Genomic DNA, 55,248 nt, shown 5'->3' with positions numbered 1-55,248 from the left:
CGAGATCACGGCCGTGGTGGGGCGCACCTTCCGCGTCGACGCCGCGAAGGGCACGCCCCTGACCTGGGACCTGATCTAGAAGAACGCGCGCACGGCGTCGACAACGCGGTCGACGTCGGCGTCGGTCAGCGACGGGAACAACGGCAGCGAGAGCTCCTGCTCGTAGTACGCCTCGGCGTTCGGGCAGAGCCCGCGCCGGTAGCCGAGGTCCTCGAACACGGGGTGCCAGTACGCCGGGATGTAGTTGACCTGCACGCCGATGCCCGCGCCGCGCAGGTGCTCGAACAGCGCCCGGCGGCGGCCTTCCAGCACCCGCAGCGGGTAGAGGTGCCACACGGGGTCGGCGCCGGGGCGGCTCGGCGGCGTGGCGACGCCGTCGACGTCCGCGAGCGCCGCGGAGTACCGCGCGTGGATCTCGGCGCGGCGCTTCTTGAACTCCGCGAGCCGGGTGAGCTGGCTGCTGCCGAGCGCGCAGAGGACGTCCGGCAGGCGGTAGTTCAGGCCGAACTCGTGCACCTCCTGGTGCCAGCCGCCTTCGTCGGGGTAGCGCTGCTCGGCGCGGTCGCGGACCAGGCCGTGGTTGCGGAACATCCGCGCGCGGTGCAGGAGGTGCGCATGGGGGGTGACGACGGCGCCGCCTTCGGCCGTCGTCAGGTTCTTCGTCGGGAAGAACGAGAACGTCGTCAGGTCGGCGATCGAACCCACCGCGCGGCCCTGCCAGGAGCCGCCGACGGAGTGCGCCGCGTCCTCGAGGAGCAGCGCGCCGGCTTTCCGGGCGACCTCGCCCAGCGCGTCCAGCTCGGCCGGGTGGCCGGCGTAGTCGACGGCGGCGACGACCTTGGTGCGGTCGGTCACCGCGGCTTCCGCCGCCTCGACCGAAAGGTTCCCCGTGTCCGGTTCGACGTCGGCGAAGACCACCTTCGCGCCGTGCAGGGCGGCGGTCGCGGCCGTCGCGACGAAGGTCATCGGCGAGGTGACGACCTCGTCGCCGGGCTTGAGGCCCGCCGCCGCGTACGCGACGTGCAGCGCGGCCGTGCCCGACGTGACGGCCACCGCGGGCGTGCCCCCGGTGTGCGTCGCGAGGTCGGTTTCGAACTGCTGGACCGCGGGCCCGGTCGTGAGCCAGTCGCCGCGCAGGACGCCGACGACGGCCTGGATGTCCTCTTCGCTGATCGACTGGCGGCCGTAGGGGAGGAAATCAGCCATGCTGCTCGACCAGTTCGCGCAGCTCCTCCGCGTCCAGCCAGAGGTCGTTGGTGTCCGAACGGTAGGCGAAGCCCTCCGGCATGGGCGTGCCGTCGGCGGGCGGCTGGAAGCCCCAGCCTGCCAGGTGCGGCTGGACGACGTAGCGGTCCTTGAGCTGGACCGTCCGGCGCGCGTCGTCGGGGGCGATCATCTCCTCGTGCAGCTTCTCGCCCGGGCGGATGCCGACCTCGTGCATCTCGCTGCCCGGCGCGATCGCCTGGGCCAGGTCGACGAGCCGCATGCTCGGGATCCGCGGCACGTAGAGCTCGCCGCCGTGCATCTGGTCGAACGAGTCGACGACGAACCGCACGGCCTGGGGGAGCGTGATCCAGAAGCGGGTCATGTCCTTGTGCGTGATCGGCAGCGACTCGCCCTGCTCGGCCAGCTTGCGGAAGAACGGGATGACGCTGCCGCGCGAGCCCATGACGTTGCCGTAGCGGACGACGGAGAAGCGCGTGACGTGCGCGGCCGCGTAGTGGTTGCCGCTGATGAACATCCGGTCGGCGCAGAGCTTGGTGGCGCCGTAGAGGTTGATCGGGCTGGACGCCTTGTCGGTCGACAGCGCGACGACCTTCTTGACGCCGGTGTCGATCGCCGCCTCGATCACGTTCTGCGAGCCCATGACGTTGGTCTGGACGAACTCGAACGGGTTGTACTCGCCGGTGTCGACCTGCTTGAGCGCGGCGGCGTGCACGACGTAGTCGACGCCGTGCATGGCGCGCTCCAGCCGGCGCCGGTCGCGGATGTCGCCGATGAACCAGCGCAGGCGCGGGTTGTCGCCGAACAGCTGGCGGGTTTCGTACTGCTTCAGCTCGTCGCGGGAGAGCACGACCAGGCGGCTCGGGTTCAGCTCGGCGAGCGCGTGCGCGATGAACGCCTTGCCGAAGGAACCGGTCCCGCCGGTGAGCAGGATGCTGGAGCCATCCAGCTCGGACATCGTTGACCTCCGCGTTTGGGGTGGGTTGCCGTCGGCCATCATGTCACCCATGCGTGGAGCGCCCGGTGTCAACGCCGTCATCCAGGCCCGGTCGTCGTCGACGAGGCTGCCCGGCAAGGTGCTGCGCCCGCTGGCCGGCCGCAGCGTGCTGGGCTGGGTGGTCCGGGCCGCGGCCGCCGCGCCCGGCGTCGACCACGTGGTGGTCGCGACCTCTTCGGCCCCTTCGGACGACGCCGTCGCTTCGGAGGCCATCCGCTGCGGCGCTTCGGTGGTCCGGGGGCCGCTCGACGACGTCCTCGCCCGGTTCGCGCTGGCGCTCGAGGAGCACCCGGCCGACGCCGTGATCAGGCTCACCGCCGACTGCCCGCTGCTCGACCCGGCCCTGATCGGCCAGCTCGCGGCGCTGTGGCGTTCCCAGCCGTCGCTCGACTACGTCAGCACGACGCTGGTCCGGACGCTGCCGCGCGGCTTCGACGCCGAGCTGGTGCGCGCGTCCGCGCTGGCCGAGCAGGTCGAGACGGCGACCGGCGCGCACCGCGAACACGTGACGTCGGGCATCTACACCCAGCCGTCGCGCTACTCGTGCACCGGCGTCGTCGTGAGCCCGGCGGCCGACGACCTGCGGGTGACGCTCGACACCGCCGAGGACTGGGCTCTGCTGGAAGCGGTCGTGGCCGAGCTGGGCGACCACGTCGGCGACTGGCGGGCGGTGGTCGGGCTGCTGCGGTCGCGGCCGGACCTGGTGGCGCTGAACGCGCACGTCGAGCAGAAGAAGGCCGGTTCGTGAGGCTGCTGCTGCGCGCGGACGCGTCGGCGTCCATCGGCGCCGGCCACATCGCGCGGATGGTCGCGTACGCCGAGCGGGCGGTGGCGCGGGGCTTTTCGGTTGCCTTCGCAGGCCGGACCGACAACGCCGAATGGCTCGCTTCGCGGTTCGACGAGCTGGGCGTCGCGCGGGTGCCGTTCGACGCGACGGGGTTCGACGCGGTGGTCGTCGACCACTACGGCCTCGGCGACGTGCGCGAAGAGGTCAACGCGGCCGGCGCCGTGCTGGTGTCGATCGAGGACGACGTGTTCGGCCGCCGTCCCGCCGACATCGTCGTCGATTCGGGTTTCGCGCCGGGCCCGCGCCCGGACGACGGCTCCGGCGTCTTGCTCCAGGGAATCGCGTACGCACCGCTTCGGGACGTCGTGCGCGGGACGCGCCGGGTGCCGTCCGGGCCGCCGCCGCACCTCACCGTGGTGCTCGGCGGTGGCGCGGAGTGGGCGGAGACGGTCGGGTTGCTGCTTCGCGCGCTTCGCGACACGGAACTGCCTTTCGTGGCGGACGCGCTGGTCCGGGGCGAGCCTGCGCTGCCTTCCCTGCGGGCCGGGCAGTCGATCCGGGTTTCTTCGCCGAGCCCCGCGTTGCTGGACATCCTGGCGACCACCGACGTCGCCGTGAGCGCGTCCGGGGTGACGTTCGTGGAGCTGTGCTGCCTCGGCGTCCCGACGGCCGCGGTGCAGCTGGTGGACAACCAGGAGGCGGGCTACCGGGCCGCGCTCGACCTCGGCCTGGCGGCCGGGCTCGGTCACGCGGACTCCCTCGCCGACCGGCTGCCCGAGGTGACGGCGGTGCTGCGGAAGCTGCTGTCCGACGCCGAACTCCGCCGGTCGCTGTCCGCGGCGGCGTCGTCCACAGTGGACGGGCGTGGCGTCGACCGGGTGCTGGATTCCCTGGCATCGAGGACCGGACCTGTCCGCGATGCCTCCTACCGTTGAGGCATGATCACGCCGTTCCGCATCGACGTCCCCCAGTCCGACCTCGACGACCTCCGCACGCGGCTCGCGAACACCCGCTGGCCCGACCAGCCCGCCGACACCGGCTGGCGGCTCGGGGCGCCCGTCGACTACGTGCGCGAGCTGGCCGAGTACTGGCGGACGGGCTTCGACTGGCGGGCACAGGAGGCCCGGATCAACGGGTTCCCGCAGTTCACGACCACGATCGACGGGACGAACGTGCACTTCCTGCACGTGGAGTCGCCCGAGCCGGACGCGACGCCGGTGCTGCTCACGCACGGCTGGCCGGGCTCGATCGTCGAGTTCCTCGACGTCATCGGGCCGCTGACGGACCCCCGCGCGTACGGCGGCGACCCGGCGGACGCGCTGCACGTGGTGGTGCCGTCGATCCCGGGCTACGGCTTCTCGGGCCCGACACCGTCGCCGGACTGGGGTCCGGAGCGGATCGCGCGGGCGTTCGCTTCGCTGATGACCAGCTTGGGCTACGACCGCTTCGGCGCCCACGGCGGCGACTGGGGCGCGATCATCTCGCGGGAGCTGGCGGTCCAGTTCCCGTCGAGGCTGCTGGGCATCCACGTGACAATGCTGGCGTCGGCGGTGGTCCGCACCGATGCCGACCTCGAGGGACTGGCGGACGCGGAGCTCGCGGCGGGCCGGCGGTCCCTGGAAAAGGGGCGCAAGTTCTCGTACGAGGGCACGGGCTACGCGATGATCCAGTCGACGAAGCCGCAAACCCTGGCGTACGGCCTGCACGATTCCCCGGCGGGGCAGCTGGCGTGGATCGCGGAGAAGTTCCGGTCGTTCTCGAACACGTCCGAGGACCTCATCGACCGCGACGACCTGTTGGCCGACGTGTCGATCTATTGGTTCACGGAGACGGCAAACTCCTCGGCCCGCCTGTACGCGGCTCTGACGGGCGGCTGGGGAGCACCGCCCGCGGCGAATTCGGTCCCCACAGGCGTGGCGGTGTTCCCGGACGACATCGGCTTGCCGATCCGGACCCTGGCGGAGCGGACGGACAAGGTGGTCCGTTGGACTGAGTTCCCCCGCGGAGGCCACTTCCCGGCATTGGAGGAACCGGACGCCTTGATCGGCGACATCCGGGCGTTCTTCCGCGAGCTGGGTTGAGCGCCGACGCCACCGGAGGGAAGGGCGGCCCCCGCCCTTCCCTGGGGGGCGTTCCCGCTCCAGTCTATCGGCGCCCCCGGATCAAACCCGCCGAAAGACGAGTTGTCCACAGGAGTTGTCCACATCCCCCACGGTCTGTGGACAACCCCCGCGAAAACCTCAGAGGTACTGCCCCGTCCCCGAGATCCCCGGCCCGTGCGGCTCATGCCCCGCCATCCCCGAAGGACCCGCCGGCAAGCCGCGCCGCATCTGCTCCAACTGCACCCGGGCCGCCATCTGCTGGGCGAACAGGGCCGTCTGGATTCCGCTGAACAACCCCTCCAGCCACCCCACCAGCTGGGCCTGCGCGATCCGCAGCTCCGCGTCCGAAGGCGTCGAGTCGTCCGTGAACGGGCGGACCAGCCGCTCCAGTTCGTCCTGCAGCTCCGGGGCCAGCGCCTTCTCCAGCTCGCGGATCGACGTCTGGTGGATCTCGCGCACCCGCGTGCGCGAAGCGTCGTCCAGCGGGGCCGCGCGGACCTCCTCCAGCAGTTGCTTGATCATCGTGCCGATCCGCATCACCTTCGCCGGCTCTTCGACGAGGTCGCCGACCGACTCGGGGCTTTCCTCCGTGGGCAGCTTGGCCGCGCCCACCGGCGTGCCGTCCGGTCCGACTACCACCACGTGGGGTGAAGATTCGTGGCCGTTGTCACCCGCTGTGCCCGGTTCCCGGGAGTTCGGCTCGGTCATGTGCTCCATCCTGGCTTGCGTTCGACACGCTCCGCGACACCCACGGGGCGTCCGTCTCCGAGCGTAGCGGCTCCCCGGGTTCCCGGTGGCTCTCCACCCAACCCCGGACGCACGGCGAAACCGCACGTCCGTACGGTGTCCCCATGGCGTTCGACGTCGCTCGTATCCGTGGGCTCTTTCCCGCGCTGGGTGACGGCTGGATTCACTTCGACGGCGCCGCCGGAATGCTGGTACCGGAACAGGTCGCTTCGGCCGTTTCCACGGCGATGCGCGCCCCGGTGTCCGGGCCGGGCGGAGCGTTTCCGGCCTCACAGCGCGCGGAAAGCATCGTGACCGCGGCCCGCAGGGCCGTGGCCGACCTGGTCGGGGCCGACCCGGCCGCCGTCGTGCTCGGGCCGAGCGCGCCGGTGATGCTGCGCCGGCTCGTCGACGCGCTCGCCGAGCGCTGGACGATCGGCGACGAAGTCGTCGTGTCCCGGCTCGACGAACAGGCCAACCTCGCGCCGTGGCAGCGCGCCGCGAAACGCGTCGGCGCCGTCGTGCGCTGGGGCGAAATCGACATCGAGACGTGCGAGCTGCCCGCTTGGCAGTACGAGCAGCTCGTGTCGGCGCGCACGAAGGCCGTCGCCGTGACGCTCGCGTCCGGTTCCGTCGGCACCCGGCCGGACGTGCCGACGATCATCGAGTTCGCCAAGCGGGTCGGCGCGCTCGTCGTCGTCGACGCCACCTACGCCGCGCCCTTCCTGCCGCTGGACATCAACGCACTCGGCGCCGACGTCATGGTCGTGTCCGCGCAGGCGTGGGGCGGGCCGTCGGTGGGTGCGCTGGTCTTCCGCGACCCCGAGCTGATCGAGCGGATCCCGCCGGCGTCGCTCGACCCGATGGCGCGCGGCGCCGCGCGCCTGGAGCTCGGGCCGCACGCGTACCCGCTGCTGGCCGGGCTGATCGCGTCGATCGACTACCTCGCCGGCCTCGACGACGCCGCCGCCGGGTCGCGGCGCGAGCGGCTGGTCACCTCGCTCGGCTCGGCGAAGTCGTACCACGCCGGGCTGCTCGCGCAGCTGTCGACGGAACTGCTTTCGCTGCGGCACATCATGGTCATCGGCAACGCTATGCGCCGCATCCCCGCGCTCGCCTTCGCCGTCGCCGGCAAGAAGGCGCCCGAAGTCGCCGAGTACCTGGCTTCGCAGGGGTTGTGCGCCTTCGCCGACGACGGCACGAGCGGCGTCTTCGCGTCACTGGGTGTCGGAGAAGTGGGCGGCGCCGTGCGGATCGGGCTCGCCCACTACTCCAACGTCTTCGAAATCAACCAGCTCGTGCGGGTCCTCGAAGAACTGCGCTGACTAGGACTTCGCCGCCAGCAGAACCTTGCCGAACACGCTGCCCTCTTCGAGGACCCGGTGCGCGGTCGAGGCTTCGGCCATCGGCACGACCTGGCCGACGATCGGCTTGACCAGACCCTCGGCGACCAGCGGCCACAGGCGCTCGCGGACGTCGGCGACGATCGCCGCCTTCTGGTCCAGCGGCCGGAACCGAAGGCCCGCCGCGAACACCGAAGCCCGCTTGCCGAGCAGGGCGCCGACGTTCAGCTCGCCCTTGACCCCGCCCTGCATGCCGATGATCACGAGCCGGCCGTCCTGCTGCAACGCGTCGACGTTGCGGCCCAGGTAGGACGCGCCCATGTTGTCGAGGATGACGTTCGCGCCGCCGGTCTCCTCGCGGAGCACCTCGACGAAGTCGGCCGTCTTGTAGTTGATCGTGATGTCGGCGCCGAGCTGGCGGCAGCTTTCGAGCCGGTCCGGCGAACCCGCGGTGACGGCGACGGTCGCGCCGAGCGCCTTGCCGACCTGGATGGCGTGCGTGCCGATGCCGCCGGCGCCGCCGTGGACCAGCAGCACCTCGCCCTCGGTGAGCTTCGCGTGCATCACGACGTTCGCCCACACCGTGCAGGCCACCTCGGGCAGCGCGGCCGCGGTGATCAGGTCGATCTCGCCCGGCACCGGCAGCAGCTGCCCGGCCGGGACGACGGCCTTCTCCGCGTAGCCGCCGCCGGAGAGCAGGGCGCAGACCTCGTCGCCGACGTTCCAGCCTTCGACGCCTTCGCCGAGCTCCGCGATCGTGCCGGAGCACTCGAGGCCGATGGTCTCGCTCGCCCCGGGCGGGGGCGGGTAGTGGCCCTGGCGCTGCAGCAGATCCGCGCGGTTCACCGCGCTCGCCGCGACCTCCAGCAGCACCTCGCCGGGTCCGGGCCGCGGATCCGCGACCTCCGCCCACTCGAGAACGTCCGGGTCACCTGGTTCACGGATGGTGATCGCGTACATGTGTCGACTGTATACCGCGGCGAAAGGTCCCGCCGAAAGGCGCATTGACGGACTTCGCAAATCGAACAAAGGTGAGCACCCATGTCACTCTTTAGAACGAAAATTCTGCCGCCGGTGGCAATAGCCGCCGGCGCGACGCTGGTGCTCGGCCTGACCCCGGCCGCCGCCGCGACCACCCTCCCCGACGGTCCCGCCCTGGCGAAACAACTCGTCAAGAAGGTCGACGTCAACGGCGTCAACCGGCACCTGATCGCCCTCCAGCGCATCGCCGACACGAACGGCGGCACCCGGGCGGCCAGCACCGAGGGCCACGCCAAGTCCGCCGAATACATCGCGACCAAGCTCGAGGCGGCCGGCTACCAGGTGACCCGCCAGGAGTTCCCCTTCACGTACGCGGAAACTCTGGCCGAGAAGCTGACCGCGGGTGGCGCGGACGTGCCGGTCATCGCGATGGAGTACACGGTGTCGACGCCGGTCGGCGGCATCACCGCGCCGCTCGCCGTGATCGCGGTGGACGACACCAGCGGCTGCGAGGCCACCGACTACACCGCCGACGTCGCGGGCAAGATCGCCCTGATCAAGCGCGGCGGCTGCTCGTTCGCGCAGAAGCAGCAGACGGCCGCGGCCGCCGGAGCGGTCGGCGCCATCGTCTACAACAACACCGACGGCCCCGTGAACGGGACGCTCGGCGGCCCGGAGAACGCGAAGATCCCGACCGGGGGCGTGACGGCGGCCGCGGGGGCGCAGCTGGCCACGCTCGGCGGGCAGAACGTGACGCTGGAGCTGCGGACCTTCCAGGAGGCGCGGACCAGCTACAACGTCATCGCCGAGACCAAGACCGGGCGCAAGGACAACGTCGTGATGCTGGGGGCGCACCTCGACAGCGTCCCGGCGGGCCCGGGCATCAACGACAACGGCACCGGCTCGGCGGCCCTGCTCGAGACCGCGCTGCAGCTGGGGAGCAGCCCGAAGGTCAACAACGCCGTCCGCTTCGGCTTCTGGAGCGCGGAGGAGTTCGGCCTGATCGGCTCGACCCACTACGTCGACTCGCTGAGCTTCGAGCAGCAGCTCGACATCGCGCTGTACCTGAACTTCGACATGATCGGCTCGCCGAACGCCGGCTACTTCGCCTACGACGGCGACAACTCCGACGGCGTCGGCGCGGGTGCCGGCCCGTACGGCTCGGCGCAGATCGAGAAGACCTTCGTCGACTTCATGCAGGCCGCGCGGGGCGTGTCGCTGGAGGGCACCGACTTCACCGGGCGTTCCGACTACGGCGAGTTCATCGCCGTCGGCATCCCGGCCGGCGGCCTGGACACCGGTGCCGAAGTGGTCAAGACCCCGGCGCAGGCGGCGAAGTGGGGCGGCACGGCCGGCATCGCGTTCGACCCGTGCTACCACCAGGCCTGCGACAACCTGGGCAACGTCGACCGGGTCGCGCTGGACCGCAACGCCGACGGCGTCGCCTGGGCTCTCGGCGTCTACGCGACGAGCACCGAGAGCATCAACGGCGTCCAGCCCGGCCAGGCCAAGACGGCCAAGCAGAAGGCCGCCGAACGCGGTGCGCAGCGGAACCTCTCCGCGCACGCCGTGGCCGGTGACCCGCACGCGCTGACCGCCTGACGACAGACCGAAGGGGCCGTCCCGTTGCCGGGGCGGCCCCTTCGTCGTTCGCGCGCTAGCCCAGGTTGTTGGTGCCGAAGGTGTCGCAGCGGGCGGGTTCGCCGGTCTGGAAGCCGGTGGTGAACCACTTCTTGCGCTGCGCGGACGTGCCGTGGGTGAACTTCGAGCGGTCGACCTGGCCGCCGCCGAGGTTCTCCTGGATGTAGTCGTCGCCGATGCGGGACGCGGTGTCCAGCGCGGACGCGATGTCGTCCTGGGTCACGTCGGTGATCAGCGGCTTCCCGCTCTCGGTCGGCGTCGTCGAGGCGTGGTTGGCCCAGACCCCGGCGTAGCAGTCGGCCTGCAGCTCGAGCCGCACCGAACCGGACGTCGGCCCGGTCCCGGTGCCCTTCTTCGACGTGCCGAGCAGGTTCTGCACGTGGTGGCCGTACTCGTGCGCGAGCACGTACGCCTCGGTGAAGAGCCCGCCCTGCGCGCCGAACCGGGTCTTCAGCTCGTCGAAGAAGCTGAGGTCGATGTAGACGTCGGAGTCGGCCGGGCAGTAGAACGGGCCGGTGTCGGAGGTGGCGCTGCCGCAGCCGGTGCGGACGCCGCCGTTGAAGAACTTCGTCGGCGCCGACTGGTAGGTCGAACCGGACCGCGCGAACTGCTGCTTCCAGTAGTCCTGGACCGAGTTGACGATCGCGACGATCGCGCAGTCGTGGTTCTTGTTGGCGTCCGCGCCGGTCTTGCACTCGCTCGCGAGCTTGGAGTTGTCGACCTGCTGGCCGGACCCGACATCGCCGAGCCCGCCGCCCAGGCCGCTCCCGCTCGGGACGCTGACGCCGCCGAGCTGGGAGAGGACGAAGTAGATGATCAGCCCGACGACGCCGAGTCCGCCACCGCCGAGCGCCACGCGGCCGCCGATCCCGCCGCCACCACCGCTGCCTCGCAGGTCCTGGACCTCGGAAGTGTCCAGTCCGGCGTTGTCGTCGAATCTCACTCGCAAATCGTAACGAGCCTGGGTGCGGCCGTCGCGCTGACGGGCGCACCCAGGCTCTGTACCGAGGTATGTCTTCGTCGAGCGGTTGGCCGCTTCCGGGCCGGCGTTCAGGCGCTGTCGTCACGACTGCCGAGGTCGTGACCTGATACAGACCCGATCGACGCCGCATGCGTGAACGCATGGAAGCCCGCGCTCATAGCTGTTCACAGTCGCGGCCGAACCGGTAGATGTCCGTGCCGGTCGCGGGGACGCAGCTGGCGGTCAACCGCGAGAATCACCCGCCACGCAACCACCTGACCTCTCCCGGCGGGGAGCCGGCCCGCACGCCACCGTCGCCGTGCCGCATACCTGGCCACCGTCCGCCTGACAAGCAGAATGCGCCTTTTCGGGCCGAGTCTCAACCTTTTCGTAACCCCACCTTCGGGCGATGTCGCCACGGTATTTTCACCGACAGCCGGATCGGACTCGGACCGCGCGGTCCCTTGATCAACGTTCTACGCTGCCTTATGACCGAGGAGCAGCCCGTGCGTTGGTTGAACGAAGCCGAGATGGCGGCGTGGCGCTCCTACATCGTGGCGACCCTGCGGCTGCGGCAGCGGCTGCACCGCGAACTGGCCGCCCGGCACGACGTCTCGCTCACGGACTACGAGGTGCTCGTCTGCCTCGAGATGCAGGTGTCGTACCGGATGCGGATGTCGGAGCTGGCCGTGCTCATGGGGTCGACGAAGAGCCGGCTTTCCCACCAGATCGGCCGGCTCGAGGACGCGGGACTGGTCCGGCGGGCGCGGGACCCGGAGGACAAGCGCGGCGTCATCACGGAGCTGACCGAAGAGGGCTTGGCGCTGCTGGCGACCGCGGCGCCGACGCACGTCGAGGGCGTGCGCGAGCACCTCATCGACCTGCTGAGCCCCGAGGAACAGGCGACGATCGCCGCGGCGTTCGAGCGCGTGCTGGACCACCTGACGGAGGTGGAGGGCTGAACCCGGGCGCGGCCGCGCCCGGGTTCTTCAGTGCGGTAGCGGTGGGATTCGAACCCACGGAGAGGTTGCCCCCTCGCATGTTTTCAAGACATGTTCCTTCGGCCGCTCGGACACGCTACCTCGCCCCACGAGGGTAACCGACGGAGTCCGCGGACCTGCCCGGGCGGCCTAGCGGCGCGGGGTGCGGTGGGCTGGCGCGGGGCGATGGGTTCGCGCGGGGCGCGGTGGGCTTGCGCGGGCGCGGTAGCTCGGGCGGGGCGCGGTGGGCCTGCGCGGTGCGCGGTCGGCTGGCGCGGGCGCGATGGGCTTGCCGCGCGGCGTGGCTTGCGACCGGGCCACCGCGCGAACCGCCAAGCCGCCCGCCGCGAACCCTCGCCCCGCCGACCTGGGGCCAGCCGGGCGCCCCGCCGCGAACCCCTCCCGCCGACCTAACTCCAGCTGAGCCTCAACGCCGCCCCCTGAGCCCGCCCCGCCTCCGCGGCCGGTGTCCGGGTCGCCGGGTCCAGCGGGTTCGCGCCGATCGCCGCGACCGAAGCCTCGTCCGGGGTGATGAGCGTGACCTCCGCGCCTGCCGCGCGCAGGTCGTCCAGGACCTCCAGCAGGGGTTTCTCCATCGGCAGCGGCGCGTCCGGCCCCAGCGGGGAAACCACCGTCACGCGGGTGCAGCCCGTCGCGTAGTCCGCGTTCTCCGCCGACCGGACGCCGCCGTCCACGTACCTGCGGCCCTCGATCGTCACCGCCGGCCAGACGCCCGGGACCGCGCAGCTCGCCGCCACCGCGTCGACCAGGGACACCCCCGAGGCGCGGTCGAACCGGCGGGGCTCGCCCGTCTCCGCGTCCACCGCCACGATCACCAGGCGCTGCTCCGGCCACTCGTGCACCGGCAGGCGAGCCTCGATCACCGCGCGGCGGTCCGCTTCGGGCACCGTCTCGGCCGTCAGGGCGAGCCGGCCCACCGCGCGGCGGACCTCCGCCGGGGACGTCGAGCCCGTGACCGCGCCGCCGAAGTCGGCCGCGAACTTCTCGAAGTCGATCTCCGCCGGGATCTCCGGGGTCTGGCGCGCCGGATCCACCTGGCGCGCGTACAGCTCGTCCAACGCGGTACCGCTCGTCACCTGCGCCGCGACGACCGAGCCCGCCGACGTCCCGACGAGCAGGTCCGCGCCCGTCAGGTCCTGGCCGTGCTCGGCCAGCCCCGCCAGCAGTCCCGTCGTCCACGCGACCCCGGCGACCCCGCCGCCACCCAACACCAAAGCCTGTCCGCCCATGCGGGCAGCCTAGCGAGGGGGTCCGACGGTTTACGGCCGCTTCAGCGCCTGGGCCGCGATCCTCGCTTGCACCTCGGGACGGCGCAGCGGCGGCACGGTCGCCGGCGGCTGACGGCGTTCGGGCAGCTGCTCCAGCAGCCGCGCGGTGATCTGCGTGATTTCGGCGACCGCGGCTTCGAACGGCTCGCGCGTGGCGTCCGAAAGCGACTGCACGCCGGTCACCTTGCGGACGTACTGGCGGGCCGCGGCCTCGATCTCCTCGCCCGTCGCGGCCGGCTGGAGCCCCCGGAGGGTGGTGATGTTTCGGCACATGCCGCCCAGGGTACGACTCTTCGGACGTCCCGATCACACGGTCGGGTAGGCCCGGGCCCACCTCGTTGACGCCCGCACCCCGGCTGGGCAATGTCGGGGAAGTGCCTCTCAGACCGCGTCCCTTCCGCTCCGCCCGCCCCGAACCCGGCGTCCTCGAAGAAGAACCGCCGGAAAGCCCGATCCCGGAACAGGCGTGGCCCCGCGTGCGGGCCGACGAGCTGGTCACGCTGGTGGCACACGTCTTCGCCGCCCACGGCCTGCCCGAGGTGCGCGCCCGCATCGCGGCCGAAGCGCTCTGCCACGGCGATCTGACCGGCTCCCCGGAGACGGGGGTCGCCGAGCTGACCCGCGTCCACCTGCCGCTGCTGAAGAACGGGGTCGTCGTCCCGCACGCCCAGCCGCTGATGATCGCCGACCGCGGCGCGGCCGCGCTGATCGACTACCGCCGCGCGCCCGGGCTCTGGGCCGTCGGCGACGCGATGGACCGGGCGGTGACGCGGGCCGGCCGCTTCGGCGTCGGGCTCGTGTCGCTGCGCGGCGTGGGGCCGTTCGGCCGCGCCGGGCACCACGCGGCGCGGGCCCTGCCGCACGCGATGATCGGGCTGGTCCTCGCCGCCGGCGGCGAACCCGGCCAGCCGATGAACCCCCTCGGCATGGCGGCGCCGGGCGGGGCGTACCCGGAGTTCGTCTTCGACCTGGACCGCCCCGGCTCGGACGCCGCCGGGTTGACGCTGCTGGTCGAGGTGCTCGCCGGGGTGCTCTCCGGCGTCGCCGACCACGAGCACGACACGGGTCTGCTGGTGCTGGCGATCGCCCCGACGACGCTGCGCAGCGCCGACGGCTTCTACCGCGCCGCCAGCGCCCTGTTCGGCAGCATGCTCGGCTGGGACGGCGGCGCGCCGATCCGGTACCCGGGCTGGCGGGAGGCCCAGCACCTGGAGCAGTGCCGGGCCCTTGGCGTGCCGCTGGCGGGGCCGGTGCGGCGCGAACTGGACGCCCTCGCCGCGTCACTCGGCTTGCCGCCGCTGACCAACGTCGGCTAGCGGACCAGGACGACCTTGCCGCGGTCGGGGCCCACCGCCACGACGTCCCCGTCGGTCAGCTGGCGGCCGCGGCGGGTCTCCACCTCGCCGTTGACCGTGACCTCCTCCGCGTCGATCAGGTCCTTCGCGTGGGAGCCGTCCTCGGCCAGGCCGGCCAGCTTGAGGAACTGGCCGAGCCGGATCGGCTCGCCGGTGATGGGTACGTCGACGGGGTCGCTCATGCCCCGCATCATGCCGGGTCAGGCGCGGGCGGTCGTCTGCCGGTAGAGCGCCAGGACGTCCGTGTCGAAGTAGCTCGAGTACGACGTGTCGGCGGTGTCGCCGCCGTACTCGTAGCCGCCGATGACGCCGATGACCGTGCCCAGCTTCGTCTTCGGGTCCTCGCCCGTGACCCACGGCCCGCCGCTGGTGCCGGTCGGGAAGCCCGCGCAGTCCACCTTCAGCTGGTAGGTGTCCTGCCGGCTGGTGGTGTTCCGGCAGACCGCGGGCACCTCGGAGTCGTCCGGGTAGCCGGTCAGCGTGATGGCCTGCTCGAAGCCGCTGCCGGTGGCCAGGGTGTTCGCGCCGACCAGGTTTTCCAGCGATTTCGTGGCGCCCGCCTGGTGGGCGGTGGCGAAGCCGACGTCGAGGTCCGGGTCCGAGGACGTCGTCCAGCCGGGCGAGACCAGCTCGTCGGAGACCGTCCAGTAGCCGAACGGCGCGATGCCGTCGTGGTAGCCGGGCGCGAAGGTGACGCCGTCGAGGTAGTCGCCGCCTTCGCCGTCGTGGATGCAGTGGGCGGCGGTCAGCAGCACGTCGCCCTGTTCGCTGTGCACGACGCTGGCCGTGCAGTAGTGCGAGCCTTCGATGAACAGGGCGCCGACCGCGGGACTGGACGCCGCGGGCAGACCGGCCGTCGACACCGGCGCCGCCTCGATCGCGTCGCCGTCCGGGGTTGTCGCGCCCGCGGACTGCGGCTGCCGCGCCCCGACGGCGACGACGAACGCCGCGCCGAGCAGCACGACCGCGGCGAGGGTCAGCAGGACGGCGGGCCGCCGCACGCGCATCGCCTCCTCGTCCGCTCGTCCCGGGCTCCGACCAGATCACCATAAGGTGTCGCTCCGACACAATCAGCACACCCACAGCAAGCTCACAGCCGCTAATATCCGTAACTATGGAGTAACACCAACGGGCGGGAGGGCCGATGAAGCAGTTCGCGGGCAAGGTCGTGGTGATCACCGGGGCGGGGTCGGGGATCGGGCGGGCGCTTTCGCTGGAACTCGCCCGGCGCGGTGCGCGCGTCGCCCTTTCCGACGTCGACACCGCGAACGCGGAGGAGACGGCGAAGCTGGCCGGCGACAACGCCCGCGCGTACACCCTCGACGTCGCCGACCGGGCCGCCGTGCTCGCGCACGCCGAGGAGGTCGCGGCCGACTTCGGCGGCGTCAACGTCATCGTGAACAACGCGGGCGTGGCGCTCGGCGCGACCGTCGAGGAAATGACCTTCGAGGACTACGACTGGCTGATGGGCGTCAACCTCGGCGGTGTCGTGAACGGCACGAAGGCGTTCCTGCCGCACCTGATCGCCTCCGGCGACGGGCACGTGGTGAACATTTCCAGCGTTTTCGGCTTCGTCGGCGTGCCGACGCAGAGCGCGTACAACGCGGCCAAGTTCGCGGTCCGCGGATTCACCGAAGCGCTGCGCGAAGAAATGCTGATCGCGCGGCACCCGGTCGCGGTGAGCTGCGTGCACCCCGGCGGGATCAAGACCAACATCGTGCGCAACGCGCGCAGCATCGCCGACGACCAGGAGAAGGCCGCCGAGGGCTTCGAGCGGATCGCGAAGACGACGCCCGAGAAGGCGGCGCAGACGATCGTGCGCGGGATCCAGCGGAAGTCGGCGCGGATCCTCATCGGACCGGACGCCTACGTGATCGACGCCATCCCGCGCGTGCTCGGCTCGGCGTACCAGCGGCCGCTGGCGGTGCTGGCGCGGCTCGGCCTCAAGCAGATGGAAAGCTGATTCCGTTACCCGGACCGGGGGACCTTCACTCAATGGAGTTGCGTTTCTGACAGGACCGTCCGAAATGGTCCAGAATGCGTGGGGTCCGCGAGCCCCGTACCGGAGGTCCCCGATGCTTCGCACCGCACAGCGCAGTGCGACCCGTCCGTCCAGCGACCGCACCGCGGTGGAGTTGCTGGATCGCACCGGCATCGTCGCGGCGAGCCTGCCCCGGCGCCGCCGCACCGACGACGACGCGACCCAGCCGATCGCGCCGATCTACACCCGGCCGCCGGTGTGCGACCAGGATCTGCGCCCGAAGTCGGTGGTGATCCGGCGCCGGGCCCGCACGTGGCTCGGCAGCGGGGCCGCCGTGTTGCTCGTCGCGGCCGGGTGGCTCGGCGGCGGGCTGTTCACCGGCGGGCTGTTCACGCCGTCGCCGGCCGACGACGTCGCCCAGCTGGACGCGCGGCCGGCTGTAGCCGTGGCACCCGCGCCGGCGCCGCAGGCTCCGCAGGCGCCGGTCGTCACGGCACCGCCGACGACCGTGTACGTGCCGGTGCCCGCGAAGCCGGCGCCGAAACAGGTGCAGGCGCAGGCGAAACCCCAGCCCAAGAAGACGTCGTCGGAGGAGGACGAGGCCCGGGTCGACCTGCCGCCGTCGTCCGCGGCACCGTCGTCGACCAACCCCGTCCAGGCGTGGGTCGACGCGGCCGAGAGCATGATGCAGCGCTACGGCGGCCAGACCGGCGGACGCTGAGCGTCAGGCGCCGGTCCAGCGGTACTCGTGCTCGGGGCGCCCGGTGGCGCCGTAGCGCAGGCGCATCTGGACCGTCCCCGACTCCGCGAGCGCGGTGAGGTACCGCTGCGCCGTCGCCCGCGCCATGCCCAGTTCGCCCGCGACCTCCGCCGCCGACAGCGGGCGCCCCGCCCGGCGCAGCTGCTCCGAAACCAGCCGGGACGTCGCCGTCGACTGGCCCTTCGGCGCGGACGTGCGGTCCTGGTCGTGCAGCACGCGGTACGCGCGGTCGACGTCGTCCTGGGCCAGCGCCCGGTCCGCCGCGAGCAGGCCGCGGAAGCGCGCGTACGACGTCAGCCGTTCCGCGAGCTGGCGGGTCGTGAACGGCTTGATGAGGTAGTTCAGGGCGCCCGCGCGGATCGCCGCGGCCACCGACGCGCTGTCGGTCGCCGCGGACAGCACGATCGTGTCGGTCTGCAGCTCCGGGAGCACCGCGAGGCCGGACTCGTCGGGCAGGTAGACGTCGAGCAGGATCAGGTCCGGCGAGAGCTCGCGGACGCGCGCGCGGGCTTCGGCGGCGGTGTGCGCGGTGCCGACCACCGCGAAGCCCTCGACCTCCTCGACGAACCCGGCGTGCACGCCGGCGACCCGGAAGTCGTCGTCGACGATGAGCGTGCGGATCATCCGTCCTCCGTCAGCATTCCGGGCAGCTTGGCGACGAACAGGGCACCCGTCTCGCCTTCGCCGGGGTCGGCCAGCCAGACGTCGCCGCCGTGGGCGCGGGCGGCCTGCCGGGCGAGCGCGAGGCCGAGTCCGTGCCCGGGCGCGATCTTCGTCGAGACGCCTTCGTCGAACAACGTCCGCCGCAGGTCCGCGGGCACCCCGGGGCCACTGTCCACAACGGACACGTGCAGGGTGCCGCCCTCGGCGAGCAGGCCGATCTCGACCGTGGCCGGCCGCCGCGGGCCCATCCGGGCGGCGTGCAGGGCGTTGTCGACGAGGTTGCCGATCACGGTGTTCGCGGCGATCGGATCGGTCACCGCCGTGGGCACCCAGGTGTCCTCGGCGAGCTTGAGCGTGAGGCCCTTTTCCTGCGCCTGCTCGGTTTTCGCGACCAGCAGGGCCTGCAGGTACGGGTCGGCGACGGCGTCGCCCAGCTCGCTCGGCCGCGCCGACGACGAGTCGGTCAGCGTCTGCAGGTACTCGACGGCCTCGGTGTCGTGGCCGAGCTGGAGCAGCCCGTACAGCGTGTGCAGCCGGTTCGCGAACTCGTGCCGCTGCGCGCGCAGGCCGTCGGAGAGCGCGCGGATGCCGTCGAGCTCGCGGGTGAGCGTGTCGAGGTCGGTGCGGTCGCGGAAGGTCAGGACCGTGCCGATCGGCCGGTCGTCGAGCCGGACCGCGCGCGAATTGATCACCAGGACCCGGTTCCCGGCCACCGCCAGGAGGTTGTCGACCGGGCGGCCCTCGGCGACGGCCTTGTGCAGCCGCGGGCTGAGTTCGAGCTCGGACAGCGCCGCGCCGATCGGCAGCTCGGTGCCGAGCAGGCGTTCGGCCTCGTCGTTGCGCACCGAGACGCGATTCGCCTCGTCGACGGCGAGCACGCCTTCGCCGATCCCGTGCAGCACGGCTTCGCGTTCGTAGAGCAGCTCGGTCAGCTCGTGCGGTTCGAGGCCGTGCGTGACGCGCCGCAGCCGCCGGTTCAGCAGCGCCGACGCACCCGCGCCGAGCAGCAGCGCACCGCCCGCGAACAGCAGCGTGATCGTCAGGAGGCGGTTGAAGTCGCCGGTCGGGTCGCCGACCTCGAAGCCGACACTGACCTCGCCGACCACCCGCGTGCCCTGCCTGATCGGCGTCTTGCTGCGGACAGAAAGCCCGAGCGTGCCGCTCTGCACCGCGCTGACCTCGTCGAGCCCGGCGAGTGCGCGCTCGGGCGAAGTGCTGACCGGCTTGCCGATCTCCCCGATCGTCGGGTGCGCGAGCCGGATGCCCCGGTCGTCGGTGATCACGACGAACAGGGCCTCGTTGGCTTTCGTGACGGCCAGGACGCGCTCTTCGAGGGGCCCGCCCGGAAGCTTCGCGGCCGCGTTGGCGACGACGACCGGGTCCGCGGCGACGGACTTCGCGATGGCCAGCGCGCGGCGGCCGTACTGGTCGGTGAGGGTGCGGGACAGGAGCACGCTGACCAGCGCGACGCCGATCCCGACGACGAGGACGACCACGCCGATCTGCAGCAGCAGCACCTGCCTGCTGAACCGCATCCGCGGGAAGAGCGCCCACTTTGGCATGGCAGGACCGTACCCCCAGGTCACGGCCGTGCGCTAAACGAGCAAAACATTCAGAACGCGCAGCTGCCACGCAGAACGTCGACAAGCTTCACCTCGGCGCCACGCCTCCTTAACGTCCCTTCCCAACGTGACAGGCACCACGTGACGAAGGAGTCACCTCCCCCATGGTTCCCCCACTGATCGAACTCACCGGAGCCACCAAACGGTTCCCGAGCGGGTCCGGTTCCGTGCACACGGCCGTCCGCGATCTGACCATGTCCGTGCAGCCCGGCGAGTTCGTCGCGGTCGTCGGCCCCACCGGCTGCGGCAAGTCGACGACGCTCTCGCTGGTCTCCGGGCTCCAGCCGCCGTCCGCCGGCCGGGTGCGGGTGAACGGGGCGGACGTGAAGTCCATTCCGGACGGCGTCGGCTACATGTTCCAGACCGACGCCGTGATGCCGTGGCGGTCGGTGCTGGACAACGTCGCCTCCGGCCCGCGCTTCCGCGGGGTGCCGAAGGCCGAGGCCCGCGCGCAGGCCGTCGACTGGATCGCCCGCGTCGGGCTCGCCGGGTTCGAGAAGTACTACCCGCACCAGCTTTCCGGCGGCATGCGCAAGCGCGTCGCGCTGGCCCAGACGCTCGTCACGAAGCCGAAGATCATGCTGATGGACGAGCCGTTCTCCGCGCTCGACGTCCAGACCCGGGCCCTGATGCAGGACGAGCTGCTGCGGCTGTGGTCCGGTTCCGGTGCCGCGGTGATCTTCGTGACCCACGACCTCGACGAGGCGATCGCGCTGGCGGACAAGGTCGTCGTGCTGACGACGTCGCCGGCCACCGTGAAGGACGTCTTCGAGATCCCGCTGGAGCGGCCGCGGAAGGTCGAGGAGCTGCGGCTCACCGAGGAGTTCCGCAAGCTCTACGCCGACATCTGGGAATCGCTGCGCAGCGAGGTCGACAAGGCCCGCGAGAAGGGAGCCTCCAATGTCGCTTGACACGCCCGCGGCTCCGCCGTTGCCGGTCCTGGAGACCGAGCAGGACATCCTCGCCCGCGCCAAGCAGGCTTCGTCCCGGCGCAAGCGCAACATCTGGCTGCTGCGCCTGGCGATCGTCGTCGTCTGGCTGGGCAGCTGGGAGCTGACCGCCACGTACTGGATCGACCCGTTCTTCTACTCGAAGCCGTCGAAGATCTGGGAACGGCTCGTCGAGTGGTTCAGCGCCGGCACCGACTTCGGCTCGATCTGGTACCAGATCCTGGTGACCGTCGAGGAGGCCGCGATCGGCTTCGTCATCGGCGCCATCGCCGGTGTCGTGTTCGGCGTGATCCTGGGCCGCAGCTCCTACCTGGCCCAGGTGCTGGCGCCGTTCATCAAGGCCGCCAACGCGTTGCCGCGCATCGTGCTCGCCGCGCTGTTCGTGATCTGGTTCGGGCTCGGGCTGTCGTCGAAGGTCGCGACCGTCGTCGTGCTCGTGTTCTTCGCCGTGTTCTTCAACGCCTTCACCGGGGCCCGCGAGGTCGACCGCAACCTGATCGACAACGCCCGCATCCTCGGCGCGACCCGTGGCCAGGTGCTCAAGTCGATCGTGCTGCCCAGCGCGACGTCGTGGATCCTGTCGTCGCTGCACGTCGCGTTCGGCTTCGCGCTGATCGGCGCGGTTGTCGGTGAGTACACCGGCGCGAAGGCCGGCATGGGTTTCCTGATCGCCAACGCGCAGGGCACGTTCGACACGGCGGGTGTGTACGCCGGGATGCTGATCATCACCGTGGTCGCGCTGCTCGCCGAGTGGGGGATCGGCACCCTGGAAGGCAGGCTGCTGCGGTGGCGCCCGCCGTCCGCCGCCGACGCCGCGCACGGAGTGGTCTGACATGCGTCTCAAGAGGACAGTCGGCGTGGTGGCCGCGCTCGCGGTCACCCTGGCCGGGGTCACCGCCTGCCGCGACTCGCGGGAGATCTCGCTGGGCACCACCGGGCAGCCGCACATCAAGATCATGGTCGGCGGCCTGTCGAAGGTGATCTACCTGCCCGGGCAGCTGGCCCAGCAGATCGGCGCCTACCAGAGGCAGGGGCTGGACGTCGAGCTCTTCGACCAGCCGTCCGGCGCGAACGCCGAGACGTCGCTGCTGGCCGGCGAGGTGCAGGCGGTGGTCGGGTTCTACGACCACACGATCGACCTGCAGGCCAAGGAGCAGTGCATCGAGAGCGTCGTGCAGTTCGCGAACGTGCCGGGCGAGGCCGAGATGGTCGCGACGAAGAAGGCGGGCGACATCAGGTCGGGCGCGGACTTCAAGGGCCGCAACCTCGGCGTCACGTCACTGGGCTCGTCGACGGACTTCCTGACGAAGGCGCTCGCCGCCCGCGGTGGCGTCAGCTCGAAGGAGTACACGCCGGTGAAGGTCGGCGCCGGGCAGACGTTCATCTCGGCGATGAACCAGGGTTCGATCGACGCCGGGATGACCACCGACCCGACGATCGCGCAGCTGACGAACACGGGTCAGGCCAAGGTGCTCTACGACATGCGCACGCCGGAAGGCACCAAGGCGGCCCTGGGCGGGTTGTACCCGGCGAGCTCGCTGTACATGGGCTGCGAAATCGTGAAACGGTATCCGGACATCGTGCAGAAACTGGCCAACGCGTACGTCGAGACCCTGAAGTGGATTTCGACGCACACACCGGAACAGGTCGCCGACATGATGCCGCCGTCGTTCGCCGGCGGGGACAAGGCGCTGTACGTCAAGTCGCTCCGGGACAGCCTGCCGATGTTCACCAAGGACGGCAGGATGGACCCGGCGGGCGCCCGGAACGTGCTGAAGGTGCTGGGCGAGTCGTCGAGCAACGTCAAGCCGAAGAAGGACAAGATCGACCTGTCGCAGACGTACACGACGAAGTTCGTGGACACGGCGCACGCGCAGGCCGCGCAGTAGCCCCGCTCACCTGACCGGGCGGTAGGTGAGCGACATGGACCCGTGAAGGCCTCTTCCCCCGCGGGGGCCTTCACGGGTCTTTTCGTTCAATCCCGCGTAAATCCGGCAAATGGTGAGTATTTCCCGGAATGTGAAGACCCTTCGAAAGTAGCTACCTTCCGGTCGGTGCGGATCCAACACTGAGGGCACGGTTTTCCCGGGTCCCCATCGGTGAACGGAGTTTCCGCATGTCCGGATTCGTTTCTTCCCGTGCTGTCCGCGTCCTCACGGTGACCGCCGCCGCGGCCGCCTCCCTGGCCGTCTCGGGCACGGCCCACGCCGCCGTCTTCGGGGCACACTTCCACGGCCACGAATTCGCGGGCGGCAACTGGGGCGGGTACGTCAGCTTCGGCAGCTTCACCACGGCCACCGCGAGCTGGACCGAACCGGCGGTGACCTGCACCTCCACCAACGACCTGTTCGCGCCGTGGGTCGGCATCGACGGCGACGGATCGTCCACTGTGGAACAGACCGGTGTCGCCACCGACTGCTCCAGCGGGCGGCCGGTCTACCAGGCCTGGTACGAGATGTACCCGGCCGCGCCGGTGTACTACTCGACGTCGTCGGCGCCCGTCAGCGCGGGCGACCACATCAGCGCGACCGTCACCCGGACGGCGACGAACACCTACCAGCTGGACATCAGGGACACCACCAAGGGCTGGACGAAGACCGTCACGAAGTCCCTGACGTCGAAGCACGCGTCGGCGGAGGCGATCATCGAGTCGCCGACCGACCGCTACCCGAGCATTTCGGGCGGGATCAGCTTCACCGGCGTCAAGTTCAACGGGACGAACCTGGCGTCGACCAACCCGTCCGGCCTGGACGCCGACGACCGCGGCAGCTACACCTGGATCCCGGGCGCCATCGGCTCCGACGGCCAGAGCTTCACGATTTCGCGGCACTGAGCCGTCACTTGAGGTTGTTGATGGCCCACGCGACCACCATCACCGCCAGCACCAGCGAGACGAAGGCCTGCAGCATCATCGTCATCTTCGCCCAGATCCGCAGGGGCATGACGTCGGTGGGGCTGAAGGCGGCGGCGTTGGTGAACGAGAAGTAGAGGTAGTCCAGGTAGGACGGTTCCCAGTCCCGGTGCGCCAGGTCCGGGTCGGCCATCTGCGGGAACTGCAGGTCGGGGAACTGGGCCCGGCCTGCAGCCCGCCTGCCCGGGCCGCCGCGGTCGAACTCCCAGTACCAGAGGGAGAAGGCGACGATGTTCGTCCAGTAGACGATCCCGCCGGTGACGAGCACCGCGCCGGCCCGGTCACCGGTCGTGCCGGTCGCGATGCCGTAGACCAGCTGGACCGCGGACCCGCCGTTCACCGCGGTCACGGCGGCGACGAGCAGCAGCGAGATGGTCCGTTCGACGGCGCTGAAGTGCGTCATCCGGCCGGGGTTGACCAGCAGCAGGGCCACCACGAGCAGCCCCGACACCGCGGGCAGCAGCCACCGCGGGTGCAGCGCCATGTCGTCGGGCAGGGCGACCTGCAGGACGAGCGTCGCGACGACGACGCCCATCGCGGGCCAGCGGGTCTCCCCGGAGGTCCGGCGGCGCCACGCGGGAAGTGCCTCTTCTGTCACGCGCTCAAGGTAGGACGGCCACGCCCGGCTAGCCAGCCGGTGCGGTCGTCACCTCACCGGGGAGCTTGCGGGCCACGTCCGTCCGCGACCGCGCGCCCAGCTTCCGCAGCACCTTCGCCACGTGCTGCTCGACCGTGCGCGGCGAGAGGAACAGCCCGTCCGCGATCTCGCGGTTGGTCCGTCCCTCCGCGAGCATGCGCGCGACTTCGCGTTCCCGCGGCGACAGTTCACTCCCGTAGCCGCGCCGCCCGCGCTGGGAAGGCGCCCACGCGCCGTGCTCGCGCAGCTGGTGCCGGCAGCGTCCGGCGTCGCGGGTCGCTCCCAGCTGTTCGTACGCCTCGGCCGCGGCGGTCAGCTCTTCGACGGCTTCGCGGTTGCCCGCCGCGAGCCGGCACATCGCCGCCCGTTCCCGCATGGCCGTCGCGGGGTAGGGCATCGGCAGGGCCGTGTAGCCCGCGGCGGCTTCGTCGAACAGCGCCGCCGCGGCCAGGTGCTTGCCGCGGGCTTCGAGCAGCACCGCCCGGCCCGCCACCACCGCGGCCGAGGCCACCGGTGCGTCGCGGCCCTCGATCCCGCGGGCGAACGCCTCGACCACGCTGTCGGCCTCCGGCCAGCGCCCGGCCCGCGCGTAGGCCTGGGCCGCCGCCGGCACCAGCGCGGCCGCCCAGATCCAGACGCCCTTGCGGCCGGCCGCGGCCACGGCGGTGTCGGCCACCGCGCACGCGCCGTCGACGTCGTCGGTCGCCAGCAGCACCGAGATCAGCACCCCGGCGGCCGAGAGCACCACCGGGATCGGCCCGCGGTCCGGCGCGTGCACGCTCGCCGCGGTCAGGTGCCGCCGGGCGGCGGCGAACTCCCCGCGCACGGCGGCGAGCCCGCCGAGCACCAGCGAAGACTCCATGACGATCGGGCCGAGTTCCGGGTAGCTGTCGCGCAGCTGCTCGGCGGTCTCGGCGAGTCCCGTCCAGCGGCCGCGCACCCAGTCCAGCCGGACGCGGGTGCCCTGGATCAGGCCGATCGCGTACAACGCGCCCGCGTCGGTCGCGCGCCGGACGCCCTCGGTCACCAGCCGTTCGGCCCGGTCGAGGTGCCCCGCCCACGACTGGCCGTCGGCGAGGTTGCACCACAGCCGGGCCAGCTGGACGCGCTCGGCGACCGTGCCGACGGTGTCGGAAAGCGCCTCGAACTCCGCCCACGCCGAGCCGTCGCCGACGTGCGAGGCGGCCGCGATGCGGTCGGCGGTCAGCGCGAGCCGCAGCTCGGGGTCCTCGAGCCGCTCGTACACCTCGCCCGCGCGGGCGCGCCAGGATTCGTGCCACGACAACGGCGTCAGCCCGTCGATCGGCTGGGCGAGCAGCGTGATCCCGCGGGCGGCGAGGTCGGGCCGGTCGGTCAGCTCGCCGACCGCGCGCTCGACCTCGAGGCGGCCGCGACCGAGCCCGCCGATGGTGCGGACCAGCAGCATGCCGAGGCTCAGCCGGATCGAGCCGCGCACCGACGGCGGCAGGCTGACTTCTTCGAGGACCCGCTCCAGTGTGCCGATCACGTCGGGCCGGAAGCCGCGGAGCGCGACCTGGCTCAGCTTGCCGGCCACGCGCCCGACGTCGGATTGCGTGGGGCCGGGTTCGGCGAGCACCGACTGCAGGAGGTCGATCGCGCGGGACGTCTCGCCGCGCGTGATCGCCTCGTCGGCGGCCGCTTCCGCGTAGTGCCGCCACTGGTCGACGCGGCCCGCGGCGCGGGAGTGCCGGGCCAGCAGGGTGAGCGGCGGGGACGGCTGCGCGGCGAGCACGCGGATCGCCTGCGCGTGCAGCGACGCGCGTTCGGGTCCGCTCACCGTGTCGTAGACCGCCTTGCGCGCCAGCGGGTGCCGGAAGCCGTACTTGCCGTCGCCGGCTTCCCCGAGCACGCGGGCGGACAACGCGGCGAGCAGCGCGGTGCGGAGGGTGTCCTCGGTGAGGCCGGCGAGTTCGCCGAGCACGGCGGCTTCGGCGCCGACGCCGAGGACCGCGGCCGCCCCGGCGAGCCGGACGGCGGGCTCGGGCAGCGTGGCCAGCCGTTCGGTGACGGCTTCCCGCAGCAGCACGGGGACCTCGAGGTTCTCCAGCAAGCGGTCGGAGAGGACTTCGCCGACGGGGAGCCGGTCGGCCGCTTCCTTCAGGGCCCGCAGGGTTTCCTCGACCACGAACGGGATGCCGGCGGTGCACTCGTGCAGCTTCGCGGCGAATTCGTCCGTGACGCGGGGAAGTTCGAGGATTTCGACGGCGAGCCGCCGCACCGCGGCGACGTCGAGCGCGCCGAGTGCGACGCGTGCCGAGTGGACGGCCGGGTCGGTCCGGAACGGGGCGCCGAGCGGGCCCGGGCGGACGTCGGTCGAGGACCGGTAGGTGGCGACCACGGCCAGCTCCGGCGGCATCGCGCCGGCGAGGAACCGCATGAGGTCGCGGGTGTCCTCGTCGGCCCACTGGAGGTTGTCGATCAGCACCAGCGTCGGGCCGCACGCCTGCAGGAGTTCCCGGACGGCGCGGAACACGCGGTGGCGTTCGGCGACCGGGTCGGCGAGGGGTTCGGGACGCGGAGGAAGCGCTTCCGCGAGTTCCGGCAGCAACGGCCGCAGCACGCCGGCGACCGGGCTGAGCGGGCCGAGGGGCGTGTCGCCCACCGAGCGGAGCGCTTCCAGGACGGGCCCGTACGGGAACGGTTCGCGCAGTGGCTGGCAGGCGCCGGTCAGCACGCGGCCGCCGTCGAACTCCTTGCGCCGCCCGATCTCGGCGAGCAGCCGGGTGCGGCCCATGCCGGGCTCACCCTCGATCAGCACCGCGGCCGGGCGTCGCCGGAGCACGTCGACGATGGCGTCGAGCTCGGCGTCGCGGCCGGTCAGCCGCGCCGGTCCGGACCTGATCGAGACCGAGGTGGGGCGGGGAGCGGTCAGCCACATAGGACCTCCTCGACTCACCGGGGGACTGTGGGCGGAGCCTAAGCAGCGCTGATCCGTCCGTAAACCTTTAACCGACTAGACGGTCAGTACCGCGCTCACACGTCCGCCTACCGGCCGTCACCGGTTTGCTGCAGGAAGCGGCGGGAAGGCGTCACGGCGCGTGCGAAACGTCGGCATATCGCGCGTTCGAGCGTCGCTTAACTCGTTCGTGTGCTGAGAGTGACTACTGAAAGTAATTCACGGAAACCCTACTTACGGACCTGTCCGACCGGGTGACGGCCCACGCCTGAGCCCGGCTGGAGCAGGGGATACGTCCGTGGTGAATGCGTATACCCATTCGCTGGGCGCCCGGATTGCACCGTAACGCCCACTGCGGGGACCCTCACCCGGGGGAGTACCACTGCGTGGCCGGTGTGGAGCCGCGCGTAACCACCTAGGGAGAAGCATGAAGATCGCCAGACTCTTCGGTGCCGCTGCCGTCGCGGTGATGACGACGGGCGTGCTCGCCGCGGTCGCCGTCCCCGCCTCGGGCCAGGACCTGCTGAACCCCGACATCGTGCCCGCCATGGAGCGCGACCTGGGCCTGACCCACGACCAGGTGTTGACGCGGCTGAAGAGCGAAGACGTCGCGAACAAGGTCACCGAGGCCGTCAGCGCGGCGCTCGGCGACGCGTACGGCGGCGCCACCTACAACGCCACCACGGGCAAGGCGCACATCCAGACGACGGACGCCGCGTCGGTCGCCAAGATCCGCGAAGCCGGCGCCGAAGCGGAGGTCGTCAAGTTCAGCGCCCGCCAGCTGGACTCCACTGTGGACACCCTGAACGCCGCCGACAAGGCGGCCCCGGCCGCGATCACCGGCTGGGGCGTGGACTCCACCACCAACCGCGTCACGCTTTCCGTGCTGCAGGGCCAGCGCGGCGCGGCCGACGCGTTCCTCGCCAAGTCCGGTGTGGACAAGTCCGCGGTGACGGTCGTCGAGACCGCCACGAAGCCGACGACGTACGCCAACATCCGCGGTGGTGACGCCTACTACATCGGCGGCTCGTCGCGCTGCTCGGTCGGTTTCGCGACCACGACCGGCTTCGTCACGGCCGGCCACTGCGGTGCCCTCACCGGCGGCGGCTCGCTGACCGGCTCGAACGGCGCCGCGCTCGGCAGCTGGATCACCTACCGCTTCCCGGGTGTCGACTACGCGGCGGTCCGGACCAACAGCAGCTGGACCCCGGTCGCGCAGATGAACAACGGGACCGCGGTGCGCGGCCAGTCGAACGCGGCGACCGGCACGTCGGTCTGCAAGGCCGGCTCGACCACCGGCTGGACCTGCGGCACCATCGGCGCCAAGAACCAGAGCGTCCGCTACTCCGAGGGCACGGTCAACGGCATGACCGCGACCAACGTCCGCTCGGCGGCCGGTGACTCCGGCGGCGGCTTCATCGCCGGCAACTACGCGCAGGGCATCCTGTCCGGCGGCAACACCAGCGTGACGTACTTCTACCCGATCGCCGGCGCGCTGTCGGGCACCGGCACCACCCTCAAGACCAGCTGATCCTCTTCCGAAACAGCGAAAGGGCGGGTTTCGGGTGCCTCCAGCGCACTCGAAACCCGCCCTTCGTCCTCGCCGCGGGAATGGGAGGTTCAGGGGTCAGACGTTGCTGATCTCCTCGATCAGCCCGTCGACGTCGAAGTGCGCGCTCTCTTCGCCGAGCGGCACGAGTTCGCAGGACGCGTCGAGGAACGTCCGGATGTCCTCACGCTCCAGCTCGAACGACGCATAGCCGTCCGGTGACTCGATTTCGAGGGTGAGGAAGTCATCGTCATCGGACAGGTCCGGGCGGATCCGGACGTCACCGAGACCGGACGGCTCGTCGAGCCCGGACACGAGGAGGTCACGCGCGAAGGTCCACTCGATCCACCGGCCGCGCTCGGTCCGGAACGCCACGGTGACCGCGAACGGCTCGTGCGCCTGGTAGGAGAGGCGCGACAGGACGGGCGTGGTGCTTTCGTTCAGCACCACGAACTGGCTCTGGTGTACGGCGTCGGTGTGCACGGCCCCTCCTGGAGTCTCTTGCGGTGGTTCGCGCGGCGCGAACTGTTCGGCAAGGAGATGACCAGGGCCGACGGTCATGACGAAGAAACTCTCACGTTCACTTGATCGGTTGCATCCGTCCATTGTGGTGTAACGCCGGGCACATACCCCTTGCGCTCAGGCGGTGACGGATGGTGATGGCTCGCGCAGGGCGTCCGGCAGTTTCTTCCGCAGGACGAGCAGCGCGGGGACGGCTGCCGCGCAGGTCAGGGCCAGTACCGACCAGGTCAGCGCGTTGCTCAGGCTGAGCAGGACGGCCAGGAGGCCCGGCGCGAGGGCCACGGGCAGGCCCCAGGAGAGCTGGAAGATCGAGCTGGCGCGGCCTTCGGCGCCCGGTGGCGCAGCCGCGGCCGCCGCGGCGGTACCGGTCGGGCCGAACATCGCCTCGGCGACCGAGAAGCCGAGGCTGGTCACGAGGATCAGCCCCGTCGCAACTTGCAAAGAGACGATTTCCAGCGGGATCAGCAGGGCGAACGAGATCGCGAACAGCCCTGCGGCGCCGATCAGGCCCGCCGTCCGGCTGCGGCGGGCCAGCCGCGCGACGATCGGGCGCTGCGCCGTGACGACAACCACCGTGCCGAGGGTGATCGCGGTCCCGGCGATCCACTGTGGACCGTGCAGCAGGTCGCGCACCACGATCGGGAGCACGGCGAACTTGCTCGCGCTGGCGAGCGTGAAAGCCATGTGGGTGAGGCAGAAACCGGTGAACGCCCGATCGCCGAGCACGGCGCGCCAGCTCCCGGCGGGTGGGCTGGAGGGGACCTTCCCCGCAGCAGATGCCGTGACCGTCCCCTTCGGCTCGTCCCGCGGGAGGAGGCGGATCAGCACGGCCGCGACGGCGAAACTCGCCGCGTTGACGTACGCCAGCACGTGGAAGGCCGCCGGGCTGGCGATCGCGGGGAGCACGGCGGTCGCGGCCGCACCGGCCCCCGCGCCGGCGAACCGGCCGGCGGTCTGCGTGGCCAGCACGCGGTCGGTGTCGCGACCTTCGGTGAGCCGGGCGACCATCGGCGCGTTGCACGTCCAGAACAGCCGGTCGCCGAACCCGGCCACGGCGGAGACCACGACCACCTGCCAGCTGCTGTGCACCAGCGGATAGGCGCAGAAGGCGCCGAGCCGGACGAGGTTGTCCGCGACGAGCAGGGCACGCGGCCCGAACCGGTCCATGGCCGCCCCGGTGGCGGGGCCGGTGACGAGGGCGAGCAGGGCGCCGGTGGTGAGCGAGGTGCCGGCGTCGACGAGACCCAGGCCCTGCCCGTGCACCAGGAACAGCAGGGCGAACGGGACCCACAGCCCGCTGCCGAGCGCGTCGATCAAGGTCGCGGCCAGGAAGATCCGGCGGTGGCGGAGCATGCTTCCCCCCAGGTGGACAGCGCTCCAGGATATCGGGTGGCTCAGGGCTCCAGCGGCAGGTTCAGGCCGACCTTGACCCGGTCCATGGCCACGCTGGTGGTGAAGTGCCGGACGTTCGGGTTGTCGAAGAACATCCGCCGGGTGAAGGCCTCGAAGCCCGCCATGTCCGGGCACGTCACGATCAGCACGAAGTCCGCGTTGCCGGTGACGTAGTAACACTGCTGCACGCAGTCGTCGGCGAGGATCTGGCGGCGGAACGCGTCCAGGACCGCGAGGTTCTCCCGCTCCATCTCGACCATGACCACGAACGTCATGCTCAGCCCGAGCGCCTCCGGCGACAGCACCGCGACCTCGCGCTCGATGACGCCCGCTTCGCGCAGCCGCTTGATCCGCCGCTGCACCGCCGCGGCCGAGAGGCCGACCTTCGCGCCGATCGTCTCGGCGATGGTGCGGGCGTCCGCCTGGAGGCAGGCGAGGATGGCGATGTCCAGCTGGTCGAGGTCGGGTGTCTGCACCTCAGCAGGCTATCCGGGACCCCCGACAATCCGCCTCGGGTTCGCTGCGGGCTCACCCCTCCGTGACGCCGCTCACTACCGCCGTACCAGGGAAGATGAAACAACTTTCTGAGTGACCTGGAACACAACTGACCGGTCTACCAGGGGGTAGCCCATACAAGTGGAAGACCAGCCGGTCGCTCCGCCAACCCGCCGGCGTGGGGAGGCTCTCCCGTGCCCGCACCTGCCGCCGTGCTGACCGGCCTCGGTTCGTGGTTGCCGACGAAAGTCCTGGACAACCACGAGATCGCCGCCCGGCTCGACACCTCGGACGAGTGGATCCGGACCCGCACCGGGATCCGCGAGCGCCGCGTCGCCGGGCCTGGTGAGTCCACTGTGGACCTCGCGGTCGGGGCGGGCCGCCGGGCGCTGGCTTCCGCGGGCACCGGCGCCGACGCCGTCGTCCTCGCCACCTCGACGCCCGACCAGCCCTGCCCGGCCAGCGCGCCGCAGGTCGCGGCCCGGCTCGGGCTCGGCACGGCCGCCGCGTTCGACGTCAACGCCGTCTGCAGCGGCTTCGTCTACGCGCTGGCCACGGGTTCTGCATTCATCGCGGGCGGGCTGGCCGAGCGCGTGCTCGTGATCGGCGCCGACACCTTCACCACGCTCATCGACCCCGCCGACCGCACCACCGTGCCGATCTTCGGCGACGGCGCGGGCGCGGTGGTCCTGCGCGCCGGTGAACCGGACGAACCCGGCGCGTTCGGGCCGTTCGACCTGCACAGCGAGGGCGAGCACGCCGAGCTGCTGTGGGTCGAGGCCGGCGGCGCGCGGCGGCGGCTCTCGGACGACCCGGGCGACCGCTACCTCGCGATGCAGGGCACCGCGGTGTTCCGGCACGCCTGCGCGCGGATGGCGGAGTCCTCGCGCACGGTCCTGGAGCGCGCGGGCTGGATGGTCGGCGACGTCGACCGCTTCGTCGGGCACCAGGCGAACATCCGGATCCTCCAGGCGACGGCGAAGCAGCTCGGCATGCCCGCCGACGCCGTCGTCGCCAACATCGACCGGGTCGGCAACACCAGCGCCGCGTCGATCCCGCTCGCACTGGAAGACGCCCGCGCCGACGGCACCCTCCTGCCCGGCCACCGCGTCCTGCTGAGCGCGTTCGGCGCGGGCCTGACCTGGGGCTCGACGGTGCTGCGCTGGCCGGACCTGGGTCAGCTGTCCTGAGGTTCCGGGCCGGCCGTCCAGGTCGGCGTCGCTTCCTGGCGGCCGCGCAGCTCCAGCTCGCCGTGCTTCGTCCAGTGCGCGGCCTCGCTCGGCAGCGCCGCGGAGACGACGGCGTCGCTGGCGAGGATCCGTGACGGCACGGCTTTGGCCAGTTCGGTGAGCCGCGCGGCCTCGTTCACCGCGTCCCCGATCACGGTGTACTCGAGCCGGCTGCTGCTGCCGAGCTGGCCGGCGAACACCGGGCCGCCCGAGACGCCGATGCCGAGATCGAGCTCGCCGGCTTCGCGCACCGCGTCCCGGATCGCGCGGGCCGCGGCCAGCGCGGCGGTCGGGGCGTCCGCGAGCCGCGTCGGCGCGCCGAAGATGCACAGCGCGGCGTCGCCCTGGAACTTGTTGACCAGCCCGCCGCGGGCGTTCACCGCGGTGACGACGGCGGCGAACAGCCGGTTGAGCTTCCCGACCAGCTCTTCCGGCGGGGTGCGGTAGGCCAGGGCCGTCGAGTCGACGACGTCGACGAACAACGCCGTCACCTCGCGGACGTCGCCCGAGAGCGACGCGCCGTACTCCAGCGCGTGCCGGGCGACGTCGGCGCCGACGTGCCTGCCGAACAGGTCCCGCATCCGCGCCTGCTCGCGCAGGCCGGCGGCGAGCTGGTTCACCGACGTCTGGAGCAGGCCGATCTCGCTGGAGTCGTCGACGTCGACCGAGACGCCGGTGTCGCCGCGGGCGATCTCGTCGAGCGCCACGCGCAGCCGGTGCAGCGGGGCCGCGACCGCCCTGGCCAGCAGGGCGGTCCCGATCGCGCCGACGACGAGGCCGATCACCGACAGCATGATCAGGCTGGCAGTGTGGTTGCCCGTGCCGAGGTCCGGCGGTGTGGCGATGAGCAGCACGCCCACCAGCGGGACGCCGCTGGCCAGCGCCCACGTGACGATCAGCCGGGTGAGCACCGTGACCGGCAGCGAGCCGCGCGGCGGCAGGACGCCGAGCGCGATCGTCATCACCGGCCGCGCCACCCACTCGGCGGCGAGGTAGGTGAGCCCGACCGTGGTGAGGCCGCCGAGCCCGATCACCGTCGCCATGCCGACGGCGTCGTCGGCCGAGCCGAGCACCCCGGCGAGCGCGGTGAGGATGACGGTGCCGATCAGCCAGAGCGTGCCGCTGACCACCGCCATGTCGACCGGCAGGCGCAGCGCGCGCCGCGCCTCGCTCTCCGACGGCGGGCGGCCGAGCACGAACCAGATCGCGGTGCGGCGCTGCAGCCACGCCGTCCACAGCGTCCCGGCGAGCAGCGACACCGCGACGATCCCGGCCGCGGTCAGGCCGAGCACCCAGCCGCGGTCGCCGACGTCGTTCGGCAGATCCTGCAGCAGCAGGAGCAGCGCGACGACCCCGGACCCCGCGACGCTCGAGCCGATGCCCAACCCGGCGAAGCCCAGGCTGGTGCGCAACACCACCCGGAAGTTCCCCACGGCGATCTTGCGCACGGCGTCGATCGTACGGCGAAAAATGCGTGGCCACCGCCCGTGCCCGCTGGTTACCGTGCGTCTCATGGACCCACTCGGCCAGGACGAGATCCGGGCCTCGTTCGTCAACTGCACCCGCGGCGAGGCCAAGGGCGTGACGCTGCCCGCCCGGCCCGAAGAAATCCCCTGGCAGCAGCGGGAGTTCCTCGGCTGGCGCGATCCCAAGGCGCCCGCGCGCGCCTACCTCGTGCTGCCTTACGGCGGCGAGGTGATCGGGCTCGCCCTGCGTGCGGCCGCACCCCCGAAGTCCCGGCTGCGCAGCAACACCTGCGGCTTCTGCACCACCACCCACGGGCTCGCCGACATCACGCTGTTCTCCGGCAAGCGCGCCGGGAAGTCCGGCCGTGACGGCAACACGCTGGGCATCTACGCGTGCGGCAACCTGGGCTGCTGCCAGTACGTCCGCGGCGAGCTGAAGTCCGACGTGCCGCAGCCGTACGAGACGCTCACGCTGGAGCAGCGCCTGGCGCGGCTCGAGGAGAAGCTGCACAAGTTCGTCGCGCGGGTGCTGGAGTCCCGTTAGAAGCGGTAGCGCACGATGTGCGCCGTCCGGGCCAGTGCCGGGAAGACCTTCAGCATCCGCAGCTGGAACCGCGTGATCGGCCCCATCCTGGCCAGCACCTCCGGGGTCGCCCAGTGCGCGGCGTCCAATGAGGACTCGCACGTGAGGCCGCAGCGCTCGAGCTCGCGCGGGTCGTCGACGCCCCAGTACAGCGTCGCGCCCGCCTTGCGCACCGGCGCGTTGAGCTTCTGGATCTTGATGGCGGTGCGGTTGAAGAGGTCGCAGATCAGCTCGCCGGACGGGAACTTCTCGACCAGCCGGCGGAACAGTTCGATGCCGCTCTCGGGTTGCAGGTACATCGTGAGGCCTTCGGCGACGATCAGCGCCGGCCGGTCCGACGGCACCTGATCGAGCCACCCGAAGTCGGTCACCGACGAGCTGATGTGCGTCTGGTTCGGCGCCTTGTCGTAGAGCTTTTCGCGCAGCTCGACAACCTCGGGGTAGTCGACGTCGTACCAGTGGACGGTCTCCGGCGGCACGAGGCGCTGGAACCGCGTGTCCATGCCGCAGCCCAGGTGCAGCACGATCGCGTCCGGGTGGCCGCGCAGGTACTCGGCGGCCCAGTCGTCGATCGGCTTCGCGCGCAGGACGACCGACACCGCCCGGTCGCGGGAGATGCCGATCTTGCTGAAGTCGTAGTCGATCCGGCGGACGGCGTCGTCCGCCGCCTTGTCGCCGAGGATCGGGTGGGCGCTGCGGTAGTCGAGCGCGCGGCCGTAGAGCGTGGCCAGGTTGGTGGCCTTTTCTTCGGTGAAGTGGACCTTCTCCATCGGAACCCCCAAACATTTCACAATGTTGTGAAAAGCCTAGCGCTCTTCGGGGTGGGCGGCGAAGTCGTGCGCGTAGGTTTTGGCGTCCACCAGGTGCTTGAGGGTCAGCTCGCGGGCCGCGGCCGGGTCGGACCGGCGGACGGCGTCGAGGATGGCGCGGTGGTCGTCGACGGCCTTGCGGATCTGGCCGGGCAGCCGGAGCGCGGCGCGCCGCTCCTCGCCGACCAGGGCGAGGACGGACCGCAGCAGCCCGGCGACGTCGTCGTTGCCCGCGTTCTGCGCGATCACCCGGTGGAACTCGGCGTCGGTGGCGATGACGCGCAGCATGTCGCCGTCCTCGGCGGCCTGGGCCATCTCGGCGACGTTGTCCTCGAGCCGGCTGACGGTTTTGGCGGTGGCGTGCCGGGCCAGCCGTTCGGCGAGGGTCGGCTCGACGGTCGCCCGCAGGTCGAACAGCTTCTCGACGAGCTGGTCGTGCTCGGTGAACCAGGTCCGCAGCGGCTGGTCCTGCTGTTCCCGCACGTAGGTGCCGGAGCCGGCGCGGATCTGCACGTACCCGATGGAGGCGAGCACGCGCAGCGCCTGCCGCAGCGACCCGCGGCTGATGCCGAGCTCCTCGCACAGCACCCGCTCGGCGGGCAGCCTGCTCCCCGGCGGCAGCTCGCCGGAGTCGATCCGCGACCGCAGCCGGTCGACGGTCGCGCTCCAGACCTGCTCGGTGTCCACGGGCTCATACTCTCAGCTCGCCCGGAACTGTCGGTGGTGGCTGACATGATCACGGACGTGGAGATCTTGGCGGCATGGGTACGGGGCTGGGCGGTGTCACGGGCGGCACCACCACCGGTCGACGAGCCCGACGGCCACCGCGTCGACGTCGGATCGCCCGGCCACCGGGTGCGCTACCTGCTGCGGACGCCGTCGACGGTGGCCGAGCGAGCCCGCACGGTGGCCGCACCGGGCACGTGGCTCAAGACGTGCGGCGCGCGGTCCGCCGTGCTCGCGGGCCTGACCGAGGAGTGGGAGGCAGGGGAGACGGAGTACCTGATGACCTTCGAGGGCTCCCTCCCCGCGGCTGAGCTGCCGGAGCCGTATTCGGTGACGGTGACGGGCGAGGGTCCGGTGTGGGACGCGGTCGTGTCCTGCGGCGCGCTCCCGGCGGCCCGGGGCCGCGTCGCGGTGGCCTCGGGCGTCGCGGTGTTCGACCAGATCGTCACCGAGCCCGGCCACCGCCGCCGCGGACTCGGCCGGGTGGTGATGCACCGCCTGGGCGAGGCGGCCGGCGCGCGCTCGAGCGTGTTGCTGGCCTCCGAGGCGGGCCGCGGCCTGTACGGCGCACTGGGCTGGCGGGCGGAGTCCGACGTCGTCCCGGCTCACGTGCCGGAAGGAGAACGGCCATGACAGCACGGTTCAAGGACCTCGCCCTGGACGCGACCGACCACCAGGCCCTGGCGGACTGGTGGTGCCGGGCCATGGGCTAGGAACCTTCCGACGACTGGCCGGTCCCGATCCTCGACCCGACCGGTACCGGTCCGCTCATTTCGGCGGGCCGCTCCGCGTCTTCACCCCGAGCCGAGTGTCTGACCTGCCACATCTGGGCCCACCTGCGTCGCGGCCGTACCCCGAGATGCTTAGGCTCCGCACGTGAGTGCTTCATGACGTGGTGGCACGCGGTGATCGTCGTGGTCGCCGGGATCTGGGCGGGCACCATCAACGCCGTGGTCGGGTCGGGGACCCTCGTGACGTTTCCCGTGCTCGTCGCGCTGGGGTATCCGCCGGTGACGGCGACGACGTCCAACGCCATCGGGCTGGCGCCCGGCACCCTCAGCGGTGCCTGGGGGTACCGGCACGAGCTCACGGGTTACTGGCGGCAGACCGCGAAGTTCGGCGTCGCGTCGTTCCTCGGGGCCATCGGCGGCACCATCCTGCTGCTTTCCCTGCCGAAGGACGCCTTCGAAGCCGTTGTCCCGGTGCTGGTCGGGCTGGCCGTGATCCTCGTGATCATCCAGCCGAAGGTGTCGAAGTGGGTCGCGGAGCGCCGGGAGGCGAACGGGACCGAGCACAAGCCCGGGCCGCTGCTGATGTTCTTCATCTTCCTCATCGGCGTCTACGGCGGGTACTTCACCGCCGCGCAGGGCGTGATGCTCATGGCCGTGATGGGGATGCTGCTGTCGGAGCCGCTGCAGAAGCTCAACGGCGTGAAGAACGTCCTCGCCGCCGTGGTCAACGTCGTCGCCGGGGTGATCTACGCGTTCGTCGCGCCGATCAGCTGGCCGGTCGTCCTCTGGCTGGCCGTCGGCTCGACCGCCGGCGGCTTCCTCGGCGCGAAGATCGGCCGGAAGCTGCCGCCGGCGGTGCTGCGCGGCGTGATCGTGGTGATCGGCGTCGCCGCCGTCATCCAGCTGGTGGTCAAGCAGTTCAGCTGAGGAACTCGCGCGCCGCGGCCAGGAAGAGGTCGTTCTCCTCGCGGGTCCCGATGGTCACGCGCACGCCGTCGCCGGCGAAGGGGCGCACCACCAGCTTGCGGTCCAGGGCGTGCTCGGCGAACGGGACCGCCTGGTCACCCAGCGGCAGCCAGACGAAGTTCGCCTGCGTCTCGGGCACCTGGTATCCCGCTTCCAGCAGCGCGTCCCGCACCCGCCCGCGCTCGACGACGATCTCCTGGCAGCGAGCCAGCAGCTCGTCCGCCGCGTCGAGGGACGCCATCGCGGCGACCTGCGCCAGCATGTTCACCGAGAAGGCGACGTACACCTGGCGAAGCGCGTCGGCGATCGCTTCCGGCGCGACCGCGTACCCGACGCGCAGGCCCGCGAGGCCGTACGCCTTCGAGAAGGTGCGGAGGACCATGACGTTCGGCCGCGTCCGGGTGTACTCGACGCCGTCGGGGACCTCGGGGTCGGTGACGAACTCCTTGTACGCCTCGTCCAGCACGATCAGCACGTGCTCGGGGACCGCGGCCATGAACCGCTCCAGCTCCGTGCGGCGCACCGCCGTGCCGGTCGGGTTGTTGGGGTTGCAGACGAAGACCACGCGCGTGCGGTCGGTGATCGCCGCGAGCATCGCGTCGAGGTCGAGCTCCTGGCCCTCGGTGATCGGGACCTTCACCGAGACGGCGTTCGCGACCTGCGTGACGATCGGGTACGCCTCGAACGAGCGCCAGCCGAAGATGACCTCGTCGCCGGGGGCGCAGACCGCCTGGATCGTCTGCTGGCACAGCGAAACCGAGCCGCAGCCGATCGCGACGTGCGCCACCGGCACGTCCAGCTCGCGCGCCAGCCGCTCGCGCAGCACCTGCGAACCGGTGTCCGGATAACGGTTGATGCCGGCCGCGGCCTCGGCGATCGCCTGGGCGACGCTCGGCAGCGCGCCGCCGGGCACCTCGTTGCTCGCCAGCTTGATAGCGCCTTCGATCGTCCGGCCGGGAACGTACTTGGGCAACGATTCGAGATCGGCACGCGGGGACACGGACGACATCTTCGGCGCTCCTCCGATTGAACGGGACAACCCCGTCACCGTATCTTTTCGGGCCGCCGCCCCGCGACTCCCTTCAGGCGGTGAATGGCCGAGTGACCTGCGACACTGGGTTCCTCCCGTTCACCTCGAAGTGATTGAGTGACGCAATGACGTCGACCAGCACCGTGGACTACCAGCGCACCGACGGCCGCACCCTCCGCCTGACCTTTTCGGAACCCGAAGGTGCGCTACGCGGTGGCTTGGTGGTGCTGCACGAGGCGGACGGCGTCACCGACGGCGTGAAGCTGCTGCTCGCGAGCCTCGCCACGGAGGGCTGGCTGACCGTCACCCCGCACCTCGAGAACGAGCAGCTGACCCAGCAGGACCTGCTCGACGCGACGGACCGCACCCTCGCCTGGCTGGTCGAGCGCGGCGTCCAGGCCGACCTGCTCGGCGTGATGGGCTTCGACCTGGGCGGTACCGCGGCCCTCGTCGTCGCCTCGCACCGCAGGCTCGGCGCCGCCGTCAGCGTCGGCGGGCAGCAGGTCGCCGAACTGCCCGCGCTGGTCGAGATCGCCGGCCGGCTCACCAGCCCGTGGCTCGGCATGTACGGCGACGCCGGCGACGAGGCGGGCGGCGCCGAGGTCGAGCGGCTGCGCGACGCCGCGGCGTCGGCGAACGTCGCCACGAACGTCGTTCACTACCCGGGCGCGAACCACCGCTTCGACGCCGATCCGGACGCGGCCGCGGAAGCCTGGCAGCGCACCCTGAACTGGTTCGACGCACACCTGCGCTAGCCGGGATTACCCTCGTGACGTGACGCACACCGCCGACGCCCCCGAAGTGCTCTGGCGCCCTGAGCCGAGCCACGTTGCCGACACCAAGATCGAAGCCTTCCGCCAGTGGCTGCGCGCCGAGCGCGGCGTCGAGGTGGACGACTACCGCTCGCTCTGGGAGTTCTCGATCGAGCGCGGCCCGGACTTCTGGGCGGCGGTCGCGGACTTCCTCGGCGTCCGCTGGCACGAACAGCCGGGCGAAGTGCTCACCGGCGCGATGCCGAACGCCGTCTGGTTCGAGGGCAGCACGCTGAACTACGCCGAGCACGCGCTCACCCCCGGCGTCGCGGGCGCCGCGAAGGGAGACGACGAGACGGCGGTGATCTTCCACCGTGAAGACGGCTTCGCGGACCGCCTGACGTACGGCGACCTGCGCGCGCAGGTCGCCGCGGCCCGCGCCGCGTTCCTCGAGCTGGGCGTCGGCAAGGGCGACCGCGTCGTCGCGCTGGCGCCGAACTGCCCGCAGACGCTGGTCGCCTTCCTCGCCGCGGCGAGCATCGGCGCGGTCTGGTCGTCGTGCTCGCCGGACTTCGGCGTCCGCGCGGTCGCGGACCGCTTCGTGCAGATCGAGCCGAAGCTGTTCTTCGCGGTCAACGCCTACGCGTACAACGGCCGCCGGTTCGACATCCGGACGACGGTCGCCGACCTGCGGGCGAAGCTGCCGTCGCTGGCCGCGACCGTCCTCGTCGAATACGTCGGCGAAGGCCGGATGGAGGGCACGCTCGACTGGGCCGAGCTGCTCGCGAAGCACGAGGGCGCGCCGCTGCTGTTCGAGCCGGTCGAGTTCGCGCACCCGCTGTGGGTGCTCTACTCGTCGGGCACCACCGGCCTGCCCAAGGGCATCGTGCACGGCCACGGCGGCATCACGCTGGAACACCTCAAGGCCCTGGCGCTGCAGACCGACCTCGGGCCCGGCGACCGGTTCTTCTGGTTCAGCACCACCGGCTGGATGATGTGGAACTTCCTCATCTCCGGTCTGCTGGTCGGCACCACGATCGTCCTCTACGACGGCAGTCCCGGGTACCCGGACCTGAACGCGCTCTGGCACCTGGCCGAGCAGCACCGCGTCACCTACTTCGGCACGTCGGCGCCGTTCATCCAGAGCTGCCTCAAGGCGGGCATCAAGCCCGCCGAGCGCTACGACCTGACGGGGTTGCGCGCGCTGGGCTCCACCGGCGCTCCGCTGAGCGTCGAAGGCTTCCGGTGGATCGTCAACGAGGTCGGGAAGAGCGTGCAGATCTGCTCGGTCTCCGGCGGCACCGACCTGTGCGCGGCCTTCGTCGCCTCGGCCCCGGACGTCCCGGTGTGGCTGGGCGAGCTGTCCTGCCCGGCGCTCGGTGCCGCGGTCAACGCGTTCGACGAGGCCGGCAACGCCGTCGTCGAGCAGGTCGGCGAGCTGGTGATCACGAAGCCGATGCCGTCGATGCCGGTGTTCTTCTGGAACGACCCCGACGGCTCGCGGCTGCGCGAGGCGTACTTCGAGATGTACCCCGGGCTGTGGCGCCACGGCGACTGGATCCGCGTCACGAACCGCGGCTCGGCGGTGATCTACGGCCGCAGCGACTCGACGCTCAACCGCGGCGGCGTCCGGATGGGCACCGCGGAGTTCTACCGGGTCGTCGAGGGCTACGACGAGATCGCCGACTCGCTGGTCGTGGACACCTCAGCGGCGGGGAACGAGGACGGTCAGCTCATCTGCTTCGTCGTGCTCGCGGACGGCGTCCGGCTCGAAGACGTCGAGCCGGCGCTGCGGAAGGAGCTCCGCAGCGCCCTGTCGCCGCGCCATGTACCCGATCGGTTCGTCGTGGTGGGGGAGATACCTCGTACCTTGAACGGTAAGAAGTGTGAGGTACCGGTGAAGAAGATCCTCGCCGGTGTGGCTCCCGACCGGGCCGTCAGCCGCGACGCGCTGGCCAACCCGGCGGCGCTGACGCCGTTCGTGGAGCTCGCCAGGGGGTAGACGGGGGAAGCATGATCGTCCGTGACGGGTTGCACGGGTGGTGACGGGGACACGCGCGCAGATCACCTGGCAGGTGGCGGGGGCCACCACGGTCGGGGTGATCACCTGGGTGACCCGGCTCGCCGGGTTGATGACACTGGTTTCGGTCCTGGTGCCGGCCGGGCGCCGAAACCTGCGCGGGCACCTGTCCGAGTGGCTGGAGCTGCCGCAGGAGGCGACGGTCGCGGCGGCGACCGTGGCGTTGGTCACCGGCGTGCTGCTGGTGCTGCTGGCCGCCGGGCTGCGGCGCCGCAAGCGCCGGGCCTGGCAGCTGGCGATCGGCGCGACGGTGCTGCTCACGGTGTCGCACATCGGGCTCAAGCACGTCTTCGGCGCCGGCCTGGTGTCGGTGGTGCTGCTGGTGGGCCTGATCGCGAACCGGCGGTACTTCGTCGCGAAGCCGGACCCGGTGGTCGGGCGCTGGCGCGCGATCCGCGTGTTCGTGCAGCTGGCGCTGGCCGGGTTCGTGATCAACGTCATCCTGTTGTCGGTCGCCTCGCGCACGGTGCTGGCGCCGCTGAGCTTCCCGGACCGGCTCGCCGAGTCCGCGCTCGCGCTGGTCGGCGTCAGCGGGCCGGCCGTGTTCCGGGAGATGTGGCTGGAGGACCTCACCGCGGCCGTCGGGCTGCTGTTCGGCCTCGCCGCGGTCCTGGTGTCGGCGTACTTCCTGCTGCGCTCGGCCGAGCCGGCGCCGCGGCTGAGCGACGAGGAGGTCGACCGCCTGCGCCGGCTCCTGGACGAGCACGGCGAGCGGGACTCGCTCGGCTACTTCGCGCTGCGGCGGGACAAGTTCGTCGTGTTCTCGAAAACGGGCAAGGCCGCCGTCACCTATCGCGTGATCGCCGGGGTGGCGCTGTGCTCGGCCGACCCGCTGGGCGACCACGAGGCGTGGCCGGGCGCGATCGAGGAGTACCTGGAGGTCTGCCGGCGCAACGGCTGGGTCCCGGCGGCGATGGGCGTCTCCGAACTCGGCGCGACGGTCTGGGCCCGGTTCGGCCTGGAGGTGCTGGAGATCGGCGACGAAGCCGTCGTCGACGTCGACGGCTTCACCCTGGACGGCCGCGTGATGCGCGGTGTCCGCCAGGCCGCGTCCCGGACGAAGCGCGCGGGCTACAAGGTGCTGGTGCGCCGGACCGAGGACCTGCGCCCCGGTGAACTGGCCGAGCTGGAGACCCTGGCCGCGAACTGGCGCGGCACGGACACCGAACGTGGTTTTTCGATGGCGCTGGGCCGCATGGGCGACCCGGGCTCGGTGCTGGTGACGGCCGAGCAGGGCGGCCGCGTCCGCGGGGTGCTGCAGTTCGTCCCGTGGGGCTCGGCGGGCCTTTCGCTGGACGTCATGCGCCGCGACCGCACGGCCGACAACGGCGTCAACGAGCTGATGATCTCGGAACTCCTCCTGGCGGCCCGCCGCCACGGCGTCTCACAGGTGTCCCTGAACTTCGCGGCGTTCAGGGCGTTGATGGAACAGGGCAGCCGCATCGGCGCCGGCCCGGTCGCCAAGACGGCGGCGAAGGTGCTGCACTTCTTCTCGCGGTGGATCCAGATCGAGACGCTGTACCGGTTCAACGCGAAGTTCCAGCCGCGCTGGGTCCCGCGGTACCTCGTGTACCCGGGCGTGCGCGAACTCCCGCGGGTCGGCATCGCGACGTTCGAGGCCGAAGGCCTCGGCGGACGCTCCCCGCGCCTGCTCCGTCTGCTGCGCCGGGCGTGAGGGGGGTGCTGTCGGAGGGGGCTCGGGGGGTGTGTAACCTATCTGAGCAGTGGTCGTTGGGCCCAGGAGGCTTCGCCTAGTCTGGTCTATGGCGCCGCACTGCTAATGCGGTTGGGGGTAACCCCCCCTCCCGGGTTCAAATCCCGGAGCCTCCGCTGGCACCCGGTTCGCCGGATGCTAGGTTAGAGAACAACTGAACACGCGCCCGTAGCTCAGCTGGATAGAGCATCTGACTACGGATCAGAAGGTCAGGGGTTCGAATCCCTTCGGGCGCACGTCTGGTTGAGACAGCAATACGAGAAGCCCTCCTGCTTGCAGGGGGGCTTCTCGCTGTTTCGAACGAAAAGCCTTCTCGCCGGTCCGGCTGAAACGCGCGGCCCCTCGTCGCCGACAAGCCGGTGTGGGGGAGAAGTCTCCGGTGACCGCGGCCAGGGTGGCGATCTACGTGCTCGGCGCCCTGCTCATCGCCGTGTCCACGGTGTACGGCGCGATTCCGTGGATCCTGCAGGCGGTGTGCACCGACGACGGCTTCGTCGGCTGCTCGGGCGGCCGCACCCTGTCCTGGGTCTCGCTGATCCCCGCGTCGGCGATCCTCTTCGCGGTCCTCGCGATCGTGCTGGTGCGCCGGGCCACGAACGTCGCCGACGCCTTGGTCACGGGGCTGATCCTGCTCGCGTTCGGCGCGGCCGCCCTTTTCGTGCCGTTGTTCGTCGTCGGCTAACCCCGGCCGGCCGTTCGCGCGTGCAAGGCGGTGCAAGCCGTTTTCACGAGAGGGAACCCCGGGGAATGAAACGCATCATCGTGTCCAGCTTGGTCGTGCTGTTCGGCGCCATCGTGATCCTGGGCGGGATCAGCAAGATGGGCGACTCGACGGTCCGCTGCGGCGGCCGGATCATGTCCTCCGGCGACGAGTGCGTGAGCACCTCGACCACGGGGTCCGAGACCGGCCGCAAGACGGTCGACCAGCAGCGCGCGTCCGACCAGTTCTCGAACTGGGTCGTGATGGGCGTCGGGGCACTCATGATCGTCTTCGGGACCAAGAGCCTCGTGACCGGGATCCGGCGCCGGAAGAATCCCGTCGAGAGTGCCGCCGCGGGGCAGCAGCAGGTGCCGGGGCAGCAGTTCCAGCCTCAGCAGGTCCCCGGGCAGCAGTTCCAGCCTCAGCAGGTCCCCGGGCAGCCGTACCCGCAGGTCCCTGGGCAGCCGCAGCAGGCCGCGTGGAACCAGCCGCAGGGCTACCCGCAGCAGGGGTACCAGCCGGTCGCGCCCCAGCCGTCGCAGGGATACCCGCAGCAGCAGCCCGCCGGGCAGCCGCAGGGCCACCCGCAGGCGACGGCCGGGCAGTCCCAGCCGCAGCAGAGCCATCCGCAGGCGGCCGCCGGGCAGTCCCAGCCGCAGCAGAGCCACCCGCAGGCGCTGCAGCAGCACCCCGGCTGGAGCCAGCCTCCTCAGCGCTGACCCGGCCCCACCCGCAGCCGAGTCCGACCCCCGCGTCGGGCTCGGCTGCTTTACGTAACTGGACTGGACCAGTTCACCGGCAACGCCGATCACGCATTTCGGCTGTTCGGGCGCCGCTCGGCACTCTCCGTGGTGGTCCTTCCATAATTGGTCTGGACCACGTACCGTCTTCTCAAACGGCGCAAAACACCGCCCTGGTCCCCATCGGGGGTGTTTCTGTCCGCCGTACCCGGAACGACGCAGTCCCAGGGTTAGGAGAGAAATGTCGAGAAAGAGATGGCACCTCCTCGGTCTGTTCACCGCGGTCGGTGCGATCGCGGTCGGCCTCGTGACCGTGCCGGCCAGCGCCGCCGGCGGGGTCAGCGCCAGCTTCACGAAGGGCTCCGACTGGAGCACCGGCTACGAAGGCAAGTACACGATCAACAACGGCTCCGGCTCGACGCTGCCGAGCTGGACGGTCGAGTTCGACCTCCCGTCCGGCGCGAAGATCTCGTCCCTCTGGGACGGCAGCTACACCGCGTCCGGCCAGCACGTCACCGTCAAGAACACCTGGAACGGCAACGTCGGCAACGGTGGTAGCGCCAGCTTCGGCTTCAACGTCGCCTACTCCGGCACCTACGCCGCGCCGTCGAACTGCAAGCTGAACGGCGGTTCCTGCGACGCCGGCGGTGGCACCCCGACCACCACGCCGACCACCCCGACGCAGCCGACCACCACCCCGACGACGCCGACCACCCCACCGACGACCACCACGCCGCCGCAGACCGGTGGCCTGAAGAACGTCGGCTACTTCGTCCAGTGGGGCGTCTACGGCCGCAACTACCACGTCAAGAACATCGAGACGTCGGGTTCGGCGAGCAAGCTGACCCACATCAACTACGCGTTCGGCAACGTCACGAACGGCCAGTGCACGGCGAACGACGACCCGTACGCCGACTACCAGAAGACCTACGACGCCGCGGGCAGTGTCGACGGCGTCGCCGACACCTGGGATCAGCCGGTGGCGGGCAACTTCAACCAGCTGCGCAAGCTGAAGAAGATGCACCCCGGCCTGAAGGTGATCTGGTCGTTCGGCGGCTGGACGTACTCGGGCGGCTTCGGCCAGGCCTCGCAGAACGCCGCCGCGTTCGCGCAGTCCTGCTACAACCTGCTCAAGGACCCGCGCTGGGCGGACATCTGGGACGGCATCGACATCGACTGGGAATACCCCAACGCGTGCGGTCTCTCCTGTGACACCAGCGGGTCGGCGGCCTACAAGAACCTGATGGGCGCGCTGCGGGCGAAGTTCGGTTCGTCGTTCCTGATCACCTCGGCCATCACGGCGGACGGCAGCAGCGGCGGCAAGCTCGACGTCGCCGACTACGGCGGCGCCGCGCAGTACCTCGACTGGTACAACGTGATGTCCTACGACTACTTCGGCGCGTGGGCCGCGCAGGGCCCGACGGCCCCGCACTCGCCGCTGACGTCCTACTCGGGCATCCCGACCGCCGGCTTCTACTCCGACGCCGCGATCCAGAAGCTCAAGAGCAAGGGCGTCCCGTCGAGCAAGCTGCTGCTGGGCATCGGCTTCTACGGCCGCGGCTGGACCGGCGTCACGCAGAGCACGCCGGGTGGCACCGCGACCGGCGCCGCGCCGGGCACGTACGAGGCGGGCATCGAGGACTACAAGGTCCTCAAGAACACCTGCCCCTCGACCGGCACGATCGCCGGCACCGCGTACGCCAAGTGCGGCAGCAACTGGTGGAGCTACGACACCCCGTCGACCATCGGCGGGAAGATGTCCTACGCCAAGCAGCAGGGTCTCGGCGGCGCCTTCTTCTGGGAGCTGACCGGCGACACCACGGGCGGCGAGCTCATCACCGCGATGAAGAACGGCCTGTCATGAGGCGCCGGTGGTTGCCCGCACTCGGGCTGGCGGCCGCGGCCGCCACGATCGGCGCGATGTTCGTGATCGCTCCGGCGAGCGCGGCGGGCGGCGTGTCCGCGACCTTCTCCAAGGGCTCCGACTGGGGCACCGGGTACGAGGGCAAGTACACGATCGCCAACGGTTCCGGCTCGACGCTCGCCACCTGGACCGTCGAGTTCGACCTGCCGAGCGGCGCGAAGATCTCGTCGCTGTGGGACGGCAGCTACACCGCGTCCGGCCAGCACGTCACGGTGAAGAACACGTGGAACGGCAACGTCGCCAACGGCGGTAGCGCGAGCTTCGGCTTCAACGTGGCGTACTCCGGTTCCTACGTCGCACCGTCGAACTGCAAGCTGAACGGGGGTTCGTGCTCCGCCGGGGGCACGCCCCCCACGACGACCACACCGCCGCCTACGACGACCACCCCGCCGACGACCACCACGCCCCCGCCGGCGGGTGGCCGGGGCGCGCCCTACCTGTACATGGGCTGGGGCAGCCCGCCGAACCCGCAGACGGTGATGAGCGCGACCGGGATCAAGTGGTTCACCATGGCGTTCATCAACGCCTCCGGTGGCTGCAACCCGGCGTGGGACAGCAGCCGTCCGCTGTCGGGCAGTGCCGACGCGAACGCGATCGCGCAGATCAAGGCGGCGGGCGGCCAGGTCGTCCCGTCGTTCGGCGGCTGGAGCGGCACCAAGCTCGGCCCGAACTGCTCGACGGCGGCTGCGCTGGCGGGCGCCTACCAGCAGGTGATCAACGCGTACGGGCTGAAGGCGATCGACATCGACATCGAGAACTCCGACGAGTTCGAGAACGAGGCCGTGCAGGACCGCATCCTGAACGCGCTGAAGATCGTCAAGCAGAACAACCCGGGCGTGCAGACCATCCTGACGTTCGGCACGTCGACGACCGGCCCGAACTACTACGGCAACCGGCTCATCGACCAGTCGAAGGCGCTCGGCGCGAACGTGGACGTGTTCACGATCATGCCGTTCGACTTCGGCGGCGGCGCGAACATGTACAACAGCACGGTCAGCGCGGCGAACGGCCTGCGGGACAAGCTCAAGTCGACGTTCGGCTGGAGCGACGCCACGGCGTACGCGCACCTGGGCATCTCGGGCATGAACGGGCTGTCCGACCAGCAGGAGCTGACGGATCTGTCGACGTGGACCCAGATCACCAACTGGGCCAAGACGAACAAGATCGCCCGCCTGGCGTTCTGGTCGGTCAACCGCGACCGCGGCTGTCCCGGCGGCGGCGTCCAGTCGGCGTGCAGCGGCATCGCCCAGAACGACTGGGACTTCACGAAGGTGACCGCGGGCTTCTGACGCGGTGACCGAAGGCCTCCTTGCCGGCTCCCCGGGCCGGCAAGGAGGCCTTCTCCGTGTTCAGAGCGTCTTGACGGCGTCGCCGATGGCTTCGTCCAGAATGGACAGACCCAGCGCGATCTCCTCTTCGGACGCCGTCAGCGGCGGCGCGATCCGGAACACCCCGCCCATGCCCGGCAGCTGCACGATGTTCATGTGCAGGCCCAGCTCGAGGCAGCGCCGCGTGACCCGCGCGCCCAACTCGTCCGAGCTGCGCTTCGTCTCGCGGTCCACGACCAGCTCCAGGCCGGCGAGCAGGCCGCGGCCCCGGATGTCGCCGACGACCTCGTGCCGGTGGGCGATGTCCTGGAGGCCGTGGCGGAGCAGGCCGCCGAGCTGGAGCGCGCGCTCGTCGAGCCGGTCGCGGTGCAGCACGTCGAGGACGGTGTTGCCGACCGCCGCGGGCAGCGGGTCGGCGACGTGCGTGGTGAAGAACAGGAACCCACGCTCGTGCGCCTCCTGCTCGATTTCGGCGCTGGTCAGCACCGCGGCCAGCGGCAGGCCAGCGCCGAGGGTCTTGGACAGCGTCAGGATGTCGGGGACGACGCCGTCGCGCTCGAACGCGTACCAGTTGCCGGTGCGGCACAGCCCGGTCTGCGCCTCGTCGAGGATCAGCAGCATGCCGCGTTCACGGCACTTCCCGGCCAGCGCGGCGAAGTAGCCGGGCGGCGGTTCGATGATGCCGCCGGAGCTGAGGATCGGCTCGACCAGGCACGCGGCCAGGCTCCCGACCGACTGCGCGTCGATCAGGTCGAAGGAGAAGTCGAGCTGACGGCGCCAGTCGAGGTGACCGTCGGCGTCGGTGAAGTCCGGGCGGTAGGAGTTGGGCGCCGGGATGGCGAAGTTGCCCGGCGCGGCCGGGCCGTAGCCCTTGCGGCCGGCGCTGTAGGTGGCGCTCGCCGCGGCCTGTGTCATGCCGTGCCACGACCGGGCGAACGAGACGATCTCGTGCTTGCCGGTGACGAGCTTGGCCATCCGGAGGGCGGCCTCGTTGGACTCCGCACCGGTGGTCAGCAGCAGCGCCTTCTCCAGCGGCGCCGGGAGCGTCTCGGCGAGGCGCCGCGCGAGGTCGACCACCGGGCGGCTCAGCATGCCGCTGAACAGGTGGTCGAGCTTCGCGGCCTGCCGCCGGACGGTGTCGACGATCTCCGGGTGCGAGTGCCCGAGGATCGCGCTCATCTGGCCCGAGGTGAAGTCGAGGATCCGGCGGCCGTCCTCGGTGAAGACGAAGCTGCCTTCGGCGCGGTCGATGATTTCGCGGGTGAACTCACCGGCGCCGGCGTAGCGGACGAGGTGCCGGTCGGCGTCGGCCCAGAACGAGTCGGCGGTGGTCAGCGGGGCGGAGGTGGGAGCAGCCATGCGTCGACGGTAAGGCCGCGCCGAGCGACACGTCCATCTCACAATTCCGGCTTTCTTGTTCGGTTTTGCCGGACAACAATGGCGGGATGCTGAACCCGTGGCGCCTGCGGCTGCTGAGCCGGCTCGACACTCTGGGCACGGTCCGCGCGGTCGCGCAGGACGCCAACCTGAGCGCGTCGAGCGTGTCGCAGCAGCTGGCCGTGCTCGAAGCGGAAACCCGCACCCAGCTGCTGGAACGCACCGGCCGCCGGGTCCGGCTGACGCCCGCGGGGCTGATGCTGGCGCGGCGGGCGCGGGCGATCCTCGACCACATGGACACGGTCGAGGCGGAGCTGCGCAGCCTCGGCGAAGAGCCGGTCGGCCTGGTGCGGCTCGGCGCGTTCCAGAGCGCGATCCACACGCTGGCGGTGCCGGCGGTGACCCGGCTCGCGGCCGCGTACCCGCACCTGGACGTCCAGCTGCTGGAGCTGGAACCCCACGAGAGCATCCCGGCCCTGCGCGGCGGCGACGCCGACGTGATCATCACGACGACCGACTTCGTCGAGCTGCCGCTGGGCCCCGACCTCGACATCGTCCCGCTGGCGACGGACCCGATCGTGCTGGTTTCGTCCGGCGACGCCCCGCGGGGTCCGGCGGTGCTGTCGGCCTACGCGGACGCGCCGTGGGCGCTGGACATGCCGCAGTCGTACATGGCGAACCTGACGCTGCGGCTGTGCCGCGAATCGGGGTTCGAGCCGCGGGTGGTGTGCCGGTTCAGCAACTACCTGATGACGCTGCAGCACGTCGAGGCCGGGCTGTCGATCGCGCTGCTCCCGGGCCTGGCGGTCGACCGGCGGTACCACGTGGCGACGCGCGAGCTGGCCACCCCGGTGAGCCGCACGATCGCGGCGGTCGTGCGGCGGGGGACACCGCTGCGCGCGGGGGTGAACGTCGTCCTCGACGCCCTGCGGCAGCCGCCGGACCTCCCGGCCTTGACGGAGTGGGCGGGGACGCCCTAGTCCTTGCGTCCCTTCTTCCCGTTCTTCTGCGGGGCCGTCCCGTCCGGCGGCGTCTCTTGCCCGGGATCGTCGTCGGGTTTCTCGGGCTCGTTCGGCTCGTCGCCCTCGCTGGGGGTCTCGGACGCCGCTGATCCGGCCTCCGATTTCCCGCCGCGTTCGGACAGCTTCTGCTTGATCGCCGCGGCGAGCGCGACCCCGGTGGCGACGAGCGAGCCGATCGGTTCGGCCATGGAGCCGGGGGCTTCCGGCGCGACCGGGTCGATGCGCTCGTGCTGCTGCCCGGTGACGGTGTGCGTCTCGTCGTGCTTCTCGGTGACCGCTTCCGCGCCTTCGCCCAGGCTCGTCAAGGTCTCACCCAGGTCACCGGCGTCTTCCGCGGACTTCTTGGCCGCGGTCTCTTCGGGCTCGATGTCGTCGGCCCGTTCGGTCTTGCGCTCTTCGCCGGTCTCCTCGCGGGGGCCCTCGGGGGTGTCGTCCGCTTCGGGCTGAGGTTGTTCCGAGACGGTCCAGCCGTCTGTTTCGTCGTACGACGCCGCGTGGTCGCCTTCGGGGGAGAAGGCCTGCTGCCACGCGCCGCCGGTGGTGTCGCCGGCTTCGTGCTCGCGCGGGGTGGCCGGAGCGTCGCCCCGGTCCTTTTGCTGGAGCTCCATCCGCCCGTTTTCGCGGTCCCAGACGGCTTCGTAGTTGCGGGGATCGCTGTCCGGATCCTGGTTCGCGACTTCGCGGGAGCCGGGGTCTCGTTCGGCGACTTCGCGGGAGCTGGGGTCCTGCTCGGCCACCTCGCGGGGGCTGGTGTCCTGCTGGGCGACTTCGCGGGAGCTGGTGTCCCGTGGGGCCACCTCACGGCTCGGTTCCCGCGATTCGTCCGGCCCGGCCGATGTCTGCTCGACGGTCATGACCGGCTGTTCGGTCCGCGACTCGGTCCGCGATGCGGTGCCGGAGGAGCCCGACGGGCCGTCCCACATCGGGCCGGGCAGGGTGAGCTCCCGCTCGCGCTCGAAATCGTCGGGGTTGTTCGGACCTTCCTCCGCCTGATCCGGCCGGGTCTCTTCGGAAGGATCCGGATCGTCCCCGGGATCGGCGGGATCATCCGACGCAGCATCTTCTTCGGGACGGTCGGTGTCCTCTTCGCGGCGCTCAGCGTCTTCGGTGGCTGTGTCGTCTTCGGGCTGGTCGGCTGCCGTGTCTTCCTCGCGACGCTCGGTGTCGTCGGCGCCTTCGGCGGCCGCGTCGTCTTCGCGTCGCTCAGCGTCTTCGGCCTCTTCGGCGGCCGCGTCGTCTTCGGCTTGATCGGCTTCGTCGGCTGCGGTGTCGTCTTCGCGTCGCTCAGCGTCTTCGGCGCCTTCGGCTGCTGTGTCGTCTTCGGCCTGCTCAGCGTCTTCGGTGGCTGTGTCGTCTTCGGCCTGGTCGGCTTCGTCGGTGGCCGTGTCGTCTTCGGGTGGGTCGGCTTCGTCGGTGGCTGTGTCGTCTTCGGCCTGGTCGGCTTCGTCGGTGGCCGTGTCGTCTTCGGGTGGGTCGGCTTCGTCGGTGGCTGTGTCGTCTTCGGCCTGGTCGGCTTCGTCGGTGGCCGTGTCGTCTTCGGGTGGGTCGGCTTCGTCGGTGGCTGTGTCGTCTTCGGCCTGCTCGGCCTCTTCGGTAGCCGTGTCGTCTTCGGCCTGGTCGGTAGCTGCGTCGTCTTCGGGTGGGTCGGTCTCGTCGGCGGCCGTGTCGTCTTCGGGCTGGTCAGCCTCGTCGGCCGCCGTGTCGTCTTCGGGGCGCTCGGCCTCTTCGGTGGCTCCGTCGTCCTCAGGCCGATCGGGGTCCTCGGGTGCGTCGTCCGCCGGGTCCTCGGGCTCTTCGGCCCGGTCGTCTTCGGGGCGATCCGGCTCGTCGTCCGGGGTGTCTTCGGCCGGGTCCGGCTCGTCGTCCGGTGGGTCGTCGGCGGCCTCGTCCGCGCCCTCTTCGGCCGGTTCGGGCTCGTCGTCCGGGGCGTCGTCGGGCACTTCCGAGGTGTTCGGAGCGTCCTCGCCCGAGTCGGGAGCCTCCGACGAGTCCGGTTCGTCCTCCACCGGGCCGTCCGGGCGGTCCCCGCCCGTGTCCGCCGGCTCCGGCGGTGGCTCGGGGGCCTCCGACCCACTGTCGCTGGTCTCGCTCATCGCTCAGCTTTCGGTCTTCAGGCGGAGCACCCGGTCCGCCCGGAAGGAAAGGTTCAGGAACTTCGCCGCCGCCGTGAGGCGGGCGGCTTCCGTCTTCGCGTTGCTCAGCCGGGCCAATGCCGTCAGGACCAAGGTCGGCGCCACCGTGCCCAGGACCGTCGGATCGTCGTCCTGCCACTGCTCCGGACGACGGCGCAGCGCGGCCAGCTGCTCCGCCCGGGTCGCGCCCTCGAGCGTCAGACCCCGCGCCGCCCAGGAGGCCGTCGACGGGTGCGGGCCGGTGTCCGGTTCGTCCGCCTTCAACGCCTGCTGGACGTCGAACCAGCGGTACCGGCCGGCCTGCCAGCGGTACTCCGTGCCGTCGCAACCGGACGGCGCGCCCGCCAGCGTCCGCTGGGCGCTCGACACCAGGTGCTCGACGAACTCGTCCGCCGCGTTGTACACCGTGATGCCCGTGTACCGGGCGTCCACCGCCGTCTGGATGCGGTGCGCCACCGCGCATTCCAGCGTGCGCGCGTCGTAACGCGCGTGCAGCGAAGCGATCCAGTCCGGGGAGGGATCCGGAGCACGACGGCCCGTGATGTGCGCGACCGTCAGCAACTCGAGCCAGAGCACCAGCCGCGGGTCCTCGTCCGCGCGGTACACGGCCGTGCCCAGCTCGCGCAGCGAACACGGCCGCTCCGCACACAACTGTCCACAAGCGACACTGCGCCGCGAAGCCAGGACCGGTGTCTTCGACACCAGCGAAGCGTCCTCAGTGGACTCGCCGAGCGGCATGGCCAGGCGCAGGGGGCGGTCCATGCCGTCGGTGAACACCGCCGCGCGGCCCGGTGGCAGCGTGACCACGTGGCGGGACTGGGCTTCGCTCAGGTTCATCGTCGCGCCGACCGCGAGCCGGTCGTCCTCCGCCGGGAGCCGGTGGAGGATCTTGCACGCCGTGTTCTTCACGACGTCCGGGACGATCTTGCCCGGGATCTGCTCCGCGACGACGATCCCTTCGCCGTACGCCCGGATCTCCGCCAGCAGCGACGTGAACAGCTCGACGGCGTGCTCGGTCGGGCTGCCCGGCTCCGCCCGCTTGAGCAGCCGGTGCGCCTCCTCCAGCACGAGCACGTGCTTGAGGCCGGAACCGCCGGTGACGTGGTGGACGCGCAGGTGCTCGAACAGCCGGATCAGCACGGCGCCGATGAAGAACGCCTTGTCCATGTCCGAGCCGATGTCCTCGATCTCCAGCACGACGTTGCCGCGCAGCAGCGCCGCGACGTCCAGCGGGTGGCCGCCTTCGAAGAAGCGGCCCGGGGTGCCGAGCCGCAGGGAGCCGATGCGGACGTCGACGAAGCCGCGGACGTTGTCGGCGACCTCCTTGCCGTAGCCGATGCCCTTGACCACCTCGATCGCCGTGGTCTGCAGGTCGCCGAGGCTCGGGTACTTCACCGGCCCGACGCGCCCGCGCACCTCGCCGGTCACCGGGTCCCAGCCCCGCTCGGTGTAGCAGCGGGTCAGCGCCTGCGCGAGCACCTGCGGGAACGGCTCGTCGGCGTCGAACGCGGCCATGAACAGCGCGCGCGTCAGGTCGAGGTGCGTCTGCAGCGGGAAGCCCGCCGCCGGCTCCAGGGGGTTCAGCCCGGCCGGGTACGCGTCGGGGTCACCCGGCCGGATCACCGTGACCCCGCCGGACGGGCCGAGCCGGCCCGCCATCGCCGCGTACTCGGCCTTCGCCGGTTCGATGACCAGCCACGGGACGCCCGCGCCGTGCAGGCCCTCCAGCAGGTGGCGGACGGTCTGCGACTTGCCCGAGCCGGTGGCGCCCGCGACGAACGTGTGCCGGTTGAGCGTGTCGAGCGCGACGCGGAACTCGCCGACCGGCTGGTCGGCGTCGTCGAGGACGGCGCCGAGCGGGATCTCGCCGGTGTTCTCCGGGGTGACGTCGAACAGCGGCGGCTCGGTCATCCGGATGCCCGGCAGTTCGCGCCGCGGCGGGCGCGCGACCGCGGCGACGAACTCGCCGGTCGCCGAGAACGGCGAGGTCAGCGTGCCGGAGGCCGGCTTGTCCCACACCGTTTCGAAGGAGCCGCAGTCGGTGCCGGGCGTCAGCACGTACGGCAGCGCGTCGAGGTCGCTGGCGCTGCAGAGCAACGCGGCCGCCGCGCGGGTGCCCGGCTCGTCCGGGCCGCCGACCAGGACGTGCACCGTCCACAGCCCCGCGGACTGCGCCCGGGACAGCTCCCGGTACCGGCCCTCCGCCCGCAGCAGCGCGATCCGGTCCGGCTCGGAGTTCTCCCGCTGCCGCAGCCGCGGGATCGTCGTCTCGAGGCCGAGGAGCTCCCGCTCGACGGCGTCGGCGCTCAGCGGCTCCGCGACGACGAGCCAGACGAACTCGCCGGGCAGGTGGGCGACGTAGTCGTCGAAGCCGCCGCGCCCCGGCGGGTTCCCGTCGGCCTGCGGTGTCCACAGTGGATCGGGACCGCCCGCGCAGCGCGTCCACGCGGGCAGGGCCGCCCAGCGGTCCGCGAGCTCCGCCGAGGACACGGGGGAGCCGAGCGCGCCGGGCGGGTAGAGGATCGGCACCGGCCCGTCGCCCGGCCGCGCGACCGGGGAGTGCGGCCGCCCGCCGACCAGCACGCGCAGGGGCCGCGCCCCGCCCGGGCGTTCCCAGGCGACGGCGAACGCCGCGTCCGGGCCGCGGTAGCGCAGGTCGGCGTGGGCCGCGGTCAGCGCCGCGAACAGCTGCGCCGGGGCGCGGCCGCCGGTTTCGTCGGGCCGGTCGGCCCCCGTGGCCAGGTCGTCACCGCGGGGCACGGACAGCAGGCGGTGGAAGCCGAAGCCGTCGAGGACGGACATCAGCGGGGCAGCGCGTCGCGGGCGACCCGGTCGAGCAGGACGATGCCGGGGTTGCAGTCACCCATGACCACGCGACGCCCGCCCGGGCCGGCCTCGACCAGCACGAACGCCGTCGGCGCGAGGGACTGCAGCGCGGTCGGCTCCACCTGGAACTCGTACACGCGCGCCATGGTCTGGCCTTCGCTGCGCGACGCGGCTTCGGACTGGTTGACCGTGTCCTGCCAGTTCTGCTCGCGCGACGTCGTGGTGCTGGAGGTCCGGCTCGACGTCGAGCCGGACGACCACGAGCCGCCGCTGCCCCCGCTGCCGCTGTTGAAACTGCTGGTGCTGCCGAAGCTGTAGCCCTTGCTGC

51 protein-coding genes and 3 tRNA genes (2 of these 54 only partly in view) are annotated in these 55,248 nt (G+C 71.4%); 29 read left to right on the top strand and 25 right to left on the bottom strand.

The window, feature by feature from the left end; all coding sequences use genetic code 11:
- Positions 1–79 carry the final stretch of a pseudaminic acid synthase gene (gene pseI / locus ACH54P_RS28165; protein ID WP_489906349.1) on the top strand. 971 nt of this gene lie to the left of the window's left edge, so 79 of the gene's 1,050 nt are visible here — the last part of the coding sequence; its start codon lies off the left edge, out of view; it ends in the stop codon at positions 77–79.
- Here the strand turns inward: pseI and pseC are convergent.
- Together pseC and pseB are read right to left on the bottom strand one after the other, a co-directional pair.
- Positions 76–1,206, bottom strand: a complete 1,131-nt coding sequence (pseC, locus tag ACH54P_RS28160; protein ID WP_489906348.1) for a UDP-4-amino-4,6-dideoxy-N-acetyl-beta-L-altrosamine transaminase — start codon at positions 1,204–1,206, stop codon at positions 76–78. The genes pseI and pseC overlap by 4 nt on opposite strands.
- On the bottom strand, positions 1,199–2,182 hold the full coding sequence (gene pseB, locus ACH54P_RS28155) for a UDP-N-acetylglucosamine 4,6-dehydratase (inverting) (protein ID WP_489906347.1): 984 nt from the start codon (positions 2,180–2,182) through the stop codon (positions 1,199–1,201). Before pseB ends, pseC begins: the two co-directional genes overlap by 8 nt.
- A 40-nt stretch (positions 2,183–2,222) precedes the next feature.
- On the opposite strand from pseB, the gene ACH54P_RS28150 reads away from it, so the two are divergent.
- The 3 genes from ACH54P_RS28150 to ACH54P_RS28140 are packed head-to-tail and all read left to right on the top strand — an operon-like array spanning position 2,223 to position 5,089.
- Positions 2,223–2,969, top strand: coding sequence for a cytidylyltransferase domain-containing protein (locus ACH54P_RS28150; RefSeq protein WP_489906346.1), 747 nt, complete (start codon positions 2,223–2,225; stop codon positions 2,967–2,969).
- Positions 2,966–3,943, top strand: coding sequence for a PseG/SpsG family protein (locus tag ACH54P_RS28145; RefSeq protein ID WP_489906345.1), 978 nt, complete (start codon positions 2,966–2,968; stop codon positions 3,941–3,943). Before ACH54P_RS28150 ends, ACH54P_RS28145 begins: the two co-directional genes overlap by 4 nt.
- 3 nt (positions 3,944–3,946) lie before the next feature.
- Positions 3,947–5,089, top strand: a complete 1,143-nt coding sequence (locus tag ACH54P_RS28140; protein WP_489906344.1) for an epoxide hydrolase family protein — start codon at positions 3,947–3,949, stop codon at positions 5,087–5,089.
- Positions 5,090–5,248: 159 nt separating this feature from the next.
- Here the strand turns inward: ACH54P_RS28140 and ACH54P_RS28135 are convergent, their stop codons facing one another.
- On the bottom strand, positions 5,249–5,827 hold the full coding sequence (locus ACH54P_RS28135) for a bacterial proteasome activator family protein (RefSeq protein WP_489906343.1): 579 nt from the start codon (positions 5,825–5,827) through the stop codon (positions 5,249–5,251).
- 134 nt (positions 5,828–5,961) lie between these two features.
- Between ACH54P_RS28135 and ACH54P_RS28130 the strand changes: the two genes are divergently transcribed.
- Positions 5,962–7,161, top strand: a complete 1,200-nt coding sequence (locus ACH54P_RS28130; protein ID WP_489906342.1) for a cysteine desulfurase-like protein — start codon at positions 5,962–5,964, stop codon at positions 7,159–7,161.
- Here ACH54P_RS28130 and ACH54P_RS28125 read toward each other — a convergent pair whose 3' ends face one another.
- Positions 7,162–8,139, bottom strand: a complete 978-nt coding sequence (locus ACH54P_RS28125; RefSeq protein WP_489906341.1) for an NAD(P)H-quinone oxidoreductase — start codon at positions 8,137–8,139, stop codon at positions 7,162–7,164.
- Between the two features lie 81 nt (positions 8,140–8,220).
- Here ACH54P_RS28125 and ACH54P_RS28120 point away from each other — a divergent pair, with 81 nt between their 5' ends.
- Complete coding sequence (locus ACH54P_RS28120) at positions 8,221–9,762, top strand: M28 family metallopeptidase (protein WP_489906340.1); 1,542 nt, start codon at positions 8,221–8,223, stop codon at positions 9,760–9,762.
- A 55-nt stretch (positions 9,763–9,817) separates the two neighbouring features.
- Here the strand turns inward: ACH54P_RS28120 and ypfJ are convergent, their stop codons facing one another.
- Positions 9,818–10,744 (bottom strand): KPN_02809 family neutral zinc metallopeptidase, encoded by a 927-nt coding sequence (ypfJ, locus tag ACH54P_RS28115; RefSeq protein ID WP_489906339.1) that lies wholly within the window; start codon positions 10,742–10,744, stop codon positions 9,818–9,820.
- A 506-nt stretch (positions 10,745–11,250) separates the two neighbouring features.
- Here ypfJ and ACH54P_RS28110 point away from each other — a divergent pair.
- Entirely contained in the window at positions 11,251–11,724 is a 474-nt protein-coding gene (locus tag ACH54P_RS28110) for a MarR family winged helix-turn-helix transcriptional regulator (protein WP_489906338.1), read from the top strand.
- 33 nt (positions 11,725–11,757) lie between these two features.
- On the opposite strand, the gene ACH54P_RS28105 is transcribed toward ACH54P_RS28110, so the two are convergent.
- From ACH54P_RS28105 to ACH54P_RS28095, 3 genes are all read right to left on the bottom strand, one after another.
- Positions 11,758–11,844 (bottom strand) — tRNA-Ser (locus ACH54P_RS28105).
- A gap of 308 nt (positions 11,845–12,152) precedes the next feature.
- Complete coding sequence (locus ACH54P_RS28100; RefSeq protein WP_489906337.1) at positions 12,153–12,992, bottom strand: patatin-like phospholipase family protein; 840 nt, start codon at positions 12,990–12,992, stop codon at positions 12,153–12,155.
- A 30-nt stretch (positions 12,993–13,022) separates the two neighbouring features.
- Positions 13,023–13,304, bottom strand: a complete 282-nt coding sequence (locus ACH54P_RS28095) for a DUF2277 domain-containing protein (protein WP_489906336.1) — start codon at positions 13,302–13,304, stop codon at positions 13,023–13,025.
- Between the two features lie 101 nt (positions 13,305–13,405).
- Between ACH54P_RS28095 and ACH54P_RS28090 the strand changes: the two genes are divergently transcribed.
- The gene (locus ACH54P_RS28090) at positions 13,406–14,347 is read left to right on the top strand and encodes an Ldh family oxidoreductase (protein WP_489906335.1); all 942 of its coding nucleotides are present in this window, start codon (positions 13,406–13,408) and stop codon (positions 14,345–14,347) included.
- On the opposite strand, the gene ACH54P_RS28085 is transcribed toward ACH54P_RS28090, so the two are convergent.
- Positions 14,344–14,568, bottom strand: a complete 225-nt coding sequence (locus ACH54P_RS28085; protein WP_093945534.1) for an RNA-binding S4 domain-containing protein — start codon at positions 14,566–14,568, stop codon at positions 14,344–14,346. The two genes, ACH54P_RS28090 and ACH54P_RS28085, sit on opposite strands and share 4 nt — an antisense overlap.
- 18 nt (positions 14,569–14,586) lie before the next feature.
- The gene (locus tag ACH54P_RS28080; protein ID WP_489906334.1) at positions 14,587–15,393 is read right to left on the bottom strand and encodes a trypsin-like serine peptidase; all 807 of its coding nucleotides are present in this window, start codon (positions 15,391–15,393) and stop codon (positions 14,587–14,589) included.
- 137 nt (positions 15,394–15,530) lie between these two features.
- Here ACH54P_RS28080 and ACH54P_RS28075 point away from each other — a divergent pair, with 137 nt between their 5' ends.
- Both ACH54P_RS28075 and ACH54P_RS28070 read left to right on the top strand, forming a co-directional pair.
- Entirely contained in the window at positions 15,531–16,349 is an 819-nt protein-coding gene (locus tag ACH54P_RS28075) for an SDR family oxidoreductase (RefSeq protein ID WP_489906333.1), read from the top strand.
- A gap of 112 nt (positions 16,350–16,461) precedes the next feature.
- A complete protein-coding gene (locus ACH54P_RS28070) occupies positions 16,462–17,088 on the top strand; it encodes a hypothetical protein (RefSeq protein WP_489906332.1) in 627 nt (208 codons plus the stop codon).
- Between the two features lie 3 nt (positions 17,089–17,091).
- Here ACH54P_RS28070 and ACH54P_RS28065 read toward each other — a convergent pair whose 3' ends face one another.
- Positions 17,092–17,751 carry a response regulator gene (locus ACH54P_RS28065; protein ID WP_489906331.1) on the bottom strand — a complete coding sequence of 220 codons (660 nt, stop codon included), beginning with the start codon at positions 17,749–17,751 and terminating at the stop codon, positions 17,092–17,094.
- A complete protein-coding gene (locus ACH54P_RS28060) occupies positions 17,748–19,325 on the bottom strand; it encodes a sensor histidine kinase (protein ID WP_489916670.1) in 1,578 nt (525 codons plus the stop codon). Before ACH54P_RS28060 ends, ACH54P_RS28065 begins: the two co-directional genes overlap by 4 nt.
- A 191-nt stretch (positions 19,326–19,516) precedes the next feature.
- On the opposite strand from ACH54P_RS28060, the gene ACH54P_RS28055 reads away from it, so the two are divergent.
- From ACH54P_RS28055 to ACH54P_RS28040, 4 genes are all read left to right on the top strand, one after another.
- On the top strand, positions 19,517–20,323 hold the full coding sequence (locus ACH54P_RS28055) for an ABC transporter ATP-binding protein (RefSeq protein WP_489906330.1): 807 nt from the start codon (positions 19,517–19,519) through the stop codon (positions 20,321–20,323).
- Positions 20,313–21,194: an ABC transporter permease gene (locus tag ACH54P_RS28050; protein ID WP_489906329.1), complete on the top strand. Its 882-nt coding sequence runs from the start codon at positions 20,313–20,315 to the stop codon at positions 21,192–21,194. Before ACH54P_RS28055 ends, ACH54P_RS28050 begins: the two co-directional genes overlap by 11 nt.
- Before the next feature lies 1 nt (position 21,195).
- Positions 21,196–22,251 carry an ABC transporter substrate-binding protein gene (locus ACH54P_RS28045; protein ID WP_489906328.1) on the top strand — a complete coding sequence of 352 codons (1,056 nt, stop codon included), beginning with the start codon at positions 21,196–21,198 and terminating at the stop codon, positions 22,249–22,251.
- 227 nt (positions 22,252–22,478) lie between these two features.
- Positions 22,479–23,195, top strand: a complete 717-nt coding sequence (locus tag ACH54P_RS28040; protein ID WP_489906327.1) for a G1 family glutamic endopeptidase — start codon at positions 22,479–22,481, stop codon at positions 23,193–23,195.
- Positions 23,196–23,199: 4 nt separating this feature from the next.
- Here the strand turns inward: ACH54P_RS28040 and ACH54P_RS28035 are convergent, their stop codons facing one another.
- A complete protein-coding gene (locus ACH54P_RS28035) occupies positions 23,200–23,808 on the bottom strand; it encodes a hypothetical protein (RefSeq protein ID WP_489916668.1) in 609 nt (202 codons plus the stop codon).
- A 91-nt stretch (positions 23,809–23,899) separates the two neighbouring features.
- Entirely contained in the window at positions 23,900–26,809 is a 2,910-nt protein-coding gene (locus tag ACH54P_RS28030; RefSeq protein ID WP_489906326.1) for an ATP-binding protein, read from the bottom strand.
- A gap of 445 nt (positions 26,810–27,254) precedes the next feature.
- Between ACH54P_RS28030 and ACH54P_RS28025 the strand changes: the two genes are divergently transcribed.
- The gene (locus ACH54P_RS28025; RefSeq protein WP_489906325.1) at positions 27,255–28,358 is read left to right on the top strand and encodes a S1 family peptidase; all 1,104 of its coding nucleotides are present in this window, start codon (positions 27,255–27,257) and stop codon (positions 28,356–28,358) included.
- 96 nt (positions 28,359–28,454) lie between these two features.
- Here ACH54P_RS28025 and ACH54P_RS28020 read toward each other — a convergent pair whose 3' ends face one another.
- From ACH54P_RS28020 to ACH54P_RS28010, 3 genes are all read right to left on the bottom strand, one after another.
- Entirely contained in the window at positions 28,455–28,859 is a 405-nt protein-coding gene (locus ACH54P_RS28020; protein WP_489906324.1) for an SsgA family sporulation/cell division regulator, read from the bottom strand.
- 156 nt (positions 28,860–29,015) lie between these two features.
- On the bottom strand, positions 29,016–30,251 hold the full coding sequence (locus tag ACH54P_RS28015; RefSeq protein WP_489906323.1) for an MFS transporter: 1,236 nt from the start codon (positions 30,249–30,251) through the stop codon (positions 29,016–29,018).
- A 41-nt stretch (positions 30,252–30,292) separates the two neighbouring features.
- Positions 30,293–30,766, bottom strand: a complete 474-nt coding sequence (locus ACH54P_RS28010; protein ID WP_489906322.1) for an Lrp/AsnC family transcriptional regulator — start codon at positions 30,764–30,766, stop codon at positions 30,293–30,295.
- 213 nt (positions 30,767–30,979) lie between these two features.
- On the opposite strand from ACH54P_RS28010, the gene ACH54P_RS28005 reads away from it, so the two are divergent.
- A complete protein-coding gene (locus tag ACH54P_RS28005) occupies positions 30,980–31,975 on the top strand; it encodes a beta-ketoacyl-ACP synthase III (protein ID WP_489906321.1) in 996 nt (331 codons plus the stop codon).
- Here ACH54P_RS28005 and ACH54P_RS28000 read toward each other — a convergent pair.
- The gene (locus ACH54P_RS28000; RefSeq protein WP_489906320.1) at positions 31,963–33,462 is read right to left on the bottom strand and encodes an adenylate/guanylate cyclase domain-containing protein; all 1,500 of its coding nucleotides are present in this window, start codon (positions 33,460–33,462) and stop codon (positions 31,963–31,965) included. The genes ACH54P_RS28005 and ACH54P_RS28000 overlap by 13 nt on opposite strands.
- A gap of 64 nt (positions 33,463–33,526) precedes the next feature.
- On the opposite strand from ACH54P_RS28000, the gene ACH54P_RS27995 reads away from it, so the two are divergent.
- Positions 33,527–34,024 carry an FBP domain-containing protein gene (locus ACH54P_RS27995; RefSeq protein ID WP_489906319.1) on the top strand — a complete coding sequence of 166 codons (498 nt, stop codon included), beginning with the start codon at positions 33,527–33,529 and terminating at the stop codon, positions 34,022–34,024.
- Here the strand turns inward: ACH54P_RS27995 and ACH54P_RS27990 are convergent.
- Both ACH54P_RS27990 and ACH54P_RS27985 read right to left on the bottom strand, forming a co-directional pair.
- Complete coding sequence (locus ACH54P_RS27990) at positions 34,021–34,833, bottom strand: class I SAM-dependent methyltransferase (RefSeq protein ID WP_489906318.1); 813 nt, start codon at positions 34,831–34,833, stop codon at positions 34,021–34,023. The two genes, ACH54P_RS27995 and ACH54P_RS27990, sit on opposite strands and share 4 nt — an antisense overlap.
- 36 nt (positions 34,834–34,869) lie before the next feature.
- On the bottom strand, positions 34,870–35,559 hold the full coding sequence (locus ACH54P_RS27985; protein WP_489906317.1) for a FadR/GntR family transcriptional regulator: 690 nt from the start codon (positions 35,557–35,559) through the stop codon (positions 34,870–34,872).
- Between the two features lie 45 nt (positions 35,560–35,604).
- Between ACH54P_RS27985 and ACH54P_RS27980 the strand changes: the two genes are divergently transcribed.
- Positions 35,605–36,231: a GNAT family N-acetyltransferase gene (locus ACH54P_RS27980; protein WP_489906316.1), complete on the top strand. Its 627-nt coding sequence runs from the start codon at positions 35,605–35,607 to the stop codon at positions 36,229–36,231.
- Between the two features lie 254 nt (positions 36,232–36,485).
- The gene (locus ACH54P_RS27975; protein WP_489906315.1) at positions 36,486–37,256 is read left to right on the top strand and encodes a sulfite exporter TauE/SafE family protein; all 771 of its coding nucleotides are present in this window, start codon (positions 36,486–36,488) and stop codon (positions 37,254–37,256) included.
- Here ACH54P_RS27975 and hisC read toward each other — a convergent pair.
- Entirely contained in the window at positions 37,249–38,304 is a 1,056-nt protein-coding gene (hisC, locus tag ACH54P_RS27970; RefSeq protein WP_489906314.1) for a histidinol-phosphate transaminase, read from the bottom strand. The two genes, ACH54P_RS27975 and hisC, sit on opposite strands and share 8 nt — an antisense overlap.
- A 146-nt stretch (positions 38,305–38,450) precedes the next feature.
- Here hisC and ACH54P_RS27965 point away from each other — a divergent pair, with 146 nt between their 5' ends.
- The 9 genes from ACH54P_RS27965 (at position 38,451) to ACH54P_RS27925 (ending at position 47,524) form a co-directional block, all read left to right on the top strand.
- Positions 38,451–39,080, top strand: coding sequence for a dienelactone hydrolase family protein (locus tag ACH54P_RS27965; RefSeq protein ID WP_489906313.1), 630 nt, complete (start codon positions 38,451–38,453; stop codon positions 39,078–39,080).
- 19 nt (positions 39,081–39,099) lie between these two features.
- Positions 39,100–41,079 (top strand): acetoacetate--CoA ligase, encoded by a 1,980-nt coding sequence (locus tag ACH54P_RS27960; protein WP_489906312.1) that lies wholly within the window; start codon positions 39,100–39,102, stop codon positions 41,077–41,079.
- 37 nt (positions 41,080–41,116) lie between these two features.
- Complete coding sequence (locus ACH54P_RS27955) at positions 41,117–42,832, top strand: phosphatidylglycerol lysyltransferase domain-containing protein (RefSeq protein ID WP_489906311.1); 1,716 nt, start codon at positions 41,117–41,119, stop codon at positions 42,830–42,832.
- Between the two features lie 65 nt (positions 42,833–42,897).
- Positions 42,898–42,987 (top strand) — tRNA-Ser (locus tag ACH54P_RS27950).
- Between the two features lie 46 nt (positions 42,988–43,033).
- Positions 43,034–43,107 (top strand) — tRNA-Arg (locus ACH54P_RS27945).
- A gap of 143 nt (positions 43,108–43,250) precedes the next feature.
- The gene (locus tag ACH54P_RS27940; protein ID WP_489906310.1) at positions 43,251–43,553 is read left to right on the top strand and encodes a hypothetical protein; all 303 of its coding nucleotides are present in this window, start codon (positions 43,251–43,253) and stop codon (positions 43,551–43,553) included.
- 65 nt (positions 43,554–43,618) lie between these two features.
- Complete coding sequence (locus tag ACH54P_RS27935; RefSeq protein ID WP_489906309.1) at positions 43,619–44,290, top strand: hypothetical protein; 672 nt, start codon at positions 43,619–43,621, stop codon at positions 44,288–44,290.
- A 262-nt stretch (positions 44,291–44,552) separates the two neighbouring features.
- Entirely contained in the window at positions 44,553–46,175 is a 1,623-nt protein-coding gene (locus ACH54P_RS27930) for a glycosyl hydrolase family 18 protein (RefSeq protein WP_489906308.1), read from the top strand.
- Entirely contained in the window at positions 46,172–47,524 is a 1,353-nt protein-coding gene (locus ACH54P_RS27925; RefSeq protein WP_489906307.1) for a cellulose binding domain-containing protein, read from the top strand. The genes ACH54P_RS27930 and ACH54P_RS27925 overlap by 4 nt, the downstream gene beginning before the upstream one ends.
- Before the next feature lie 60 nt (positions 47,525–47,584).
- On the opposite strand, the gene ACH54P_RS27920 is transcribed toward ACH54P_RS27925, so the two are convergent.
- Entirely contained in the window at positions 47,585–48,922 is a 1,338-nt protein-coding gene (locus tag ACH54P_RS27920) for an aspartate aminotransferase family protein (protein ID WP_489906306.1), read from the bottom strand.
- 86 nt (positions 48,923–49,008) lie between these two features.
- Here ACH54P_RS27920 and ACH54P_RS27915 point away from each other — a divergent pair, with 86 nt between their 5' ends.
- Entirely contained in the window at positions 49,009–49,920 is a 912-nt protein-coding gene (locus tag ACH54P_RS27915) for a LysR family transcriptional regulator (protein WP_489906305.1), read from the top strand.
- On the opposite strand, the gene ACH54P_RS27910 is transcribed toward ACH54P_RS27915, so the two are convergent.
- The 3 genes in view from ACH54P_RS27910 to ACH54P_RS27900 are tightly spaced (at most 3 nt apart) and all read right to left on the bottom strand, a layout consistent with a single transcriptional unit that may run on beyond the window.
- The gene (locus ACH54P_RS27910) at positions 49,917–52,055 is read right to left on the bottom strand and encodes a hypothetical protein (protein ID WP_489906304.1); all 2,139 of its coding nucleotides are present in this window, start codon (positions 52,053–52,055) and stop codon (positions 49,917–49,919) included. The two genes, ACH54P_RS27915 and ACH54P_RS27910, sit on opposite strands and share 4 nt — an antisense overlap.
- Positions 52,056–52,058: 3 nt before the next feature.
- On the bottom strand, positions 52,059–54,896 hold the full coding sequence (locus ACH54P_RS27905; RefSeq protein WP_489906303.1) for an ATP-binding protein: 2,838 nt from the start codon (positions 54,894–54,896) through the stop codon (positions 52,059–52,061).
- A protein-coding gene (locus ACH54P_RS27900) for an STAS domain-containing protein (protein WP_489906302.1) crosses the window boundary here: on the bottom strand, positions 54,896–55,248 show its final stretch. Its footprint extends 1,558 nt past the window's final position; only the last 353 of its 1,911 coding nucleotides appear in the window; the start codon falls outside the window, past its right edge; it ends in the stop codon at positions 54,896–54,898. Before ACH54P_RS27900 ends, ACH54P_RS27905 begins: the two co-directional genes overlap by 1 nt.

It is taken from the genome of Amycolatopsis sp. N2S4-7 (assembly GCF_058119595.1).
Note: the sequence above shows the minus strand (reverse complement) of the source record. Positions and strands in the feature narration are given on the sequence as shown.

Coding starts and splice junctions, on each gene's coding strand:
- pseC (WP_489906348.1), bottom strand. CDS start 1,206: ATGGCTGATTTCCTCCCCTACGGCCGCCAGTCGATCAGCGAAGAGGAC.
- pseB (WP_489906347.1), bottom strand. CDS start 2,182: ATGTCCGAGCTGGATGGCTCCAGCATCCTGCTCACCGGCGGGACCGGT.
- ACH54P_RS28150 (WP_489906346.1), top strand. CDS start 2,223: ATGTCACCCATGCGTGGAGCGCCCGGTGTCAACGCCGTCATCCAGGCC.
- ACH54P_RS28140 (WP_489906344.1), top strand. CDS start 3,947: ATGATCACGCCGTTCCGCATCGACGTCCCCCAGTCCGACCTCGACGAC.
- ACH54P_RS28135 (WP_489906343.1), bottom strand. CDS start 5,827: ATGGAGCACATGACCGAGCCGAACTCCCGGGAACCGGGCACAGCGGGT.
- ACH54P_RS28130 (WP_489906342.1), top strand. CDS start 5,962: ATGGCGTTCGACGTCGCTCGTATCCGTGGGCTCTTTCCCGCGCTGGGT.
- ACH54P_RS28125 (WP_489906341.1), bottom strand. CDS start 8,139: ATGTACGCGATCACCATCCGTGAACCAGGTGACCCGGACGTTCTCGAG.
- ACH54P_RS28120 (WP_489906340.1), top strand. CDS start 8,221: ATGTCACTCTTTAGAACGAAAATTCTGCCGCCGGTGGCAATAGCCGCC.
- ACH54P_RS28110 (WP_489906338.1), top strand. CDS start 11,251: ATGACCGAGGAGCAGCCCGTGCGTTGGTTGAACGAAGCCGAGATGGCG.
- ACH54P_RS28100 (WP_489906337.1), bottom strand. CDS start 12,992: ATGGGCGGACAGGCTTTGGTGTTGGGTGGCGGCGGGGTCGCCGGGGTC.
- ACH54P_RS28095 (WP_489906336.1), bottom strand. CDS start 13,304: ATGTGCCGAAACATCACCACCCTCCGGGGGCTCCAGCCGGCCGCGACG.
- ACH54P_RS28085 (WP_093945534.1), bottom strand. CDS start 14,568: ATGAGCGACCCCGTCGACGTACCCATCACCGGCGAGCCGATCCGGCTC.
- ACH54P_RS28080 (WP_489906334.1), bottom strand. CDS start 15,393: ATGCGCGTGCGGCGGCCCGCCGTCCTGCTGACCCTCGCCGCGGTCGTG.
- ACH54P_RS28075 (WP_489906333.1), top strand. CDS start 15,531: ATGAAGCAGTTCGCGGGCAAGGTCGTGGTGATCACCGGGGCGGGGTCG.
- ACH54P_RS28070 (WP_489906332.1), top strand. CDS start 16,462: ATGCTTCGCACCGCACAGCGCAGTGCGACCCGTCCGTCCAGCGACCGC.
- ACH54P_RS28065 (WP_489906331.1), bottom strand. CDS start 17,751: ATGATCCGCACGCTCATCGTCGACGACGACTTCCGGGTCGCCGGCGTG.
- ACH54P_RS28060 (WP_489916670.1), bottom strand. CDS start 19,325: ATGCGGTTCAGCAGGCAGGTGCTGCTGCTGCAGATCGGCGTGGTCGTC.
- ACH54P_RS28055 (WP_489906330.1), top strand. CDS start 19,517: ATGGTTCCCCCACTGATCGAACTCACCGGAGCCACCAAACGGTTCCCG.
- ACH54P_RS28050 (WP_489906329.1), top strand. CDS start 20,313: ATGTCGCTTGACACGCCCGCGGCTCCGCCGTTGCCGGTCCTGGAGACC.
- ACH54P_RS28045 (WP_489906328.1), top strand. CDS start 21,196: ATGCGTCTCAAGAGGACAGTCGGCGTGGTGGCCGCGCTCGCGGTCACC.
- ACH54P_RS28040 (WP_489906327.1), top strand. CDS start 22,479: ATGTCCGGATTCGTTTCTTCCCGTGCTGTCCGCGTCCTCACGGTGACC.
- ACH54P_RS28035 (WP_489916668.1), bottom strand. CDS start 23,808: ATGGGCGTCGTCGTCGCGACGCTCGTCCTGCAGGTCGCCCTGCCCGAC.
- ACH54P_RS28030 (WP_489906326.1), bottom strand. CDS start 26,809: ATGTGGCTGACCGCTCCCCGCCCCACCTCGGTCTCGATCAGGTCCGGA.
- ACH54P_RS28025 (WP_489906325.1), top strand. CDS start 27,255: ATGAAGATCGCCAGACTCTTCGGTGCCGCTGCCGTCGCGGTGATGACG.
- ACH54P_RS28015 (WP_489906323.1), bottom strand. CDS start 30,251: ATGCTCCGCCACCGCCGGATCTTCCTGGCCGCGACCTTGATCGACGCG.
- ACH54P_RS27995 (WP_489906319.1), top strand. CDS start 33,527: ATGGACCCACTCGGCCAGGACGAGATCCGGGCCTCGTTCGTCAACTGC.
- ACH54P_RS27990 (WP_489906318.1), bottom strand. CDS start 34,833: ATGGAGAAGGTCCACTTCACCGAAGAAAAGGCCACCAACCTGGCCACG.
- ACH54P_RS27980 (WP_489906316.1), top strand. CDS start 35,605: ATGATCACGGACGTGGAGATCTTGGCGGCATGGGTACGGGGCTGGGCG.
- ACH54P_RS27975 (WP_489906315.1), top strand. CDS start 36,486: ATGACGTGGTGGCACGCGGTGATCGTCGTGGTCGCCGGGATCTGGGCG.
- hisC (WP_489906314.1), bottom strand. CDS start 38,304: ATGTCGTCCGTGTCCCCGCGTGCCGATCTCGAATCGTTGCCCAAGTAC.
- ACH54P_RS27965 (WP_489906313.1), top strand. CDS start 38,451: ATGACGTCGACCAGCACCGTGGACTACCAGCGCACCGACGGCCGCACC.
- ACH54P_RS27935 (WP_489906309.1), top strand. CDS start 43,619: ATGAAACGCATCATCGTGTCCAGCTTGGTCGTGCTGTTCGGCGCCATC.
- ACH54P_RS27930 (WP_489906308.1), top strand. CDS start 44,553: ATGTCGAGAAAGAGATGGCACCTCCTCGGTCTGTTCACCGCGGTCGGT.
- ACH54P_RS27925 (WP_489906307.1), top strand. CDS start 46,172: ATGAGGCGCCGGTGGTTGCCCGCACTCGGGCTGGCGGCCGCGGCCGCC.
- ACH54P_RS27920 (WP_489906306.1), bottom strand. CDS start 48,922: ATGGCTGCTCCCACCTCCGCCCCGCTGACCACCGCCGACTCGTTCTGG.
- ACH54P_RS27915 (WP_489906305.1), top strand. CDS start 49,009: ATGCTGAACCCGTGGCGCCTGCGGCTGCTGAGCCGGCTCGACACTCTG.
- ACH54P_RS27910 (WP_489906304.1), bottom strand. CDS start 52,055: ATGAGCGAGACCAGCGACAGTGGGTCGGAGGCCCCCGAGCCACCGCCG.
- ACH54P_RS27905 (WP_489906303.1), bottom strand. CDS start 54,896: ATGTCCGTCCTCGACGGCTTCGGCTTCCACCGCCTGCTGTCCGTGCCC.